This is a genomic window from Alistipes sp. An66 (genome assembly GCF_002161445.1).
Lineage (GTDB): Bacteria > Bacteroidota > Bacteroidia > Bacteroidales > Rikenellaceae > Alistipes > Alistipes cottocaccae.
On sequence record NZ_NFHT01000008.1, the window covers coordinates 57672 to 114076 of the forward strand.

Consider the following 56405-nt stretch of genomic DNA (forward strand, 5'->3'; position numbering starts at 1 on the left):
CGTCGGGGAGCACCGCCTGGGAGCGCTCTCCCAGCTCGGTACAGATCGTCACGGGACGTGTCAGACGCGCCACGGACGACGAGAGCGACCAGCCGCCGGCCAGCAGTACCACGACGATTGCCGCCGCGGAGAACCGGGCCAGACCACGCCGCCACATGGCCCGGCGGGCCCGGTCGTGCAGACGCTCCCTGCACCGACGGAGTGCCTGCTCCACGTCGATACCCGAAGCATCGTTGATCCGGTCGTGTACATACAGAATGTAATAGACTTCACCGAGCCGTTTTCGGTTCTCCTCCGAAGCGTCGTACCACGCCTCCACGGCCGCAGCCCGTGCTGCATCCAGTTCGCCGTCCAGGTAAGCGACCAGCGCTTCGTCGTTGATTTCAAAATCCGCCATTTTCATTTGCTTGTCTGCATAGTAATACAATCCGTCAGCAAAAAATACTAACGGGAAAACATTTTTTTTCAAGAATCCGTCAAAAAAAGTCGTGTCCGAAGAGCAGGAGCATCAAGGGCCAGCAGTCTTTCAGCTCCTCGCGCAGCATGCGGACGGTCTGTCCGATGCGGTAGTTGACCGTCTGGGGAGAGACATGGAGGGCCTCGGCGATCTCCCGGTGGGTCATGCCTTCGAGACGGTGCATGCGGAACGTCTGCTGGAACTCCGGCGGCATCTTCCGCAGTGCCGCGGTCAGGCGCTGCATCAGTTCGTTCTCCACATACAGGTCCGGATCATCGAACCGTTCCTCATAGGACTCGGCCAGTTCGCGCATGACGCGGTTGCGAATCGAGTTGCGCGAGGCGCTGTTGAGCGCCTTGTTTTTCACGATCGTGAAGAGCAGCGATTTGAGCGGCAATTCCGGGAGCAGGGAATTCCGGTTCTCCCAAATCCACATCAGGGTGTCCTGCACCAGTTCCTCGGCGCGGGAGAGGCTGACGAACCGGGTGGCGTATGTGCACAGGGGTTTGTAATAGCGCCGGAAAAGGGATTGGAAACAGGCTTCGTTGCCGGCACGGAGCATTTCGACAACCCGGCGGTTGTCCTGCATGTCCGCCGGACATAACGTATCTTCTTGTTCTACGGCTCTCATCGGCATTGAAGCATGGGCCGGGCAAAAATACAACATTATCCCGTATATTCAAAAAATTACGACGGACGAAGCTTTTCGGGAGACGCCCGAACGGAATTTTTCGCTACCTTTGTCCGCAAGGGCCTCCGCAGGGCCCGGATCCGGAGAGATGGAAGCAATCACGCAATTCTTCATCGAGTGGGGTTATTTGGGCCTGTTCCTCTCGGCGTTCGTCGCCGGAAGCATCCTGCCGTTCAGTTCCGAAGCCGTGATGGTCGTGCTGGTCCGCATGGGGCTCGACCCCGTGGGGTGCGTCGCCGCCGCGGCACTGGGCAACACCCTCGGCGGCATGACCTGCTACTGGATCGGGTCGCTCGGGAAAACCGAGTGGATCACGCGGCTGGGCGTCTCGACGCGCCAGCTGGCCCGAGCCCGGAAATTCCTCTCCGGACGCGGAGCCCTGATGGCCTTCTTCACCTTCCTGCCCACGATCGGCGAGGCCATAGCCATCGTTCTGGGGCTGATGCGCAGCAACGTCTGGCTCACGGGCTGCTCGATGCTCATCGGTAAAACCCTGCGTTACATCGTCATCCTGGTGTCGTTCGAAGGCGTCCTTTCCCTTTTCTGACATGGAGATCCGCCCGACCGATACCCCTTCCCGCGAACTGCTCCTGCTGGCCGACGAATCGGAGGCCTCCATCGCAGACTATGCCGGACGCAGCCATTGCCATGCCGCCTTCGAGGAGGGCCTGATCGTCGGGCAATACCTGCTGCTGCACACACGGCCCTTCACGGCCGAGATCGTGAATATCGCCGTAGCCCCCGACCGCCAGCGACAGGGGATCGGGACCGCCCTGCTGCGACACGCCATCCAAACCGCCCGCAAGGCAGGGTTCCGGATCCTCGAAATCGGAACCGGAGACTCCGGAACGGGTCAGATTGCGCTCTACGAACGGTGCGGATTCGTCCGCTGCGGGGTTGACGTCGACTATTTCCGCAAGCACTATCCCGCCCCGATCATCGAAAACGGAGTCGAATGCCGCCACATGGTGCGCCTGCGCATGGAGCTTCTTCCGAAGTAGTCCGGACACCTCCCGATCCCCGCCGACAGGCCAAAAAAATCCGGTTCCGCACAAGTCGGGACCGGACGCACACTACTATGACAAAAAAACTTGCGCTCTTGCCAGAACGGGGGATCAATCGTTCGCCGAAGCCAGCGGCGCAGCCTGCGTGTAGACACGGGCGGCCAGCTCCTTGTCGAGCATGTAGAGCCCGAACTTGTTTCCCTCGACCGCCTCGCAGGCCGTGATCATTCCGCGGGCCGACTCCTCCTCCTCGACCTGCTCGTCGACGAACCAGACCAGCATGTTCGACGATGCGAAATCCTTGTCCTCGGCGGCGATCGCAGCCAGGTTGTTGATCATCGCCGTAACCTTCTTCTCGTGGGTCAGCGTATCCTGGAACATCTCCAACGGCGAAGCCCACTCGGTGCGGACCTCCTCGATGGGAAGCAGCGTAACCTTCTCGTCGCGCGAAAGGATGTAGTTCATCAGGATGCGGGCATGGTCCTGCTCCTCCTGGAACTGCACGTAGAACCAGTTCGCAACGCCCTTCAACCCCTTGGCCTCGGCGTCCATCGACATCGAAAGATAGAGATAGGCCGACCACAACTCGGCATTGATCTGCGCATTCAGCGCCTCATGCAATTGCTTACTCAACATAACGGTAACTTTTTTAGATTGGTTTATTCTTGTTTGCTGGGACAAATATACAATAGTTTCCCATTATTTTCACAAAAAATCCTATCACATTATTTTATACACCGATAAGCCTTAAATATAAACGGCATCCGGGATGCAATCCGGATGCCGCAATCTCCCGAAGGAGACAAGACCTGTGCCGGGCAATCCGCCGCACGGGGTCAGTCGTCGATGTCGACCAGGCGGAAATCGGCGTCGAATTCGAGTTCGAGGCCGTTGTCGAGTTTTACTTCGCAGTTGCGGCGGTCCCGCTCGATGCAGATGATCCTGCGCCCGGGGAAACGCGCTGCGACGCAATCGCGGATCGGAGCCGAGACCGCGCCGGCCGGCACCTCGCCGTACTTGCAGTCGATCTCCTTCCACGCGCCGCTCCGGACGAACTCGACCTTCGAGCCGTCGACGAAGACCACCTTGTACTCCTTGTCGAACCACTCCTCATCGACCTTCGCATAGGAGACCTCCACCTCCTTGAAACAGGTCGAGATGAATTGCTGCGAGGCGGCCGGGAGCTCCCCCACGGTGATGATGCGGTCGTTGCCGGCAGAGGCCGGGAGGACCGAGAGTGCGACAAAAAGCGGGGCCAGAATAATCGTGAGCCGTTTCATAGTCATCGTTCGTTTTTTAATGGGTTCTACGGATCTGTTGTTTCACAGGGCAAAGATGCCGCCCGAAACTGAAACGAATCTGAAAAAACGGGCCTCACTGCGGAAAATCCACCGTAAAAACATGGCGTCCGTCGCGAAAGGCATAGGCGATCCGCAGGCCGTAGAGGCGGCAGACGGCATCCGCGATGGCCAGTCCCAGGCCCGTGGCCCCCTCCTTTTTCGTCCCCTGGTAGAAGCGTTCGAAGATATGCGCGGCATCGAGCGGACCCTGCGCGGCGTCGTTTTCGATCTCGAAGCGCCGCTCCGCGATCCGGACCCGCACCTCGCCCCCTTCGGCGCCGTGCACGAAGGCGTTCTTCACCAGATTCCCGACCAGACTTCCCGCCAGCGAAGGGTTCATACGCACGCACAGCGGCGTCTCCTCATGCAACGAAAGGCGCATCCTGCGATGGGCGTAGATCTCCTCCATATCCTCGCCCGTGCGGCGGGCCAGCGCCGCCAGATCGACCTCTTCGGTCTCGGGGAACTGACCGTTGTCGATCTTCGACAACAGCAGCAGCGAACGGTTCAGCCGCACAAGATGGTCCAGCGTACGCTGCACCTTGGCGATCTCGCCCAACTGCTCCCCGGTCAGGCCGCGGGCATCGTCCACGAGCATTTCGAGCCGGTTGCGGCAGACGGCCAGCGGCGTCTGCATCTCGTGCGAGGCGTTTCCGATGAACTGCTTCTGCCGTTCGAACGTCGACTCGGCCCGGGCGGCATAGCGGCGTGCGGCATCGTTGAGCCGGCGGAACTCCGTCACGGAGGTGCGGATCTCCAACGGCGGATTCTGTCCGCCCACCGTATAGCCGTCGAGCCACCGCAACAAAGCATACAGCGGCCGCATCGTGCGATAAAGCAGCAGAATCGTCACCAGCAGCACCAGCAGCAGCAGGGAAAGGTACAGCCAGACGATCGCATACAGGATCGCCTCGGCAAGATCCTCCTTCTCGATGCTGGGCGTCATCACCGTCAGTTCGTACCAGCGGCCGGCGGCGTCGCGGAAGGTCTTGCGCAACACCCGTGCCGGCTCCTCCTCATCGCGCTCCGGGATGAAGATCTCCTCGTCGGTATAGGTCTCACCGGGACGGGTCATGGCAGACCCCGCAGGCATCTCGCGCAGGAAGTAACCGCTGTTGCCGTCGGACTCCGACCCCGGGAGCTGACGCCCGGCCAGCACCCGCTTGACGATCACTTCGGCACGCGCTTCGAGGGCGTCGTCCGTCTCGTCGTTGATCTCGTCGATCATCGCAAGGTAGAACAGCGCGGCCCACGCCGCCAGCAGCAGCGAGAGGACCCACGAAAGGTGCAGCAGAATGCGGTAAACGAGTTTCACGGCCGGACCAGTTTATAGCCGAACCCGTAGACGGCGCGGATCTCGATGTCGGCGCCCGCATCGTGGAGTTTGCGCCGCAGGTTCTTCATCTGCGCGTAGACGAAATCGAAATTGTCCACCTGGTCGATATGGTCGCCCCAGACCCCTTCGGCCAGCGCCGCCTTGTCGACCGTGTGGTTCGGACGGGTCATGAAATAGTGCAGGATGTCGTACTCCTTGCGGAGGAGTTCGAGCGGACGCCCCGCCACCTCCACACGCCGGCTGTCGGGCCACAGGCGCACGTTCCCCGCGTCGAGGCTCTCGTAGCCGTCGCGCTGGTGGCGGCGCAGCACGCTCCGGATCCGGGCGCTCAACTCCGCGAGGTGGAACGGCTTCGGGAGGTAGTCGTCGGCACCGAGTTCGAGCCCCTCGATCTTGTCATCCAGCGAATCGCGCGCCGAGATGATGATGACGCCGGCGCGGCTGCGGCGGCGTTTCAGCTCTTCGAGCAGTTGCAGGCCGCTGCCGCCGGGCAGCATGATGTCCAGCAGGATGCAGTCGTAGTCGTAAGCGGCGAGTTTGTCCGACGCCGCGGCATAGTCGGCGGCCTGTTCGACGACGTATTGCTCCCGGACGAGCGTCCGGGCCATGATCTCCCGCAGGGAGGGTTCGTCTTCCACGATGAGTATCTTCATATCGCAAATTCCATTTTCCGGAGCGCCGGTCTCCGCACCGGCCCGGCTCCGGAGACAAAGGTAACACCCGAATCCGAAAGGAAACTGAAACGCCGTCCGTTTTCACCGCCAGTCGCAGCGCATCACGTACTCCCCGGCCGCGGCTTCGACCACGCGGAACCCGAGCCGCCGATAGAGTCCGACGGCGGGATTGGCCTGCTGTACGGAGAGCGACACGCCGTCAAAACCCCGTCCGCGCAGTTCGTCGAGCATCGCCCGCAAGAGCTGCGTTCCGATACCGCGCCCGCGGTACGGCGGAAGAAGAGCGACGGCCAGTTCCGGAATCCCCTCGCCGACCCATCCGAATCCGTGCAGGCAGCGGCTCCATGCGGCGCCGACAACCCGTCCGCCGACCTCGGCCACCAGGCAGCAGTCCGTGGGCCGCGCCCCGAACGCCTCGACATAGGCCCGGAGTGCCGGCATGCGGATCACCTCCCGCGGCAGAGGATTCCGCGGGTCCGGCTGCCAGACCGCCTCGTAGAGAAAATCGTCCAGCAGCGGGATTTCCGAATTCCGGATCGTTCGTATCCTTGCATCCATCTCCCCAAAGATAGCCATTTTCCGGGGTCCTTGTCATCGCGCCGACAAAAAAAACGATGCCCGCGGAGACGGGCATCGCCGACGGGCTCCCGCCCGACAGCTTCCAGTTCGCAGAATCGGCTACGCCATCTGTCCGGTCCGCTCGAAATAGCGTTGCAGGACCAGCAGCGAGATGATCCGCTCGCGTTTCCGGTCGCGGAACTGCGCGATGTACTCGTGGGCATGCGCGATGATCGCCTCCGCCTCCTCCGGATGCTCGATATAGTAGCGCATGCGCTCTTCCAGGTCCGAATAGTCGGGCTTGATCTCCACATAGTGGTAGTTCGGGACGAGCGTGCCCTCCATGAACCACGTCTCGTAGGTCGGGCGCGGCATCACCGCCAGCGAATTCGACGACATGATCCATTTGAGGTTCGTCGCGACGTCGAAGCCCTCGATCGCCAGAATGAACTTGTATTTCAGATGGTCGTACATCGAGATGTGCGGCTTGACCCACTCGTCCGGATACGACGGATCCGGCCCCGAGACCCCGGCGTCGCAGCACGCCGAACCGAAATACATCTGCATGAACCGCACCCGATGGGGGCGCTTCCGGACCGCCAGCCGGAAAATCGCCCGGTTCTCCTTCTCGCGGAACGGAATGTCGTCTTTCAGGAAGATGAAGTGGCGCACCTTGTCCAGATTCAACAGCACCGAATTGGCGTTGTCGTCCCGGATCGGACGGCTCTTGACGATCGACGGGATCTCGGGAACCTGCGTCACATCGCCCGGAACCGTATTCCAGCGCAGCCGGTTGTCGAACCACCGCGTATATTCATACGTATCGAAGAAATAGGCCGAACGGATTCCCTTGCGGAGGCGGTGCTGTGCCAGCGGCCACAGTCCGTCAATCCCCGCCGGATTCTGCGGATCGAGCCGGTTGTAATAATCGGCCCGCCGGCTGATGTAATCCCAGTCGGGACGCCGCTGCGCCCGCGCAAGCACCCGCTCCAACCGGGACTGTAAAAATACCTTCGGCGTCATGTAACGCGCGAAGCTCGTCAGAAACCACAGGAATTTGATTCGTTTGTTATAAAAAATTCGATTCAGACGATTCATGGGTCGAATAAGGAGTGGAAAAAGGTTCTTCGTGGTGCAAAGGTAAAAATTATCCCCAAAATAGCAACAAAAAGGCGGAACCCGTCGTCGGATTCCGCCTCTTTTCATGCCGTTCGGGCCGCGCTTGCGCCTTCGAACCGCTTGCCGTCCGGCCCGTGTCAGACCTTCATGCTGTTGCCGCCCGGCCCGCGTCAGACCTTCATGCTGTTGCCGCCCGGCCCGCGTCAGACCTTCATGCTGTTGCCGTCCGGCCCGTGTCAGACCTTCCTGCTGCTGCCGCCCGGCCCGTTTCAGACCTTCATGCTGCTGCCGCCCGGCCCGCGTCAGACCTTCATGCTGTTGCCGTCCGGCCCGTTTCAGACCTTCCTGCTGCTGCCGCCCGGCCCGCGTCAGACCTTCATGCTGTTGCCGTCCGGCCCGTTTCAGACCTTCCTGCTGCTGCCGCCCGGCCCGCGCTTACGCCTTCGAACCGTCGTAGGCCCACTTCACGTAGATGGCGCCCCACGTGTATCCGCCGCCGAAAGCCGACAGAATCAGGTTGTCGCCCTTGCGGAGCTCCTTTTCGTAGTCGTAGAGACACGTCGGGATCGTCGCAGCCGTCGTATTGCCGTTGCGGTCGATGTTGATCATGCACTTCTCCTGCGTAATGCCCATGCGGCGCGCCGTGGCGTCGATGATGCGCAGGTTGGCCTGGTGAGGGACCAGGAAACGGATGTCGTCACCCGTCAGATGATGCCGCTCCATCATCTCCACCGACACGTCGGACATCTTCGAGACGGCAGCCTTGAAGACGGCATGTCCATCCCACATGATCGTGTGCCAGTTGTTCTGAACCGTCTCGATCGACGCCGGATAGCGCGATCCGCCGGCCTTCATGTAGAGCTGCAACTCACCCGAGCCGTCCGAATGGAGGATCGAATCGATCACGCCATAACCTTCGGTATTCGGCTCCAACAGTACGGCCGCTGCCGCATCGCCGAAGAGCGGGCAGGTCGAACGGTCCGTATAGTCGATGATCGACGACATCTTGTCGGCACCCACGACAATGACCCGCTTGCTCGTTCCCGACTCGATGAACTTCGCACCGGTCGTCAGGGCGAAGAGGAATCCGCTGCACGCAGCCGAGACGTCGTAGGCAAAGGCATTCTTGCAGCCTGCCTGGTCGGCGATCAGGTTGCCCGTCGACGGGAAGAACATGTCGGGAGTAACCGTCGCGCAGATCACCACGTCGATCGACATCGGATCAATGCCCGTCTTGTCGAGCAGGTTCGTGACGGCACGCGCTCCCATGTAGGAGGTACCGATACCCTCGCCTTTGAGGATGTGGCGCGTCTTGATACCGGTATGCGACATGATCCACTCGTCGTTGGTGTCGACCATCCGGCTCAATTCGTCGTTGGTGAGAATATAATCGGGGAGGTACTGTCCTACGCCCGTAATCGCAGCTGTTATCTTACCCATTAACTTAACTTTTGCTTACAAAAACTGATTAATTTTCGAACGCTCGCCGCAGCCGTGCCGTCAGTCCGGCCTTGATGACCTGCTCGGTGGAGAGGATCATGCTCTTGATGGCCAGCGGGGAGGAACATCCGTGGCCGATGATGACCGGGGCGTTGACTCCCAGAACGGGCGTGCCGCCCACGTTCTCATAATTCATGGCGTCCCAGAAGGCATTGCGCCCGCCCAGCGCCATATTGATCCGGTAAAGGCCTTCGGCCATTTTCAGAACCGTGTTGCCGACGAAGCCGTCGCAGACGATCACATCGGCAACCTTGCCCGAGAAGATGTGCGAACCCTCGACATTGCCCACGAAACGGATCCGTTCGTCGGCTTTGAGCAATTCGTAGACGGCTTTCGCCTGCGCATTGCCCTTGGTCTCCTCCTCGCCGATGTTGAGCACGGCGACGCGGGGGTTTTCGATGCCCAGAACCGATTCGGCATAGATCGAACCGATCAGACCGTACTGGGCCAGCACTTCGGGTTTGCAGTCGACATTCAGACCCACGTCGAGCAACAGTGCCGGACGTCCGGCGACCGTCGGGACGATGGACGAGATCGTGGGACGAATGACCCCTTCGATCGGTTTGACGGCATACATCGACCCGACCATCATGGCACCGGTCGATCCGGCGCTTGCGAAGCCGTCGACGGCTCCCCGGGCCAGATAACCGAAACCTACCGTGATGCTCGAATCGCTCTTGGCCTGGAAGGCCTTGGCCGGATGATCGCCCATTTCGATCACTTCGCTCGTGGGGACAATGTCGAAACGCTCGGCCGGACAACCTTCCGAGGCGAGCACGGAACGGATCTGCCGTTCGTCGCCGAAGAGGACGATCCGGCTCTCGGCACCGATCGCATCGAGTGCCATGACAGCACCTTTGACCGCCGCTTCGGGAGCATAATCGCCGCCCATTGCATCTACACCAATCTTTACCATATCCATAAGAGTTGGTTGAAACCTTCGGACCCTTCGTCCGGGATCGGCCGGTGCCGTCCACGGTGCGAGGGCCGCTCAAAAACTGAAAAAGAGCCTTCCGTCTCCGGAATGCGCTCTTCCGACGCCGAATCGGTTATTCGGCGGCCTTCTTCTCGATGGCGAGCTTGCCGCGGTAGAAGCCGCACTCCGGGCATACACGGTGATAAAGCACCGCAGCGCCGCAGTTCGAGCAGGTAACGACCGTCGGAACGACAGCCTTGTAGTGAGTTCTGCGCTTGTCGCGTCGCGTCGACGAGATTTTGTGTTTAGGATGTGCCATTTTACAACTGTTGTTTTATATAAGTTCGACTTTCCTTGTTTCCGTTTATTCCGCAGCACCGGGATGCCCGGACGTTCCCTCTTCGGAGGGCTCCGCCGCCTCGGACTCCATGCGTTCGCGCAGGGCCGCCAACTTGGCCCACTCGCCGTCGGCATGCCCGCGGGTCGCAGCCCGCTCCTCGATGGCGGCGAACTCGCTGTCCGAAACGATGCGGAAGCGTTCCAGCATCTCCGGGTTGCACTCTCCTTCGGGATGCACCCGCTGGTAGGGCAGCGACAGAACGATGCTTTCGTAGATGTATTGTGTCAGATCCACACGCTCCTCGCCCGGCAGCAGCCACAGCACCTCGCCGTCGTACTCGCGCACCTCCTCCGAGAAGCGGACCAGCAGCTGCCCCTCGAAATCGACGGGCACCCGGCAGTCTTCCAGGCAGCGGTCGCACGCCACGACGACGTACCCCGAGATGGCGACATCGAGCGTGAGCTGTGCTTCCGAGCGGTCGAGATCGACCCGCACCTCACAGGCTCCGTCCTTGATCTCCGTGTTCTCGAAGGCCTCGAACAACGACCGATCCACCGCGAACCGGAATTCGTGATGTCCGTTTTTCAGCCCCTTGTAGGCGATCGAATATCGTTGTGTTTCCCCCATTTGAACACATTTAGTGCGCAAAGTTACTAAAAAATAGGACAACTGCAAAGAAAACTACGAGTTTTAGCACCCCCGAGCCGCGGGTGGGAGATGCGGAGGGCGGCAAACGCCGTGAAAATTTGCTTTTGCACGCCGCAAGCGTTATCTTTGTCCCGACATGGAGGAACAAGGATTCAAGATCGAACTGAAAAGCCGCAGCGAGGTGTGGTGGCACTACAATGCGGACCTGATGTGCGGCTGCTTCGATGCCGACGACAACCGGATCGGTTTCGCATCGACGGCTTCGGATGTCGCCGACGTGGGATCGAACCTCACCGAGCGCCCGGCCGACATTCCGGCCTCACGGAGCGTCGTGCTCGAAACGCCGCCCTGCCACCACCTGGTGCTCTACGTCTACATCATCCCCCACACGCTGCCCGCGGGCAACGACATCGACACCACACGTCCGTTCGAGGCGGAGATCCGCATCTCGCGCGGAGGCCGTCTTCTGCGCACCGAGAAGCGCGCCATCAACCAATGGTCGGGGGCCTCGATCGAGCTGAAAGTCGAAGCCGGAAAATAGACCCCGCGCCCGCAATCGCAACATGCCGTTCAGGCGACCCGACGCAACAAAGCCCGACACCATAAAGCCCGACGCCACAAAAAAAGGAACGCCCTTTCGGAGCGTTCCTTTTTTCGAATCGCGGTTCAGACTACTTGTTGTAAGCCTTCATGACCGAGATGAGGTCGAGCACCTTGTTCGAGTAACCCCACTCGTTGTCGTACCAGGCAACGACCTTTACGAAGGTGTCGGTCAGTGCGATACCGGCAGCCTTGTCGAAGATCGACGTGCGTGCGTCGCCCAGGAAGTCCGACGAAACGACAGCCTCCTCGGTGTAGCCCAGAACGCCTTTCAGTTCGCCTTCCGAAGCCTCCTTCATGGCAGCGCAGATCTCATCGTACTTGGCCGGCTTTGCCAGGTTGACCGTCAGGTCGACAACCGATACGTCGAGGGTCGGAACGCGCATCGACATACCCGTCAGTTTGCCGTTCAGCGAGGGGATCACCTTGCCTACGGCCTTGGCAGCACCCGTCGACGAGGGGATGATGTTGCCCGAAGCGGCACGGCCGCCGCGCCAGTCCTTCATCGAGGGACCGTCCACGGTCTTCTGCGTTGCGGTGGTCGAGTGAACCGTCGTCATCAGACCGTCCGTGATGCCGAACTTGTCGTTCAGGACCTTGGCAATCGGGGCGAGGCAGTTCGTGGTGCACGAAGCGTTCGAAACGATCTTCTGGCCGGCGTAGGTGTCGGTGTTGACACCGCAGACGAACATCGGCGTAGCGTCCTTCGAGGGGGCCGACATAACCACATACTTGGCACCGGCAGCCAGGTGAGCCTGTGCCTTCTCCTCGGTCAGGAAGAGACCCGTCGACTCAACAACGTACTCGGCACCAACCTCGTTCCATTTCAGGTTTGCGGGATCCTTCTCGGCGGTTACGCGGATAGCGTGGCCGTTGACGATCAGCTGGCTCTTCTCGACGTTGTAGTCGATTTCGCCCTTGAACTGGCCGTGCATCGTGTCGTATTTCAGCATGTAAGCCAGGTAGTCTACCGGGCAGAGGTCGTTGATACCCACGATCTCGTACTTGTCAGTCTGCGTGCAGGCAGCACGGAAAACCATACGGCCGATACGACCGAAGCCGTTGATACCGATTTTGATAGTTGCCATAATGTTTTGAATTATTTGTTAATAAAACCTTGCGTTATTTTTTTCACAGCGCAAAAGTACACACTTTAAATATTATACGCAAATAAAAATTTAATTTTTTTACGAACCTTGCTCCCAACGCCATCCGCAGCCGCCGGTGTTTCGGCAAAATCCGGGCCACGCCCGGGGCCCAATGCCGAACAAGGCTCAACATCCAACAGCCCCGACACCGAACAGTCCACGCCCGACAGACCCAGCACCCACCGGACCCAACACCTAACAGTCCCCGCCTAACAGTCCATGTCCAACGGTCCCACACCGAACAGCCCATGCCCAACAGCCCCCATGCCCAACAGCCCCCACGCCCAACAGCCTCAACGCCCAACAGCCCCACGCCCGACAGCCCCACGGCTAACGGGCCGCAGTTTTCGCCCGTTTGGCCATTGCCGAGGCGAAGACGAAATCGTTCAGTTCGGGGTTCTCCGCATGGAGGATCTCCTCCTTGGTGCCCTCCCACCACTTGCGGCCCTCGTGGATGTAGACGATCTTCTCGCCGATCTCCATCACCGAGTTCATGTCATGCGTATTGATGATCGTCGTCATGCCGTATTCGTGGGTGATCTCGTGGATCAGGTTGTCGATGACAATCGAGGTCTGCGGATCGAGGCCCGAGTTGGGTTCGTCGCAGAAGAGGTAGCGGGGATTCATCACGATGGCCCGCGCAATGGCCACGCGCTTGATCATGCCGCCCGACAATTCGGCCGGATAGAGGCGGTTGGCGTCCTCCAGGCGCACGCGGTGCAGGCAGAAGTTCACCCGTTCGAGCTTTTCGCGCTCGCTCTGCGTCGTGAAGAGGTCGAGGGGCAGCTTGACATTCTCCTCCACGGTCGACGAGTCGAGCAGCGCCCCGCCCTGGAAGATCATGCCGATGTCCTTGCGGATGCCCTTGCGCTCGCGGAACCCGAGCCGCGAGAAGTTCACGTCGTCGTACCACACGTCGCCCGAATCGGGTTCGTGCAGTCCCACGAGGGTTTTCAGCAGCACGGTCTTTCCCGAGCCGCTGCGTCCGATGATGAGGTTCGTCTTCCCGGTCTCGAACGCCACCGAGATGTCGTCGAGCACCACGCGCCCGTCGAACGACTTGACGATATGTTCGGCTCGTATCATATCAGCAGCACCTGGGTCAGGATCAGGTCGAAGAGCAGGATCACCACGCAGCTCACCACGACGGCGCGCGTCGACGCCGCGCCGACTTCGAGCGAGTTGCCGCGGGCGTTGTAGCCGAAGAAGGCCGAGATCGAGGTGATGATGTAGGCGAAGAAGACGGTCTTGATGAGCGTGTAGGTGATCGAATAGGGGCGGAAGTCCATCAGCAGGCCGTCGACATAGTCGGCGGGGATCATGATGCCCGTGGCGGCGGCGATGAGCCAGCCCCCCAGCACGCCGATCAGGATCGAGAGGATTGTCAGAAACGGGAAGAAGAGCATCGCGGCGACGATCTTCGGAAGGATGAGGTACGACGCCGAATTGACGCCCATGATTTCCAGGGCGTCGATCTGCTCGGTGATGCGCATGGTGCCGATCTCGGAGGCGATGCTCGACCCGACCTTTCCGGCGAGGATCAGCGCCACGACGGCCGACGAGAATTCCAGGATCATCGTCTCGCGCGTGGCATAGCCGATCAGCGACTGGGGGATGAACGGGGAGTCGAGGTTGATCGACATCTGCAAGGTGATCACCGCGCCGATGAAGATGGAGATGATGGCCGTCAGTCCGATGGAGTTGACGCCCAGGGACTCCATCTCGAAGATGATCCGCCGCCGATAGATCACGGCCTTCTCCGGACGGGAAAAAACCTTCCCCATCAGGATGAAATAACGGCCTATCTGTTCGAATACCCGAAGCATGTCAGTTTTTCTCCTCTTCGAAGTCGATGTAGTCGCCCACGTCCTTCGAGACGCGTTTTTCGGGAGCGCCGGGCGTCTTGTGCACCCGCACCTCGCCTTCGCGGCCCCGATGCCGGGGCTCCTCCCCGGTGAAGGGGGTCCCGAAGCCTCCCTGCCGCGGATCGAAACCGCGGCCGAACTGCTCCTCCATCTGCCTGCGCATCTTGTAGATCCGCCAGCGGAAAAGGAGGACCAATGCCACGACCAAAAGAATCAGTCCCATCAGAATATACAGTATAACGATCGCGATGCCTTTGAGCAGCGCGGGGGCGCCGAGCGCCAGGATGAGGATGACGAGCGTCATGAGCGGATTGCGCTGCACGAAGCCCACCAACGAATCGATGATCGCCATCAGAAAATTCATCCTTTTTCCGGTTTCAGTGTTTCATTTCGTTTTTCTCCGCAAAGAGCGTGCAAGCCGCCGGCACCGCCCCGCCGCGAAGATTATCCCTGCAAAGGTAGCGAAAAATATGCGTATTTCAATTAATTGTCGTAAATTTGGTGCTCGAAAACAAATCTTATCCCAAATATGCTGACGCCTCTTACCGCCATCTCGCCCGTCGACGGACGCTACCGCAACAAAACGGAAAAACTCGCCGATTATTTTTCGGAACAGGCCCTGATCCGCTACCGGATCCGTGTCGAAGTGGAGTATTTCATCGCCCTGTGCGAGCTGCCGCTGCCGCAGCTGGCCGACATCGACCGCACGAAATTCGCCGCCCTGCGGGCGCTCTACACCGATTTCACCCCCTCCGACGCCGAGCGTGTGAAGGAGATCGAGGCGGTGACGAACCACGACGTCAAGGCCGTCGAGTACATCATCAAGGAGAAGATGGACGCCCTGGGACTGGAACGCTACAAGGAGTTCGTGCATTTCGGGCTCACCTCGCAGGACATCAACAACACGGCCATCCCGCTCTCGATCAAGGAGGCCCTTGCGGCGGTCTACTACCCGGCCGTCGAGGAGGTGCGCGACAAGCTGGCGTCGTTCGCCGAGGAGTGGCGCACAGTGCCGATGCTGGCCCGCACCCACGGGCAACCCGCCTCGCCGACGTCGCTCGGCAAGGAGTTTTCGGTATTCGTCGAACGGCTCGAAAAGCAGCTCGTCATGCTCCACGACATCGCCGTCCCGGCGAAGTTCGGCGGCGCCACGGGCAACTTCAACGCCCACCATGCGGCCTATCCCGGCTACGACTGGATGGCCTTCGCCAACCGCTTCGTGAACGAAACGCTGGGGCTCTGCCGCTCGCAGTACACCACGCAGATCGAGCACTACGACAACCTGGCGGCGATCTTCGACGCCATGAAGCGCATCGACACCATCCTGATCGACCTCTCGCGCGACATGTGGACCTACATCTCGATGGAGTACTTCAAGCAGCGCATCAAGGCCGGCGAAGTCGGGTCGAGCGCCATGCCGCACAAGGTCAACCCGATCGACTTCGAGAACGCCGAGGGCAACTTCGGCATCGCCAATGCCGTTTTCGGGCACCTGGCGTCGAAGCTCCCCGTCTCGCGCCTGCAACGCGACCTCACGGACTCGACCGTACTGCGCAACGTCGGCGTACCGATGGCCCACGCCGTGATCGCCCTGCAATCGCTCATGAAGGGGCTCGGGAAGGTGATCCTCAACCCCGAGGCGCTGGAACGAGACCTGGAAAACAACTGGGCCGTGGTGGCCGAGGGCATCCAGACGATCCTGCGCCGCGAAGGCTACCCGAAGCCCTACGAGGCGCTGAAAGCCCTCACGCGCACCAACACCCACATCACGCGCGAGGCGATCGCCGCCTTCATCGAGACGCTCAACGTCTCCGAGGAGGTGAAGAAGGAGCTGCGCGCCCTCTCGCCCTCAACCTACACGGGCGTCTTCCGCTGTTAGCACCGCCGGGCCATGAGCAGCGACCTGATCGTTTACGGAGCGCTCTTTCTGCTCTTCGTCGTGATGGGCGGATTCCTGTTCGCGGGACGCGGGGCCTGGCTGATCGCCGGCTACAACACGATGCCGAAGAAGGAGCGCGAACGCTATGACAAACGGGCGCTTTGCCGCTTCATGGGCAAGTTGATGTTCTTCTGCGCGGCCTGTATGCTCGTGATGGGCGCCGACACGCTCTGGCCCGGACGGGGGCTGGGACTTGCCGGAACGATCTGGCTGCTGATCGGGGCCGTCGGAGCCGTGATCTACGCCAACACGGGAGGCCGTTTCTTGAAGAAAAACGTCCGGAAGGAGCCCTGAAAGGGCCCCGGACAAAACATACGGGAACAGGCCCAAAGATGCACCGAAAAGCCGCCGACGGATCGGATTCCGCCGGCGGCTCTGCATTTGGCACACACTTTGCACGTTGAAGAGTCAGCTGCGGGTCAGCAACCGCAGTGAGGTTTCTTCATTTATTTAAGTTTGGGTTAGTAGTTTAGGAGGGCAACCTCCGAAGGCAGCAGGCAATCGCGAGATTCCCTGCTGTTTTTTTGTGCGGCACGGCCCCACTAAAACTCGACCGTGATGCCCAGCGTCGGCAGCAGCGTGCCGCTCACCTGTTCGATCGGCTTCATGACATATTTCTGCTCCCCGACCGGCGCCTCGGGATTCGCAATCACCCCGGTCGACATCCAGACATCCGGCGAACGGTACTTGCTCACCGTGACGTTCTGCAAGTCGACGTAAAAGCCCAGCATGCAGCGCTTGAAGTAGAAAACCTTGTCGAGACGCACGTCGAGCTGCGCATAGGCGTCGAGCCGTCCGGCGTTGTACCGCGTGTAGTCGTAGTAGGGGCGCCCCTGGACGTCCCAGGCCGCCACGAGCGACGACTTGTCGAGGTCGTAGGGCGTAAAGGGCGCCCCGCCCACGGCGCTCAACTTCGCTCCGAAGCTCCAATGGCGCGGGAAGTCGTAGGTGCCGCTGACGTTCACGACGAAGCGGTTGTCCCAGGCCGACGCCACCCACGGCGCCGACGCTCCGCTGCGGAACTCCGAACGGTAGAGCGTCACGGAGCCCACGACGTTGAGCCGTCCGGGAATCTGCCACCGCGCCATCGCCTCCACGCCGTAGGCGCGTCCCTGCGCCCCGGAGCGCAACGCCTCGTTGCCCACCGTGCCGTAGTCGGCCCCCTTGCACGAGAGCGGAATCCCGTCGGCAAGCGACAGCGGCACATTGCCATACCGTTTATAGAAACCCTCGACCGAGACGATCAGCCGGTCGTTGCGGCGCCAGTCGACTCCGGCGCTGAACGTCCCGACGTGCATGTATGCCAACGAGCGGTTCACCAGAGCGTCCTCCTCGCGGAATCCCAGCGCCGTATAGGGCGGCAGCTGGTAGTAGAGCCCGGCGGCACCGCTCACCGACCAGGCATCGCTCAACGCATAGGAGACCGACGCGCGGGGCGAAAGCTGGTTCCAGAAGCGCGCCATGCCTCCCGAATAGTCGCAGCCGTCGGTGCGCAGTCCGGCCGAGGCTTTCAGCCGCTTGTCCGCCGAGACATACTCCGCCGAGACGAAGAGCCCCCAGCCGAGGATCCCCAAACGGGTATTGTAGTCGGAAAGCATCGACTGATCGGCGGCATAGAGCCGCTGGAAGGTCCGGTTCGTATACGAGGACCAGGTCAGCTCGACCCCCTCGCGGACGGACCAGAGCCCGTTGAGATAGGTGCGGTTCTCGCCCCGCAGCGTGCTCTTCTGCTCGACGGAGCGCAGGCGCAGCGTCAGATTCTCCTCCGTCGAGGAGTCGTTGTTGCGGTATTTCAGGTTTCGGTTGTTCAGGTAGTTGTGGCTCAACGTCACGGTTTGCACGTGCCGCCCGGCGTAGTGCCGCCACGAGGCCCCCACCGTGAAGGTCTCCTGCCGGATGCGCGGCAGGTAGCTCAACAGGTATTCGGCATCCTCGCCCTCCTCGTCGACGTTGAGTTTCATGTTGTCGATCCCGGCCAGCCCCAGCACGGTCAGCTCGTCGCGCTCCGAAAGGCGCGTCCGGACCTTCACCTGCCCGTCGATGTAGTTCGGCAGAAAGGGAAGTCCCAGCATCTTGAACAGCAGTTGCAGGTAGGACTGCCGCAGCGAGAAGAGATAGGTGGTCTTCCGTCCGATATGGCCGCTGCCGCTCACCCCCACCTCCGAAGCGCCGAGGGTCGCCTTGAAGGTCTGGCGTTCGGGATTTCCGTCGCGCAGCCGGAAATCCAGCACCGAACTCATCGCCCCGGCGCGGTCGGCCGGGAAAGCCCCCGTATAGAAGCTGATCTCCTGCACCAGGTCGGCGTTCACGATGCTCACCGGACCGCCCGTGGCGCCCTGCGTGGCGAAATGGTTGATGTTCGGGATCTCGATGCCGTCCATGTAGAACCTGTTCTCCGAGGGTCCGCCGCCCCGCACGATCAGATCGTTGCGGTAGCCTACGGGCGAGAAGGCCACACCCGGGTAGGAGCGCACGATGCGCGAGACGTCACGGTTCGAGCCGGGGCTCTTCTCGATCTCCTGCAAGCCGATGACTTTCAGGCTCACGGGGCTCTCGGTCGTTACGCGGAAGGGCGTCGGGCGCACCGTCACGGCCTCGACCGGCGTGGCATCCTCTTCCAGTTCGACCTCGATGAAGGGAGTGGCCGCCGAGACCAGGTATTCGGGCGTCGTCATGCTCTTGTAACCCATCGACGAGACCGTCAGGCGCCAGATGCCGGGCTTCACCCGTTCGATGCGGAAACGGCCGAGCGAATCGGTCGATACGCCCGTTCGCTCCTGTCCGGCGAGCACCACGGCGGCATAGGCCACCGGCTGGCGGCTCAACCGGTCGATCACCCGTCCGCTGACGGGATAGGAGGCCGGCTGGGCTGCGGCTCCCGCAAGGCCCCCAACCACAAGCAAACAGAAAACAAACCAGCATTTCATACCACGAACCCGGAATTCAGCCCCTATCCGGCAACTCCCCGACGGATGACTTCGGAAGCAGTTTCAGATAGACGAGCAGGATCACATTCATCAACAGCGCGTAGACGATTGCCGGGACAGCCATCTCCCCGTCGTTGAAGACGAGCGGAGAGGCGGCAATGGCGATAGCCTGCGCCGCGTTCTGCATCCCGACCTCGATGACGATGGTCCGTCGGGCGGCCCGCCCGAGGCGGAAGCCCCGGGACACCAGCGACCCGGCCCCCACAGCCAGCAGAATCAACACGCCGGCGGCGAGGCCCAGCACCGCGAAATTCTCCACGATAACCCGGGCATACTGCATGAAAAAGAGCGCCGCAAGCAACAGCAGAGCCGGGAAGGAGACCCGTCCCAACAGTGCGTGGACCCGCCGTGCAGCTGCGGGGCGAAGGCGGCCGAAGAGCGCCCCGCCCAGCATCGGAAGGAACAGCAGAACGAAATTTTGAAGCAGCAATTTCCCTGCCGGAAGGTCGACGGGCGTCTCGGCATGCACCGACACGAAGCGGGACACGAGGCCCATCACCAGTGGAATGGTGAAGAGTGTGATGAGGCTGCTCAAAGCCGTCAGCGTGACCGACAGCGCCACATCGCCACGGGCCAGCATCGAGAAGACGTTCGAGGAGCTGCCGCCCGGACAACAGGCGATCAGCATCAGCCCCATGAACCAGACGGGCGGCAAGCGGAAAAGAAGCCCCACTCCGAAGGCAATCAGCGGCAATGCCACGAGTTGTCCGAGAAGGCCTGCCACGATGGCTGCCGGACGGCGGAAAAGAGCCGCAAAGGCATTGCGGTCGAGTTCGATGCCGAGTTGGAACATCAACACAAGCAGAACAGGAAGCACGATCCAGACGGTATTCATCGTCCAACGGTTTTAAGCCCAACAATCCGCTTTGCCGGAGGCCGGCGACATGCGGCACCGATTCTCCGGCCGTCATCTGCCGTGGAGGAGAACGGCGGAGAGGAGAAAAAAAGCCACTCGGATGCGAGTGGCTATCCATCGGTGGGAGCTGAGGGATTCGAACCCCCGACCCTCTGCTTGTAAGGCAGACGCTCTGAACCAGCTGAGCTAAGCTCCCGAATTCGGATTTGCGGGTGCGAATATAGCACAAATTAATGACATCTGCAAATCCCAGTTCCATTTTTCAACGGTTCTTTTACGCGGGTCCTTCGGCCGCACGCACGGGGACACCGGGATCCGGAGCCGGGTACAAAAAACGACCCGCAGCCTTGCGGGTCGTTCAAAAATGGTGGGAACAAGCGGATTTGAACCGCTGACCTCCTGCTTGTCGAGCAGGCGCTCTAAACCAACTGAGCTATGCTCCCGTTTGTCAAAAAAAAAGCCGCTTGCATCGCTGTAAGTGGCTGACATCGTTGTGGGAGCTGAGGGATTCGAACCCCCGACCCTCTGCTTGTAAGGCAGACGCTCTGAACCAGCTGAGCTAAGCTCCCGTAAAAATGGCTTGGGACTGCAAAGGCAATCTTCCGATTTGCTTCGACGACCTTCCTTCCGTGCAACGGATCGCGCCGCAAATCAGCGAGCTCTCCTGTATTCCATTTCAAGAAACCGGCCTTTCCAGACCCGCCCCTCTCTTCGGCCGCCCCTTGCAGGCGTTTTTTGAAAGAACCTTTACGCAACCCTCGCGCATCTGCGCCTGAACAAGGACTTGAACCTAGGACCCCATGATTAACAGTCATGTGCTCTAACCAACTGAGCTATTCAGGCATTCGATCCGGTGTTTTAACCGTTTCGGAGTGCAAATATATAGCAAAATTTCATTCCCGCAAAATTATTGTACGATTTTTTACAAAAAAAAGTATCTTTGCAACATGTTCATGACCCGTATCCGATGATGACCAGACAGTTTATCACGCTCATAATCTTGATGCTATGCGGACTGACGGCCCGCGGGCAGCAGGTGCTGTCCTTCGAGAATCCGACCCGGGATTTCGGGACGATCCGCGAAGCCGACGGTCCCGTGAGCCACACCTTCACGGGCGTGAACCGCAGCGACAAGCCGCTGGTGATCCTCGACGTGGTGACCTCCTGCGGCTGTACGGTTCCCCGCTTCTCGAAGCAGCCGATCCTGCCCGGCGGCAAGACAGAGATCACCGTCACCTACGACCCCGCAAACCGTCCGGGGATCTTCAACAAGGATCTGACGGTCTATTCGAGCGAACGGAAAAAAATCGCCACACTCACCGTGCAGGGGAGCGTCACGCCGCGTCCGAAGAGCCTCGAAGAGCTCTACCCGATCGATGCCGGGGGCGGACTCCGCCTGACCACGACGCTCAACGCCTTCGCCTACCTCTATCCGGGACACCCCGTACAGGGGGCCATCGGCTACGTGAACGACTCCCGGCGCACGATCCGGCTCGAACTGCGCCCGACAGCGGCCAGCGGACTGCTCCGCACGGAGGCCCCGACGACGATCGCTCCGGGTGAACGGGGCTCGATCAACGTCTCGTACCTCATTCCCGCGGAACAACCCCGCTACGGCACGGTGCGCGATGCGCAGGAGATCTTCGTCGACGGGCGCAGCAACGGCACGGCCCTCGTGACGCACGGCATCGGCGTGGACCCGCGCCCGGCCCCCGATGCCGCGGCCCCGCGGAGCGAATATTCGGTCCAGATCCTCAAATTCGGACCGGTGAAACACAGCGCATCGATTCGCAAACTCCCCGTCATGCTGTCGAATACCGGCAATGCGGAGCTGATCGTGCGGGCCGTCGAGGGGAAGGGAGAGGTCGCCACGACGTTCGCTCCCGGACTCCGGATCGCCCCCGGCGAGACGTTCCGCGGCGAAGTGCTGTTCGACCCCCGGACACAGGAGTACGGCGTGATGAGCGAACATCTTGTCGTGATAACGAACGACCCTGTACGTCCCATGCGGCGGATCCGCGTGACGGCTATCATCGAAGAGTAACACACAAACGTATATATAAATGTATCCCATTCTTGAAAAAAGACTCCTCGCAGAGGGAATCTGGCTGATGAAGATTCACGCTCCGCGCGTGGCCCATGCGGCCCAACCCGGACAATTCGTCATCGTGCGGGCCGACGCACACGGCGAACGCATTCCGCTCACGATCTCCGACTTCGACGCCGCCGAAGGCAGCGTCACCATCGTCACGCAGGCCATCGGGGCCTCGACCCGGAAAATCTGCTCGCTGGAACAGGGCGGGGCGTTGGCCGACTTCGCCGGTCCGCTGGGCCGCCCGTCGGAATTCGTGCACATGCCCCTCGACGAGCTGCGCAAGCGCCGCTACCTCTTCGTGGCCGGCGGCGTGGGAACCGCCCCGATCTACCCGCAGGTCAAGTGGCTCCACGAACACGGCGTGCGCGCCGACGTCATCATCGGCGCCAAGAACAGCCGGATGCTCATCTACACCGACGCCATGCGTGCCGTGGCCGAGAAGCTCTACATCGCCACCGACGACGGTTCGGAGGGATTCAAGGGGATGGTCACGGGGCTGATCGAGGAGCTCGTCGAGCGGCGCGGCGAGCGTTACGACGAGTGCGTGGCCATCGGCCCGATGATCATGATGAAGTTCGTGGCCCTGACGACCCGCAAATACGGACTGAAAACCACCGTCTCGCTCAACGCCCTGATGGTCGACGGTACGGGGATGTGCGGCGCATGCCGCGTGACGGTCGGCGGGAAGACGCGCTTCACGTGCGTCGACGGCCCGGAGTTCGACGGCCACGAGGTCGATTTCGACGAGGCGATGCGCCGTCAGGGGATGTACCGCACCCAGGAGCAGCGCGCCGCGGCCATCGCGGACGAACGCGAAGCGGGACACGTATGCAGAATCGGTTTGGACAAATAACAGCGTAGAACATGGCAAACAAGATACCGCGCGTGCCGGTGCGCGAACAGGATCCGGCAATCCGGGCGACCAACTTCGAGGAGGTCTGCTACGGCTACGACCAGCAGGAGGCGATCCTCGAAGCGTCGCGCTGCCTGCGCTGCAAGAAGCCCCGCTGCGTGGAGGCCTGCCCCGTGGGGATCAACATCCCGGAGTTCATTGCGGCGCTGCACGAAGGCCGCGTGCAGGAGGCTGCGGAGATCATCTCCGCGGACAGCTCGCTGCCTTCGATCTGCGGACGCGTCTGCCCGCAGGAGACACAGTGCGAGGGTTCGTGCATCCTCGGCATCAAGGGCGAGCCGGTGGCCATCGGCAAGCTCGAACGCTTCGTCGGCGACTGGAAACTCGAACACGGCGCAGCCCCGAAGGCCGCAGCCCCGCGCAACGGCCGCAAGGTGGCCGTCATCGGCAGCGGCCCGGCCGGTCTGGCCTGCGCCAGCGATCTGGCCCGCATGGGCTACGGCGTGAAGATCTTCGAGGCGCTGCACGAGGCGGGCGGCGTGCTGGTCTACGGCATTCCGGAGTTCCGCCTGCCGAAGCAGCGGATCGTGGCCCGCGAGATCGAGGCCGTGAAGGCCCTGGGCGTGGAGATCGAAACCGACGTGATCGTGGGCCGCACCGTGACGATCGACTCGCTGCTGGACGAGGAGGGGTACGATGCCGTCTTCATCGGTTCGGGCGCCGGGCTGCCGCGCTTCATGGGCATCCCGGGCGAGAACCTCAACGGCGTGGTCTCGGCCAACGAGTTCCTCACGCGCGCCAACCTGATGCACGCCTACGACGCCGCCTACGACACGCCGATCTACGTCGGGCAGCGCGTGGTCGTCGTGGGCGGCGGCAACGTGGCGATGGACGCCGTGCGCACGGCCAAACGGCTGGGCGCCGACGCCACGATCGTCTACCGCCGTTCGGAGAAGGAGCTCCCGGCCCGCGTCGAGGAGGTCCACCACGCCCGCGAGGAGGGCATCTGCTTCCGGATGCTGACCAACCCCACCGAGGTGCTGGGCGACGAGCGCGGATGGGTCACGGGCGTGCGCTGCGTGGAGATGGAGCTGGGCGAACCCGACGAGAGCGGACGCCGCTCGCCGGTCGTAAAACCCGGCTCGGAGTTCGAGATTCCCTGCGACGTGGTGATCATGGCGCTGGGCACCTCGCCCAACCCGCTGCTGGCCGCCACGACCGAAGGGCTCGAAACCTCGCGCCGCGGCTGCATCACGGCCGACGAGCACGGCGCCACGACCCGCAAGGGGGTCTTTGCCGGAGGCGATGCCGTGACAGGAGCCGCCACGGTGATCCTCGCCATGGGGGCCGGACGCACCGCCGCAAAGGCCATCGACGAATATATCCGGTCGCTGTAATACCGGGAAGCGGAAAAACAGTTATTTTTGCCGCGGAAAAAGCGACAATCAAAAAGTCAAGACCATGAAAAACAAAAAACTGCTGTGGGCTGTCCTTGCTGCACTCGGGCTGGCGGCCTGCGGCGAACGGGAGCCCCGGACCTTCACGGGCTTCATCACCGACGCCACGATGAACACCGTCACGGTGCAGGATCAGTCGGCCGAATCGACCTATACGTTCTTGACCGAGGAGGCCGACCGGAGCGAAGCCCACGGGCTGCTCGTGGGGGCGCCGGTGGTCGTGGACTACAAGGGCCGTCTGGAAGAGGGCGCCGAAGCGATAAAGGTGGCCACGAACCCCACCTATGCGGAGGCTGTCGGACGCTGGATGCTCTACGATCCGGAGAATCCGGAGTTCACGATGGGGATCGACATCCGCATCGAGGGCGAAGCCGCCTCGATCCGCTCGGCGACGCTGGTCTATACGGGCTGGGAGCTGCTCGACGAGGCCGGGAAGATCCTGCTCAAAGGGCAGAGCATCGGCAACGGCGGGAGCTTCGACTTCTCCCAGACGGGCATCATCGCGAAGGATGCCGCCGGGAACTACACGCTGACGATCGAGGGGACGAAGATCGTCTACGACAAGGTGCCGGAGACGGACGAGGTGCCGGAGATGGAGGAGCCCGCCGGGGAGGACGCAGCTCCGGAGGCGGAGGCCGCCGCAGAGGAGTAACCCCGCTCCACGGCATGAGAAAATCCCGTTGCAGGCTGCTGCAACGGGATTTTTGTCTTTCCGGAAACGGAAGGCCGTCGCCGGCATCGGACGTCGCCGGGACCTATCGCCGGCCGGCCAGCCGGTCGGCCCGTTCGGCGACGGATTCGGGCGTCACGGCCGCCAGACAGCGCCAGTCGCCGTAACGGCAGGGCTTGTTGCCGAAGACCGAGCAGGGACGGCACGGCAGATCGGCCTGTACGATCCCCTCCTGCGGGACGCCGTAACCGAGGAACCCCAACCCGGGATGGGTGGCGCCCCAGACCGACACCACCGGGGTGCCGACCAGCGCCGCAAGGTGCATGACCAGCGAATCCATCGCCACCACGCAGTCGAGGTTCGAGACGAGGGCCATCTCCCCGGCCAGCCGGACCTTTCCGGCAAGGGCCGTCACGTTGGAATAAGTCCGTTCCATCTCCTCGGCGAAGGTCCGTTCGGCCCCGCCGCCGCTGTGGATAAAGACCCGGTCGAAACGCGCCGCAAGCAGCCCGACCAGTTCGCGGGCCTGCGCTTCGGGATAGGTCTTGCCCCGGTGGGCGGAGAAGGGCGCGAAGCCCACCCAGCGGCCCTGCTTCCCGCCGAAGGGATTTTCCAGCGCGCGGGGTGCGGCCGGCGCCGGGTCATCGAACACGAAGCCCAGCCGTCGGAAGACGTCGCAATAGCGCAGCACGGTATGGCGCAGCGGCTCCATGCCGCGGCCTCCGCAGCGGATGAAGCGGCGTTTTTCGGCGCGTCCCTTGTCGATATGGACCGCGGGGATGCCGTGCAGCCGCATCGAGAGGCGGAACGCCTTCGAGCGCAGCACGTCGTGGACGTCGGCCACGGCATCCACCCCGAGACGCCGCGCCTCGGCGGCCAGGCGCCACATGCCCCGCAGGGAGTGGTGCTCGCCTTTCGTGTCGACATCCAGAAAATCGACCCGCAGCCCCTCGAAGAAGGGGCGGAAGAGTTTCTGCGTCGCCACCGTGACGTGCAGGTCGGGATAAGCCGCCAGCAAAGGCCGCAGGGCATGGGGCAGCATCGCCACGTCGCCCATGGCCGAGGTGCGCAGCACCAGCAGGCGGCAGGGCTGTTTCCGATTCGCCGGACGCCGTTTTTCCTGCGCCGCCCGCTCCTCCACCGTCCGTTTCTCCTGTGCCCGCTCCTCCTGCGCCGCCCGGTCCGGCAACCCGCTCATCGGGCCCCCGCCGTTATTTTTTCTGCCCATAGAGGACGGGGTTCAACGACGGGTCGTTGTACATCTTCATCTGCTTGTAGGTCTTCATGTACTTGCGTCCCGCCTCGATGTCTTCGATCAGCTCCTCGATGGCCCGCGAAAGGTCCACCTGCTGCGTGAGCAGGACGTCCAGCTTGCGGCGGCACGCCTCACGGTGCGTCTCGTCGACATCCGTGCGCTCGGTCTCGCGCGCCATGTGGTAGATCTTCAACGCCAGGATCGAGAGCCGGTCGATGGCCCACGCCGGGGTCTCGGTGTTGAGCCGCGCATCGGCTGCCGGCGTGATGTCCTTGTATTTGTCCAGCAGGTAGGAGTCGACATACTCGACCATATCCGTACGGTCCTGGTTCGACTTGTCGATCCGCCGCTTGATCTTCAACGCCTCCACCGGGTCGATCGCCGGGTCGCGGATGATGTCCTCGAGATGCCACTGCACGGTGTCGATCCAGTTCTTGTGGTAGAGCAGGTGGTCGATCGTGCCGGCGGCATAGGGGTTCTCGATCGGGTGGTCCACATCGTCCCAACGGTGGTAGTCCTCGATGGAACGGTTGAAAATGCGGTTCGCGTTTTCGGTAAACATAGCTTCGGTTTTATGGGATTATTGTTATTTTCAGCGGAAAATTATACCTTTGTCAGCAATGATCAAACAAAGATAATGAATATTTCCAGAAAAGCAATACTTCTGGCGGCAATCCTCCTCGGCTGCGCAGTGCGGCTCACGGCCCAGGTGCGCCAGACCCGCGAAGAGTACATCGACCGCTACATGCACATCGCCATTGCCCACATGGAGCGCTACGGAATCCCCGCCAGCATCACCATGGCGCAGGGCATCCTCGAATCGGACTGCGGCAACAGCCTGCTGTCGATGAAGTCCAACAACCACTTCGGCATCAAGTGCAAGAGCAACTGGAAGGGCGACCGGGTCTACCACGACGACGACGCCAAGGGCGAATGCTTCCGGGCCTACCCCACCGTCGAGGCCTCCTACGAGGACCATGCCGAGTTCCTCGACTCGCAGCCGCGCTACGACTCGCTCTTCTCCTACGCCTCGGACGACTACAAGAGTTGGGCCCGGGGTCTGAAAGCCGCCGGCTACGCCACGGCCCCCGACTACGCCCAGCGGCTGATCCGCGTCATCGAGGAGAGCCAGCTCTACCTGCTCGACCGTCCGAACGGCGAACAGCTCTACGCCCGGCGGTTCGGGTTGGAGCGCAACCCGGAGGAGTGGTTCTCGTCGCAGTCGAGCGTCGAGGAGGTCGCCCGCACCGAGGCGGCCGTCGACCCGGACAACTACCGCGTGACGATCAACGCCCACGAGGGTTACAACGTCTACATGACCAACGGCGTGCACTACGTCACGGCCAAGGAGAACGACACCTACGAGAACATCGGGCGCAAGTTCCGCATCTCGGCGCGGAATCTGCGCAAGTTCAACGACCTGAAAGACAAGGAGGCGCAGCCGATGACGGGCGAGGTGGTCTACATCGAGCGGAAAAAACGCCGCTGGGAAGGCAATGCCCGGCACCACACCTGCCGTCCGGGCGAAACAGCCTATGCCGTAGGCCAGTCCTACGCGATCCGGACCCGCTCGATCGAGAAGCTCAACCGCCTCAAACCCGGCGAGACGCTCGAAGCCGGACGCCAGCTGCGGATCAAATAGACGGACATCCCCGCCCCGCCGCCCCGAAAGCCGACCGGCACAAAACCCAACGACGAAAACAAAAAAACAACGACATACGATGGAAACAACCCCCTTGCGAGCCAGGATCCTCGATACGATCATCCGCAAATCGACCCTCAAACAGAAGGTCTTCGACAACACGTTCGCAGCCTTCAACCTGTTGAAGGAGACGCTGCTGGAAATGGCCTCGGAGATGGACGACGAGCTGGACGGAAAGCTCGACCGGCGCGTGCGGATCGAATACCGCGACCGCGGGAAGTTCGAGGCGCAGTTGCAGGTGGCCAACGACCTGCTGATCTTCCAGATGCACACCGACGTCTTCGAATTCGACGCCAACCACCTGATCTGGCAGAACCCCTACGTGCAGTCTGACCGCGACAACTCCTACTGCGGCGTGATCAACATCTACAACTTCCTCTCCGACTCGTTCAAGTTCAACCGCAACGCCGACGAGGGATACCTCATCGGGCGGATCTTCATCAACCGCGAACGCTGCTACTTCGCCGAGGGGAAACAGCAGAACTCGATGCGTGCAATGAGCTTCGGGAAGGCCGAGATCGACCGCGACGCCCTGGTCGACATTCTGGAAGCGGCCATTGCCTTCTCGCTGGACTTCGACCTGCTGATGCCGCCCTACGAGGAGAACAAGCGCGTCACGGTGGACCAGTTCAACACGAAGATGGACAACTCGAAGTTCGTGACCGGCAAACGCCTGGGCTACGATTTCGACGTCGAGGACATCTGACCGACCGGAGAGCAACGCAAAAACGAGGAACAGACCATACGATGAAGAGACAAGAATTGCGGAGCGCGGGCCGGGCCGTGAAGATGCTGCTCGGAGCCGCGCTTCTGCTTGCCGGCGGCCGTGGCACGGCCGCGGGCGGGTATGCGGAGATCGCCCGGCTGAAAGGGCTGAACGAAACGGTGCGGGGGATCCGCACGATGAACGACGGCGAGCACTACACCGTACTGGAAGGCAACGACATCCGCCGTTACGCCTATGCCGCGGAGACGCCGGGCGAGAGCCTGCTCCCGACACCGGCGCCGAACCTCGCCATCACCGACTATACGCTGTCGCCCGACGAGCGATCGATCCTCATCGCTTCGGGTCGGAATCCCATCTACCGCCACTCCTACACGACGAGCTATTCGCTCATCCGCGACGGACGGATCCTCCCGGTGCTGCGCGATGCCGAAGCGCCGCGCGACGCCACGTTCTCGCCCGACGGGGGGCGCATCGTCTACTCCGACCGCAACGACCTCTACGTCCATGACCTCACGACGCAGCAGACCCGCCGGATCACCGACGACGGCCGCTGGAACGAGGTGATCAACGGCACGACCGACTGGGTCTACGAGGAGGAGTTCGGCATCACGCGGGCCTACGCCTTCTCGCCCGACGGGCGGCGTCTGGCCTACCTGCGCTTCGACGAGAGCCGCGTGCCGCTCATGGAGATGATGCGTTTCGACGGCAAGCTCTACAACCGGGCCTATTCGTTCAAGTATCCGAAGGCCGGCGAGGCCAACTCGGCGGTCGAGCTGTGGGTCGCCGACCTCGAAACGGGAGCGAAGCAACGCATCGACACGGGACCCGAAACCGACCAGTACATCCCCCGCATCGGCTGGACGCCCGACGGACGGCCGTGGTACTTCCGGCTGAACCGCCGCCAGAACACCTTCGAGATGATCGTCTGCGAACCCCACGGGGCGCAGCGCACGGTCTACGAGGAGCGGGCGCAGCAATACGTCGAGCGGGTCGATGACCGGACCGTGACGTTCGTCGACCGGGACCGTTTCCTCGTGCGGCAGGAGAGCCACACGGGCTACATGCACCTCTACCTGTACAGCCTGCGCCGCGGGCTGCTCGAACAGGTCACCAAAGGCGAATGGGAGGTCACCGAGGTCGTCGGCACGGACGGCAAGCGGGTCTGGTACCTCTCCACGGAGACCTCGCCGCTGCGCCGCAACCTGTACAGCGTGCGGCTCGACGGAAAGGACAAGCAGCGGCTCACGCAGGGCGAAGGCTACTACACGGTCGCTCCGAGCCGGGGGATGAAGTATTTCATCACGACCTTCTCGAACGTCGCGACGCCCAACGTCACGGAGGTCTGCGACGCCGCCGGACAGCGCATCCGCACGCTGGCCGACAGCCGCACGCTGCGGGAGGAGCTCGCGGCACACCCCCGTTCCGTCAAGGAGTTCTTCACGTTCACGACCGAGCGCGGCGACACGCTCAACGCCTACATCGTCAAACCCCTCGGTTTCGACCCCTCGCACCGCTACCCGGTGCTGCTGACCCAGTATTCGGGGCCGGGATCGCAGTCGGTGGCCGACCGCTGGTCGATCGACTGGGAGGACGCCCTCGTCGAAAAGGGGTACGTCGTGGTCTGCGCCGACGGCCGCGGCACCGGCTTCCGGGGCGAGCGCTTCAAGAAGCAGACCTACGGACGCCTCGGGGCGCTGGAAGTCGAGGACCAGCTCTCGCTGGCCCGCCACATGGCGGCACAGCCCTGGGTGGACGGCGGCCGCATCGGCATCTACGGATGGTCCTACGGCGGATTCATGGCGTTGAGCTGCGCCCTGAAAGGGCTCGGGACGTTCCGCATGGCCATTGCCGTGGCGCCCGTCACCTCGTGGCGCTACTACGACACGATCTACACGGAGATCTACAACAACCTGCCGCAATTCAACGCCGAGGGTTACGACAAATACTCCCCGATTCACTTCGCGCGGATGCTCGACGACCGCCGCACGCGGCTGCTCCTCATCCACGGCACGGCCGACGACAACGTCCACTTCCAGAACACCGTGGAGATGGCCCGGGCCCTCAACCGCGCCGGCAAGCAGTACGACATGATGGTCTATCCCGACCAGAACCACTCGATGCAGCCCGACGCCACGGGCCACGTCCGGCAGAAGATGATCGACTACACGCTGGAACACCTATGATCCGGTCGCTGCACCTCGCGACACCCGTCGGTCCGGTTGTGCTCACGGCAACGGACGAGGCTGTCATCGGGCTCCGCTTCGGCACGGCGGTTCCGGAGGGGTCCGTTCCCGTCCCGGAGGAGGAGGCCGCGCCGCTGCTGCGGGAAGCCGCCGCACAACTCCGGGAGTACTTCGCCGGAACGCGCCGGGCGTTCACCCTTCCGCTCGCACCGGCCGGCACGGCGTTCCAGCAGCGGGTCTGGGAGGCCCTGCGGACCATTCCCTGCGGGGAGACGCGCACCTACCGGCAAATCGCCGAACAGATCGGCCACGACCGGGCCTGCCGGGCCGTAGGGATGGCCAACAACCGCAATCCGATCGCCATCCTGATCCCCTGCCACCGGGTCATCGGCCACGACGGGCGGCTCACCGGATATGCCGGCGGGCTCGGCATCAAGGAGCGGCTGCTGGACCTGGAAAAAAAGCGATAGCCGCCCCCGCCATTGCGCCGCCGGACGATTTTCGGAAAGAACGTCATTGCGCCGCCGGACGGTTGCGGAAAAAGAGGGAAGACCCCGCGCGGGGTCTTCCCTCTTCTCGTCCGGCAGGCTCGTCAGAGCCCGAAGGAGAGGGCGTTGATGCCCTCGTAGACGGAGCTGACGAGCCCCAGCAGCAGCACGCCGGCCATGCAGAGAGCCAGGCTGATGCGCGTACCGACATCGCTGCGGAATGCGGCGATCGGCGCATCCGACGGCGTGATGAACATCGCCTTGACGATCAGCAGGTAGTAGTAGAGCGAGATCACCGTGTTGAGCAGCGCGATGAAGACCAGCACGCGGAATCCCGCCTCGAAGGCCGACGCAAAGACGAAGAACTTCGAGAAGAATCCCGCGAAGGGCGGAATGCCGGCCAGCGAGAAGAGCGCCAGCATCATCATCACGGCGAGTTTCGGGTTCGTGCGGTAGAAGCCGTTGTAGTCGGCCAGCGCGACCCGTCCGCCGGTGTGCTGCTCGACGGTCGACAGCACGCCGAAGACCGCGAGGTTCGCTGCGAGATAGACCAGCACGTAGAAGACCAGCGAGGTCATGCCGAGCGGCGAGCCGCCGATCACGGCCAGCATGATGTATCCGGCCTGGGAGATCGACGAGAAGGCCATGAAGCGTTTCAGGTCGCGCTGCCGCAGGGCGAAGAGGTTCGCCACGGTGATGCTCAACACCGTGACGACCCACAGCAGGGTCTGCCACTCTTCGACCATCGGGGCGAAGACCTTGACGAGCGTCGTGAAGAGCACAAACGCCGCAGCGGCCTTCGAGACGACCGAGAGGTAGGAGGTGACGGCCGTCGGGGCGCCCTGGTAGGCGTCGGCGGTCCAGAGGTGGAAGGGCACGAGCGAGATCTTGAAGCCGAGTCCCGAGAAGAAGAAGACCAGCGAGAGGATCTCCAACGGCGAACCCGTCAACCGCACGGCCATGTCGTCGAAATAGAGCGTGCCGGTGGTGCCGTAGAGGAACGAGATGCCGAAGAGCATCAGGCCGCTCGAAAACAGCGCGCAGAGGATATACTTGGCACCGGCCTCGGCCGAATAGTAGCGGTACTTGTCGAAGGCCACCAGGCAGGCCATCGGCACCGAGGCCAGTTCCAACCCGATGAAGAACATCAGGAAGTGTCCGGCCGAGATCATGAAGTACATGCCCAGCAGGGTCGAGAGCGTCAGGATGTAGAATTCGCCCTGTTTGTGGCGGGTGTCGTCGCGGCGCAGCCACCGGTCGGCCTGCAAGCAGACGATGAGGGCTCCGACGGCCAGAACGCCCTTCACCACGCCGTCCATCGGCGCGTAGCGGAACATGCCGCCGAAGAGTTCGCCCGGCGTCCCCGGAATAAGGGTCACGAGCACCTGCACGACCAGCAGCCCGCACGCCACGGCCGAGAACCAACGGCGTCCGCGTTCACCGGCGATGAGGTCGTAGAGAAACAGCAGGACGAGAATCGCCGTGAGGGTCAGTTCGGCCCGCATCAGCGGAAATATCGAGGTGTAATCCATAAGTCGATCAGCTCAAAATGTGTGCAATGAGTTCCGAGACGCTGCCGCGGATCAGGTCGCTCACCCACAGCGGGGCGAGGCCCATGCCGGCGATGGCGACGACGAGGCAGACGACCGAGAGCCGTTCGTCCCACGTGGCGTCGGAGAGTTTCAGATGTTCGGGGTTTCCGCACGTGCCGTAGAGGATCTTCCCGACGACGCGCAGGATGTAGACCGCCGTGATGACGATCGACGTGCAGGCGATGACGGTCACCACGCGGTGGAACGTGTCGGCGTTCATGAAGGCGCCGTTGAAGATCGTCATCTCGGCCACGAAGCCGCTCAGGCCCGGCAGTCCGAGGTTCGCCAGACCGGCGATCACGTACCCCACGGCGAGGAAGGGCATCACCTTCATCAGACCGCTCAACTGGCGCACGTCGCGCGTGTGGGTGCGGCCGTAGATCATACCGATCAGCGCGAAGAAGAGCGCCGTCATCAGACCGTGACTCAACATTTGCAGGATGGCGCCCGTCGAGGCCGTGGTGTTCATCATCAGGATGGCGAAGAGCACCAGTCCGCAGTGCGACACCGAGGAGTAGGCGTTGATGTATTTCAGGTCGGTCTGCACGCAGGCCGAGAAGGCGCCGTAGACCACCGAAATCGTCGTCAGGATAATGAAGATCCAGCTCAACTCGTGGGCGGCGTCGGGCAGCAGGTACATCGCCACGCGGAAGCAGCCGTAGCCGCCGAGTTTCATCAACACCCCGGCGTGGAGCATCGAGACGGCTGTCGGCGCCGAGGCGTGGCCGTCGGGGCTCCACGTGTGGAACGGGAACAGCGCCCCCAGGACGCCGAATCCGACGAAGACCAGCGGGAACCAGATGCGTTGCAGCGAGACGGGGATGTTGTGCAGCGCGGCGATCTCCTGCACGTTCATCGTCGTGGCCCCGGCGCCGAAGTAGATGCCGAGGATGCCGATCAGCAGCAGCGCCGAACCGCCCATGAGCATCAGCGTCAGCTTCATGGCCGAATACTCCTTGCGGCCGCTGCCCCAGACGCCGATCAAGAGGTACATCGGAATGAGCGCCACCTCGTAGAACATGAACATCGTGAAGAGGTCCACCGAGATGAAGAATCCGAAGACCCCGACGCTCAACAGACAGTACCAGAGAAAATAGGCCTTTACGTCCTGCTGCATCTGCCAGGAGGCGAAGGTGCCCGTAAAGACGATGATGGCCGACAGCAGGAGCATGGCCACCGAGATGCCGTCGACGCCCACGGCGTAGTGGATATTGAGCGGGGCGTACCACATGATGCTGTCGGTCAGGAGCATCTGTGCCGTTTCACCCGCCTCGCGCAGTCCGAGGTAGCGGAAGACGAGCGCCACGGCCAACGCCAGCAGCACCGACGCGCCCGCCACCATCACGGCATGAATCTGCCGCCGCGACTTCGCGAGCCACAACCCCAGCATCATCACCAGGGGGACGGCAGGAAACAGGGATAAGATATTCATAATGCGTTCCGATTAGCAGATGAGAAGAATCAGGATCGTCAGCCCCAGCGCGCCGCCGAGGAACCAGATGCAGTAACGCTGCACGCTGCCGCTCTGCATTTCGCGGATCAGGCAGGCGGCGCCGTTCGTGGCGCTGGCCAGCAGGTTCAGGAAGCCGTCGACGACGTGGCGGTCGAACCACGCGATCGGGGTCGAGATGCAGGCGAAGATCACCCGGTGGGTGATGAACTGATAGATTTCGTCGATATAGAAGCGGTGGCAGGCCGCGCGGTGCAGGCCGCTGAACCGCCGGGCCAGCCGATCGGCGACGGGCTGCTCCCGACGGGCGTACATCCACGTGGCCAGCGCAATGGCCGCCACGGCCACGCAGAGGCTCACGGCAGCCACCCCGCCGTCGATGTGGATCGTGTAGGCCATCCCGTCGGCCGAGACGAAGCGTCCGAAGGGGATGAAACCCGCCGCGCAGGTCACTGCGGCGAGGATCAGCAGCGGAAGCGTCATCGTCAGGGGCGCCTCTTGGGGCGTATGTGCGGCGTGGAGCTCGCGGTTCTCACGTCCCCAGAAGATGCCGTAGTAGAGGCGGAACATGTAGAAGGCCGTCAGGCCCGCGATGGCCGTCATCACCCACCCCACGACGGGGCTGAACGCGAAGCAGGCCGTGAGGATCTCGTCCTTCGAGAAGAAGCCGCTGAACGGCCAGATGCCCGCGATGGCCAGGCACGCCACGAGGAACGTCGCATGCGTCACGGGCATGTACTTGCGCAGGCCGCCCATGGCCGACATCTCGTTCGAGTGCACGGCGTGGATGATCGCCCCGGCGCCGAGGAAGAGCAGCGCCTTGAACATCGCGTGGGTGAAGAGGTGGAACATCGAGGCCATGTATCCCAGCCCGCCCGCGTGAGGGTCGGACGAGGTGCAGACGCCGAGCGCCACGATCATGAAGCCGATCTGCGAGATGGTGCTGAATGCCAGCACGCGCTTGATGTCGCTCTGCACGCAGGCCACCACGGCGGCGTACAGCGCCGTGAAGGCCCCGATATAAGCCGTCCAGTGCAGCACCTCGGGGGCGTAGCCGATGAAGAGGGGGAACATCCGCGCCACGAGGTAGACCCCGGCGACGACCATCGTCGCGGCATGGATCAGCGCCGAGACGGGCGTCGGGCCCTCCATGGCGTCGGGCAGCCAGATGTGCAGCGGGAACATGGCGCTCTTGCCCGCACCGCCGACGAACATCAGCCCCAGCGCCAGCGGGATCATCCCTCCGGCGGCAGCCAGCGTCGCAGCGGCGGGCGTGAAGGTGAAGGTCCCGGCGTAGTAACCGTAGACGAGGATGCCGATGAGGAAGCCCAGATCGGCGAAGCGCGTCACGATGAAGGCCTTCTTCGAGGCGGCGATCGCCGCGGGCTTCGTGTAGTAGAAGCCGATCAAGAGGTAGGAGCTCACGCCCACCAGCTCCCAGAAGAGATACATCTGGAAGATGTTCGTCGCCACGACCAGCCCCATCATGCTCATCGTGAACAACGACAGGAAGGCGTAGTAGCGCTGGAAGCCCCGCTCGCCCTTCATGTAGCCCAGCGAGTAGATGTGGACCATGAGCGAGACGGTGGAGATCACCACGAGCATCATCACCGAGATCGGGTCGAGCAGCACGCCCAGATCGATGTGCAGGTCGCCCGCGATGGGCAGCCAGACCGTGTTCCACGGAATGACGGTCGGGAAGACCCCGGCAGCATCGCGCCCGGCGGCGAAGTATTCGTAAGCGGTCGTATAGCTCAACACGGCCACCACGGCCACCACGGCCGTTCCGATGGCCCCCGCCACCGCGGGGCGGAGCTTCATGCCCGCGAGCCCCAGCAGAAGGAAGCTCACGAAGGGCAGCAACAGAATCAGAATCGTATATTCCATAAGCATTCGCGGCGGGTTACCACTTCATCTCGCGCAGGTTCTTGACCTCGATGTTGCGGATGTTGCGGTAGATGTTGATGATGATGGCGATGGCCACGGCGGTCTCCGCGGCGCTCACGCCGATGGCAAAGAGCGTGAAGAAGAATCCTTCGAGCTGCTCCGGAAAGAGGAAACGGTTGAAGACCACGAAGTTGATATCCACCGAATTGAGGATCAGCTCCACGGAGATCAGCATCGCCAGCAGGTTGCGGCGCGTGACGAAGCCGTAGATGCCCACGAACATCAGGATCGTGGAGACGACGAGGTAATATTCCATTTTGATCATAGCCGTACTGGTTTTAGCGTTTACGGGCGATCAGGATGCCGCCGACGATGCAGGCCAGCAGCAGCACGCTGATGACCTCGAAGGGCAGCACGTAACCGTATTTGTCGGCGCTCATCAACGCATGGCCGATCTCCTGTACGTTGAGTTCGCCGTGTTCGAAGTGCTGGGGCAGGAAGTCGTGGCGCAGCATCACCCAGAGGCAGATGCCCAGACTCACGACCGTGGCGATCAGTCCCGCCACGAGTTTGTAGCCCTTCAGGTCGGAGGCCTTGTCGCCTTCGCTCGACGTCAGCAGGATCGAAAAGACGTAGAGCACCGTGATACCGCCGGCATAGATCAGCAGCTGCACGGCCCCGAGGAACGAATAGTTGAGTTGGAAATAGATACCGGCCGTGCCGAACAACACAAACAGCAGATAGGTCGCGGCACGCAGAATACGTTTGGTCGTCACGGCCAGCACGGCATTCACGCTGATAAAAAGCGCAAGAATGATGAAAACGATCAGTTCGAGTGTGATCTCCATGGCTTAGCGGTTGAGTTGTTTGACGAGTTTTTCGCGGGTGAAGACCGCGTGTTCAAACTTCTGGGAGAAGCGGATGGCGCCCGTTGGGCAACTGTTCACGCACAGGTGGCAGAACATGCACGACCCCAGGTCGTACTCGTAGCGCACGAGGCGTTTCTTCGACTTGCCCGTTTCGGGATCGGTGACCATCTCGGTCACAAGGCGGATCGTGCCGTTCGGGCAGTTGGTCTGGCACAGCCCGCAGGCGATGCACTTGTTGTGCCCTTCGGCGTCGTGGGGCATGGTCAGCTCGCCGCAGAAGCGGTCGTACATTTTCAGCGTCGCCCGGTTCTCGGGGTACTGCTCAGTGACCTTCGGCGTGAAGAACTCCCTGAAAGTGACTTTCAGGCCCGTAGCCAGGCTGCCGATCCCCTGGAAGAGTCCTTTGATATAGCTCATAATCAGAAATGCAGTTTGAATACGACGACAATGACCATCAGCAGCAGGTTCACCAGCCCGATCGGCACGAGGTATTTCCATTCGAGGGTCAGGATCTGGTCGACGCGCAGCCGCGGAAAGGTCCACTTGATCCACATCAGCAGCCACACCACGAAGAAGGCCTTGGCGAAGAACCACACGAAGCCCGGGATGTAGTCCATGACGGTGTTGAAGCCCTCCCAGCCGGGGATGTGCAGCGGCATCCAGCCCCCGAGGAAGATCGTGGCCGCGACGCCCGAGATGATGAACAGGTTGACGAACTCGGCGACGTAGAAGAGGCCGAAGTGCATGCCCGAATACTCGGTGTGGTAACCGGCCGTGAGCTCCGACTCGGCCTCCGGGAGGTCGAACGGGCCGCGGTTGACCTCGGCGTTGCCCGCGATGAGGTAGATCACGAAGGCGATCAGCGCCGGGATGTGGCCCTTGAAGAGGAACCAGCCGTCGGCCTGCCGCTCGACGATCTCCGAGAACTGCATCGTATCGGTCAGCACGACGATCGTGAGGATCGACAGGCCGATCGAGAGTTCGTAGGAGATCATCTGGGCGCCGCTGCGCATGGCTCCGATGAGCGAATACTTGTTGTTCGAGCTCCATCCGGCGAGCAGGATGCCGACCACGCCGATCGACGAGGCGGCCATCAGGAAGAAGACGCCGACGTTGAAGTCGAGGATCTCCAACCCGCGCGAGACGGGCAGGCAGGCGAAGGCCAGCACCGAGGCCAGGATGACGATGTAGGGCGCGAGGTTGTAGAGGAATCGGTCCGAATGGCGGACGGTGATGATCTCCTTGGTCAACATCTTGACGACGTCGCAGAAGACCTGCACCGTACCCCACGGGCCCACGCGCATCGGGCCCAGCCGGCACTGGAACGCCGCACAGACCTTGCGTTCCATGAAGATCATCACGATGGCGATCACGGCGTACAGCAGCAGCAGACAGACGCCGACGATCACGCATTCGAGGAAAATCGCCAGCCCCAGCGGCATCCACGAGGTCAGCAGACCGTGGACCCAGTTCGTAATCAGACTGAAATCAAACATAGTCTCTTCGGGTTTTGCATTCAACGGTCAATATCGGGAACCACATAGTCGAGCGTTCCGCCGATGGCGATCAGGTCGGCGATCTTCGTCCCGCGGGCGATGGTGTCCAGACAGGCCACCAGCGGCAGGCCCGTCGAGCGGAACTTCATCCGGTAGGGGTACTTGTCGCCCCGGCTCTCGATGAAGACCCCGAACTCGCCGCGGCTCCCCTCGACGGCGGCGTAGTAGCTGCCTTCGGGGATGCGGATCACGGGCTTCATCTTCACCTGCCAGTCGCCCTCGGGGATGTTGTCGATCAGCTGTTCGATGATGTCCATGCTCTGCTCGATCTCGCGCATGCGGACCATGTAGCGGGCGAAGCAGTCGCCCTCCGAGAAGAGCACCTCGTTGAACTGCACCTTGCCGTAGGCGGCGTAGGGATGGCGTTTGCGCACGTCGCAGGCCCAGCCCGAGGCGCGTCCCGTGCCGCCCGTGGCGCCGAACGAAATGGCATCCTCGCGCGACAGCACGCCGGTGCCTTTCAGACGCTCCTGCGCGATGACGTTGCCGGTGAAGACCTCGTGGTACTCGCGCAGCGTCGGACGCATGTAGGCGATGAACGCCTTGACCTTGCGCACGAAGTCGGGATGGATGTCGGCCTGCACGCCGCCGATCGTGTTATAGGTCTGGATCAGACGCCCTCCGGTGGTCTGTTCCAGGATGTCGAGGACCTTTTCGCGGTCGCGGAATCCGTAGAAGAAGGCCGTCAGGGCACCCATGTCCATGCAGAGGCACGAGAAGAAGAGCAGGTGCGAATCGATGCGCTGCAACTCGTCCATGATCGTGCGGATGTACTGCACGCGCTCCGGGACCTCCACGCCCAGCCCCTTCTCGATGCACATGCAGAGTGCATGGCGGTTCTGCGCCGCGCCGAGGTAGTCGAGCCGGTCGGTCAGGGCCAGCGTCTGGGGGTAGGTCAGCTCCTCGCACATCTTCTCGATGCCGCGGTGGATGTAGCCGCAGTGGGCGTCGAGCTTGCGGATGATCTCGCCTTCGAGCGAGACGCGGAAGCGCAGCACGCCGTGCGTTGCCGGGTGCTGGGGGCCGATGTTGATGACGTACTCCTCCTCCTCGAAGAGGACGTTGCGCTTGCGGATGATGCTGCCGTCGGGCATCAGCTCGAACGACGCCGTACTGTCGCGGGCCACCTCGTTGCTCATGCGCAGGGGGTTCTGCGCCGGGTCATAGTCCTTGCGCAGGGGGTATCCCACCCAGTCGTCGCGCAGGAACAGACGCCGCATGTCGGGGTGGTTCAGGAAGCGGATCCCGAAGTAGTCGAACGCCTCGCGTTCGTTCAGTTCGGCGCCCTTCCACAGGTCGCAGACCGACGCCAGCACCGGATTCTCCCGGTCCGGGGTCACGGTCCGCAGGACGACGTTCTCGCCCGTGGCGGTCGATTCGAGGTGGTAGACCACGCCGAAGCCCTCCTCGCCCCAGTCCATGCCGGTGAGGCTGCGCAGGAAATCGAAGCCCTCGGCCCGGAGCCGCACGGCCAGATCGCGGAAGCGCTCCGCCGGCACGGTGAAGCGGCCGTCACCGCCCTCCGACCACACGGCGGCGGGTTCCCACGCCGTGATCCTCTCTTTCAGATTATTGTTCATGGTTCGCATCTTTTTCGACATTGAGTTCGTTCTTTTCGGCCGTCAGGTCGCGGCGCAGCAGCTCCTCGTACTCCTTGCGGTCGATCTGGCGGTTCACGTCGCCGAAGAAGCGCTGCACCTTGACCTTGCGCTGCAACTGCATCAGTCCGTAGAGCATCGCCTCGGGGCGCGGCGGGCAGCCCGGGATGTAGACGTCGACGGGCAGGATCTTGTCCACGCCGTTGACCACGTGGTACGACTTCTTGAAGGGGCCGCCGCTGATGGCGCAGCCGCCCGTGGCGATGACGTACTTCGGATCGGCCATCTGGTCGTAGAGGCGTTTCAGCACGGGGGCCATCTTGTGGGTGATGGTTCCGGCGACCATGATGAAGTCGGCCTGACGCGGGGAGGCGCGGGCGACTTCAAACCCGAAGCGGGCAAAATCGTAGCGTGCGGCGCCCACGGCCATGAACTCGATGCCGCAGCAGCTCGTCGCGAAGGTCAGCGGCCAGAGGCTGTTGCTGCGGCCCCATTCGATCACCTCGTCGAGGCAACCCACGACGACGTTCGTACCGTTCTCGCGCAGCTCGCGGACCATCGACTCGATGTACTCGTTGTCGTTGAAGTCCTCGTACTTCATCGACTTGATGCGGGGATTCTTCACTTCCATTCCAAAGCTCCTTTCCGCCAGGCGTAGGCCAGGCCCAAAATCAAAACAATCAGGAAGAACAGGATGCTGACCAGCCCGTAGGTGCCGAGGTCCTGCACGACGACGGCCCACGAGAAGAGGAAGACCGTCTCGACGTCGAACATCAGGAAGAGGATGGCGAAGAGGTAGTACCCCACCTTGAACTGCATCCACGAACGTCCGCGCGTCGGGATTCCGCACTCGTAGGCTTCGCCCTTCTGGGGGTTGTACGAGCGGGGCGAGATGGCGCGGGCAATCCCCAGCGCGACGGCGACCAGCGCAATGGCCGTCAGGATGACGACCACCAAAAGCGTAAAATACATGGTATGATAGCTGTTTTATGGATTCAACGGCGACTTGATTCCGGGCCGCACAGCTCCGGGATCCGGGATTCGGAAGGTGCGCCGCATCCGCAGAAGGGCCTGTGCCCGAGGATTGCGGCGCGGGACGGCTAAATCAGAATGCGCCCGAGGGAAAAGACATAGTAGTCCACCGGGCTGCCATAGGGACGCGGCGGCGCGGTGCAGGCGGCAATGCGGACTCCGAATGCGGATTCGACGGCCGAGCGTACGGCAGCACGCTGCCGTACGACGAATTTGTGATCGAGGGATACGACCGGAGTTTCTGCTTGAAAATCACAGGTATGAGTCCAGGCCGACAGGTAGTTGCGAACCGCGGCTGCGACCTCCTGATCCGCCGGCTGGGTCAACACGGGATGGACCTCGCGGAGCTCGTCGCGGACAGAGATCTCCTCCAGGCTCCCCGTCAGCACGAAGAGCGACAGAATCAGCAAGTATTGAATTCTCTCCACCATCGGATCAGCGGCATTTCACGCTGCGAAGATACGCTCTTTCGGGCAGAAAAACGAACCGGCAGACCAAAAAATTTCAAAAAAAGTCTCATTCCCGGCGGGAAGGCGGCTCCGCAGGCCGGTTCCCGGGCTCCGGACGACACGCGGGGAGCGCCCGCATCTGCGGACGCTCCCCGCGCACACGCCGCCCGGGGCGGACGTGCTTCGCGTCGGTCAGCGGCGGGCGTAGCGGTCGCTGACGCAGCGCCAGTCGACGACGTTCCAGAGTGCCGCGACGGCATCGGCGCGCCGGTTGCGGTAGTCGATGTAGTAGGCGTGCTCCCAGACGTCGATTCCCAGCAGCGGGATGAGCCCCTTGCGGAGGGGATTCCCGGCATTCGGCTCGGCGAGGATCGACAGATGCCCCTGCCGGTCGGCGGCCAGCCACACCCATCCCGAACCGAACAACCCCGCGGCAGCCTGATTCATGCGGGTTACGAGGGCATCGAGCGATCCGAAGTCGCGGTCGATGGCCGCACGCAGTTCGGGCGACGGCTCCCGCTGCGGCTGCGGCGAGAGCTGTTCGAAAAAGAACGCATGGTTCCAGGCCTGTGCGGCATTGTTGTAGAGCGGGCCGTCGGCCGCGAGGAGGATGTCTTCGAGCGGCTGTCCGGCCAGCGGCGAATCGAGCAGTAGTTCGTTGAGTTTGGCCACATAGCTCGCATAGTGTTTGTCGTGGTGAAAGCGCATCGTCTCCTCGGAGAGGTACGGCGCCAGCGCCCCGTAGTCATAGGGCAGTTCGCGGGGCTCGAAACGGGAATCGGTCACAGTGTCGGTCATGGCGGTCATCAGCATGAGAATCGGAAATAAAAAAGGTACGGTCATTTTTCAGTTTTTCTGCAATTCGCTTCCGATGCCGACAAATTGAATGCCCGAACTGCAAAATCTCGAAAAAATTTCGTATTTTTGGTTGAAAAACCAATCAATCGTCACAACCATGAAACTACCCTATGCCGAACCCTACAAGATCAAGATGACCGAGGCCATCCGCACCTCCACGCGCGAAGAGCGCGAAACCTGGATCCGCGAAGCCCGCTACAACCTCTTCAAACTCCGCGCCGACCAGGTGACGATCGACCTGCTGACCGACTCCGGCACGGGGTCGATGTCCGACCGCCAGTGGGCGGCGATGATGACCGGCGACGAGAGCTACGCCGGGGCTTCGTCCTATTTCCGGCTGAAAGCCGTCATCGAACGACTCTTCGACATGCCGTGGTTCCTGCCGACCCACCAGGGGCGCGCCGCCGAGAACGTGATCTTCTCGGCCCTGCTCCGCGAAGGCGACATCGTCCCCGGCAACTCGCACTTCGACACCACGAAGGGCCACATCGAGTTCCGCCGCTGCCACGCCGTGGACTGCACGATCGACGCCGCGGCCGACACACAGCTCGAAATCCCCTTCAAGGGCGAGATGGACACGGCCAAACTGGAAAAGGTGCTGCGCGAAAACCCGCGCGAGAAGATCCCGTGCGTGGTGCTGACCATCACCAACAACACGGCCGGGGGTCAGCCCGTTTCGATGCGCAACATCCGCGAGACGGCCGAGGTGTGCCGCCGTTACGGCGTGCCCCTGCTCATCGACTCGGCGCGCTTCGCCGAGAACGCCTACTTCATCAAGACCCGCGAAGAGGGGTATGCCGACAAGTCGATCAAGGAGATCGTGCGCGAGATCTACCAGTATGCCGACATCATGACCATCTCGGCCAAGAAGGACGGCGTGGTGAACATGGGCGGTTTCGTGGCCATGCGTTCCGAGGAGCTCTTCACCCGGGCCAAATCCTTCTGCATCATGTACGAGGGTTATGTCACCTACGGCGGCATGTCGGGGCGCGACATGGACGCCCTGGCCGTGGGACTGGACGAGAATACGGAGTTCGAACAGCTCGACGCGCGGATCCGTCAGGTGAAGCTGCTGGGCGACCTGCTCGACGAGTACGGCGTTCCGTACCAGCGTCCGGCCGGAGGGCACGCGATCTTCATCGACGCCAAGCGGGTGCTCCCGAACCTCCCGAAGGAGCAGTTCATCGCCCAGACGCTGGCCGTGGAGCTCTATCTCGAAGCGGGCATCCGGGGCGTGGAGATCGGCTCGATCCTCGCGGACCGCGATCCCGAGACGCACGAGAACCGCTATCCGGCGCTCGAACTCCTCCGCCTGGCCATTCCGCGCCGCGTCTACACGGACAACCACATCCGCGTGATCGCCGCAGCCTGCCGCAACATCTACGAACGCCGTACGGAGATCACGACCGGCTACCGCATCACCTTCGAGGCGCCGATCCTGCGCCACTTCACCGTCGAGTTGGAGAAGATCTGACCCGACGCTCCATGCCGATAAAACGACCGACGCCCGGGGTTCCCCACGGAACTCCGGGCGTCGTTTCGACAAAGGCGGCCGCTCTCCCGCCTGCGGCGTCCAGCAAGGCCGGGCGGGAATCGGAGATCCGGCCGATCAGAGCAGCGTTTCGAGGATCTGCACGGCGTTGAGCGCAGCCCCCTTCTTGATCTGGTCGCTCACGCACCAGAACGCCAGACCGTTCTCCGAGGTCAGGTCCTTGCGGATGCGGCCCACGTAGACGGGGTCCTTGCCGGCGATGAACAGCGGCATCGGGTAGACCTTGCCGGCGGGATCATCCATCAGCACGACCCCTTCGGCCTTCGAGAAGGCCTCGCGGGCCTCCTCCACCGATACCGGGCGTTCGGTTTCGAGCCAGATGCTCTCCGAGTGGGCGCGCATCACCGGGACACGCACACAAGTCGCCGAGACGCGGATGTCCGAGTGCATGATCTTGCGCGTCTCGTGGAACATCTTCATCTCCTCCTTCGTATAGTCGTTCTCCGTGAAGACGTCGATATGCGGGATGACGTTGTAGGCCAGCTGGAAGGCGAACTTCTCGACCGTGGGCTCCTTGCCGGCGCCCAGTTCGGCGTACTGCTCCACCAGTTCGGCCATGGCCGAGGCCCCGGCGCCGCTGGCCGACTGGTAGGTCGACACGTGCACGCGGCGGATGTGCGAAAGGTTCTCGATGGCCTGCAAGGCCACGACCATCTGAATCGTCGTACAGTTCGGATTGGCGATGATCCGCCGCGGGGCGTTCTTCGCATCTCCGGGGTTGACCTCCGGGACCACCAGGGGCACGTCGGCATCCATGCGGAAGGCGCTCGAATTGTCGATCATCACGGCGCCGTGTTTGGTAATCGTTTCGGCAAACTCACGCGACGTGCCGGCTCCGGCCGACGTGAGGGCGAAATCCACCCCCTTGAAGTCGTCGTTGTGTTGCAGCAGTTTGACGGTGATCTCCCTGCCGCGGAAACGGTAGCTGCGTCCGGCACTCCGTTCGGAGCCGAACAGGAGCAGTTCGTCGATCGGAAGATCGCGCTCTTCGAGAATTTTCAGGAACTCCTGACCCACGGCGCCGCTGGCGCCCACGATGGCAATTTTCATGGTTCGTTTCGTTTAATCGGTTTGGCGGGCAAACCTTCCGGACAAAGATAGTAAAAATTTTTAGAAAACAACCCCTGCTCGCGTAATTTCGTCCGGGACAGGGAGTTTCCGGAGCCGGGCGGAGCAGCGCCCGGGGTCCGGACAGGATGCGGGCGTCAATCGAAGAAGTCGTCGTCCTCCGTAGTCTCCGTGTCGGCAGCCTCCATTTCGTCCTCACAGTCGTAACGGGGCATCATCGGCGGCCGCACGAACTGATCCGTACGGCTGACGCCCAGCCGACCGTCGTCATAGACGCGCTTCATGAACTCCCCGACGATCGGAAGGGCCGCCACACTGCCCTCGCCGCCCGAGATGAAGTGCACGGACTGATCCTCGCCGCCGACCCATGCTCCGGCCACCAGCCGCGGCGCCACGCACATGAACCACGCATCGCGGTTCTTGTTCGACGTACCGGTCTTGCCGCCGATCTCCATGTCGGTCAAACCGAACTGCCATTTCAGCCGTCCGGCCGTTCCGGCGTTGACCACGCCCTGCAACATCGTCAGCATCGTATAGGCCGTGCGTTCGCTGATGGCGTCCTGCGACTGCGGGATGAACGTCGCGATGAGGTTGCCCTGACGGTCCTCGATGCGCGTCACGAAGATCGGATCCGTGTGCACGCCCTCGTTGGCGAAGGTCGAGAAGGCGCTGACCATCTCGTAGACGTTCGATTCCGAGGTTCCGAGGCACAGCGCCGGAACCGGATCGATGTAGCTGCGGATACCCATGTTGTGGATGAAGTCGGCCACGGCTTCGGGCTGTTTGGCCTGCTTCATGATCCAGGCCGAATAGTTGTTGCGGCTGCGGGCGAGGCCCCAGCGCAGCGGGTGCAGCACGCCGTCGTATTCGACCCGCCCGGCCTCCTTCGGCGACCAGGCCGTACCGTTGGCCGTCTCGATCGTCGTCGGCAGGTTCGGGACCATCGTGCAGGGGGTGAATCCCAGATGGTCGATGGCGAACGTATAGACGAAGGGCTTGATCGTCGAACCGATCTGCCGTTTGCCCTGCTTGGCCATGTCATACTTGAAGTAGCGGAAGTTCGGACCGCCGACGTATGCCTTGACCGCACCCGTACGGGGATCCATGGCCACCATTGCGGCGCGCATGATGCGCTTGTGGTGGAGGATCGAGTCGCGCGGCGTCATCAGCGTATCGCGCTCGCCCTTGTAGGTGAAGACCTTCATCGCGCAGGGCCTGTCGAACGACGCCAGAATCTCCTTCTCGCTGCTCCCGGCCTCCTTCATCTCCCGGTAACGGTCCGAGTAGCGGATTGCCTGGCGCATGATCCGGTCGCGCTCCGCGCGGTCCGTATCGAGGAACAGCACCTTCGTATTGCGGTACTGCGCATCCATCTTGGGTTGGATGACCGTCTCCATCTGCTTCTGGACCGCCTGTTCGGCATAGGCCTGCATCCGGGAGTTGATCGTCGTATAGATTTTCAGTCCGTCGCGGTAGATGTTGTAGGGCGTGCCGTCGGCCTTGGTGTTCTTGTGGCACCAGCCGTAGAGGGGGTTCTCCTCGTACTCCTTCACCGCCTGGTCATAGTCCCATTCGTTGTAGAACTGGCTGCGCTTCGGGCGTTCGGCGTTCATCACCAGGCGGAGCATCTCGCGGAAGTAGGTCGCCGAGCCCTCGTTGTGCGACACGGGCTTGTAGTTCAGCACGATGGGGAGGGCCGCAATCGAGTCACGCTGGGCGCGGGTCAGGGCGCCGGCCTCCGCCATGCGCGAGAGGACCAGATTGCGGCGCGCCAGGGCGTTGTCCGGATTCCGCACGGGCGAGTAGCGCGTCGGGGCGTTCACCACGCCGACCAGCACCGCGGCCTCCTGCACGTTGAGTTCGTGGGGTTCCTTGTTGAAAAAGGTGTGGGCCGCCGACTTGATGCCGTAGGCGTTCGAGCCGTACTCCACCGTATTGAGGTACATGGCGGCGATCTCCTCCTTCGTATAGTTGTATTCGAGTTTGAGGGCGGTGATCCACTCTTTGAGTTTCGCGGTGACGAGTTTGGCCATCCGTCCCAGCCGTCCCCGGTTGCCCGTATCGCGCGGGAAGAGGTTCTTGGCCAGCTGCTGCGTGATGGTCGAGCCGCCGCCCTGCGAGGTGTTCTGCAACAGCACGGTCTTCACGGCCACGCGCGCCAGCGAGGGGATGTCGATACCCGAATGGCTGCGGAAGCGCGCGTCCTCGGTGGCGATGAGCGCCGCGACGATCGGCGGCACCTCGTGTCCGTCGAGGCGGATGTGGAGCGTCGAATCCGCCGGGAAGAGGTCGGCATACTGCACGTAGGAGCGGTTCTGCACGAAGAACGTGCCGAGGACCTTCCCGTCCTCGGAGTAGATCTCCGTGGCGAGGTTGCTCCGGGGGTTTTCCAACTCCTCGAACGAAGGCATGCGTCCGAAGGTTCCGAGCGCCGTGAGCAGCAGCAACAGGCCCACCAGGGCGAAGGGCGCGAAGGCCACGATCCAGATCCATTTTATCGCCTTCGGGCTGATTCCCGACTTTTTACGCTGTACCATACATCCGATTTTGCGGCAAAGATACAAAATATTCCCCAACAAATCATTCAAAACGGCAGACCGAGCGAGGCACCGATCCAGACACCGCCGCTCGACGGTCGGTAACAGGAGACGGTGAAGGAGGAGGTGGCCGATGCCGGCTGCCGGAAGAGGTTGAAATCGAACGAGAGGTCGCCGCCTGCCGACCAGATCCCGCGCCAGGTCAGGCCGCGGGTTCCGGGGGTGCGGAACCGGGCGTAGTCGCCCCCGATGTTCAGGCGGATACGCTTGAAATAGATCACCGAACCGATACCGCCCTCGGGATAGCAGAGCGGCAGCCGGTAGTTGAGTTCGCCGGCCGTGTAGTTGTTCGAGACGATGTCGGCCGAGGTGAAGCCCCGCGGAATGAGGCGCGTGGACTTGTAGCTCAACGGAGCGTAGCCGCCCGGGAACTTGTAGCCGCCGATCGACGTCTGGTAGGTCGCGGCCACCGAGAGCGAATGGTGCGGGGCGACGCCCGGCAGGTAGGTCTGGCCGTAGAACGAGATCAGATCGCTGAAATAGCGGTCCGCGGGGTTGAACGTGTAGTTCGTCATGAGGGTATAGCCCCAGCGGGGCGCGAAGTCGCGGTGCGCGAGCCGCACCTGGTCCGAAAATCCCACGCCGAAGGCCACCTTGTGCAGGCCCTTGCGGAAACCGATGTGCTGGATGTTGGTGATCCCGCCGTTATCGCCCCAGCGGATCTCGTCCAGATCGGCGACCATGCCGTTCGAGTAGTTCCAGCCGGCCGACACCGTAAGCTGCCGCGTGCGGTATCCGCGCTGGAAACAGAGCGGCAGCGAGGCCGTCAGCCCCACGGAGTAGTATTTGTCGGGGGCGGGACGCGACTGGTACTCGTATTTCCCGGTCTGGGCGTTGTACTGCCCGAGCGAATAGAAGAGCTGGTTGCCGCCGTAGGAGGCGTCGAGATCGAAGCGCACGCCCAGTCCGAAGTAGCGCACGCCGAGGTTCACGAGCGAGCCTTCGTGGCGGTTCCAGCCGTAGGAGGCGTAGGACTCGGTGTTCGAGAGGAGGTTCTGCGAGATGAGCGTGACGCCGGCATTCAGGTCGATCGCCTGCTCGTCGACCAGCGAGAAGGGATTGAACGCCACGGGCATCCAGCTGTGTACATTGATCAGATTGGGCACTTTCCGATAGCGTTTCGCCCGGAAATCGCGGCTCTGGGCCGTTGAGTCCGCCGCCGTGAACCGCACCGTATCGAGATTCACCACCTCCCAGCGCCGGCGCTCCGGGTTGACGAGGTTCACCGGCAGCCGCGACGGCGCCACGGGAATCAGCGCGCTGTCGGTCGGCTGTTCCGCCACACGATAGCCCCGCCGGTCGTAGGTCGTCACGAGCAGCTCCCCGCCGGCCGGCGCCGGATCGAAGGAGCCGTAGGCGGAGGTCGTGATGCGGTATTCGCGCCCGGTCGTCAGATCGTAACAGTGGGCTTCGTCCTTGCCCGAGGCGATCGAGCCGTAATAGAGCCGTCCGTCCCCGGCCCGCAGATCCGAGAGCGTGATGTAGGCCCCTTCGGTCACGGCGTGCAGTCCCTCGGCATCGATGCGTCCGATCCACATGCCGCTGTCGTCGGTCACCAGCACATACCAGGCGCGCGTCAGGTCGTCCCACGCCAGGCCGTGCAGCTCCTTGCCGTCGGGTGCCGCGAAGCGCTGCTCCCCGGCACCGTTACGCCGCACGGCCACCGTATAGCGGCCGTCGGGGCTGTATTCGACCCATCCCAGTTCGTCGGGCGTTGCCGTGGGATAGAGCACCCGCCGGGCATGCCCGGCCGTCCGGGGGCGTCCGTCCGCAAGATTCATCCAGCAGAGCTGCGAGTTGACCCGCTGTTCGAAGAGCAGCGAACGCCGGTATTCGGTCCACCAGATGCGGCCGTTGCCCAGCGTCGGGCGCGTGGAGATCAACCCCGTCGAGGCGATCGTATGCTCCTCGCCCGTGCGGCGGTCGATGCGCACGAAGCGGGACACGCGCCCCAGGTCGGTCTTGACGGCCAGCACCGCCGTATCGCCCAGCGGCAGCGGCCACTGGTAGGTCGTATGGTTTCGTTCGGGAAGCCCGACGAGCGGCCGCGCGCTGTCGCTCACCTTCGGCAGGGAGTCCCAGAAGCGTTCCAGCGTGTCGAACGTTTCACGGAACAGCTTGCTGACATTCGTATCGTAATACTTTTCCAGCGCGATCCGGGTCGTGGCCAGCAGGTAGGGGTTGCGCGCGCCGTACCATGCCACGCGGTCCCAAATGTTCTCATCGTAACGCGCCCAGGCATAGGAGCAGATCTGATAGCCCAGTTCGTAGTGGTCGGGGATGTAGTCGCGGTAGGAGCCGCAGAACCAGCGGTCGATGTTGCGGCAGTCGCGGCCGACGCTGCCCATCGCGCGGTAGGCCATCGAGAAGGAGGGTTGCAGCCCCCGCCCGAACGACGACATCATCGTCTCGGACATCACGGCATCGCCCTCCATGGCCCAGATCGGCAGGCACAGCAGTCCGATGGTCGAGCCCTGCTGTCCGAGCAGCCAGCTCAACACGCGGATCACGCCCCGGTCGAGGTTGTTGTACTGCACGGCGTGGCGGTACTCGTGGGCCACGAGCTGTTTGCACCACGGCATCGAATAGCCGTCGACGGCCGGCGAGGTGAGGAACTCCACGCGCTTCGGGAGATACATCACCAGACCGTTCGACTGGAAGTTTTCGGGATGCATGACGAACGGGATGCGCATCGGCCCGCGGCTGAATCCGTAGGAGATGTCGGGCTGCACGGTGCGGATGTAGAAGAGCGTCCGCCGGGCGAGCGCCGAAACCGTATCGGGATAGATCATCCGCACGTCGGGCGTGCGGATCGTCGACCACTTCTGCGGGGGGTCCGAGCCCCAGGTGTAGTACTGCGCGGCGGCACGGTGCATGCCGAAGAGCGTACACAGGGCCACGAGCAGCAGAAACAGCGACCGGCGCACGTCAGGAACCGGCCTTTTTGCAGCGGTAGCCGCTGCGGGTGAGTATTTCGACGATCCGGTCGCGGTGGTCGCCCTGGATGAGGATTTCGCCCTGCTTGGCGGCCCCGCCGACGCCGCATTTCGTTTTGAGCAGGCGCGCCAGGGCTTGCAGGTCCTCGTCGCGCCCCACGAACCCCTTCACGAGCGTCACGACCTTCCCGGCGCGCTGCTTGCGGTCGAGCCACACGCGCAGCTCCTGCCGTTGCGGGGGAAGCGTCTCCGCTTCGGGCTCCTCGTCGGTTTCGTATTCGAAGTCGGGGTTGGTCGAGTAGACCATTCCGAGCCGTGATTTCCAGTCGTTGTCAGCCATAAAAAAATGTTGTTCGGATGGTAGGAATAAAACGTCGCTTCGGGCGCTTTATTTTGCACAAAAATACGAAAATATTTATCTTTGTAAGCGTATGGCCAAGAAGTTCCGCGACAAACTGCGACGCATGAACCCGTTCGCGCATCCGGCATCGCCCGCCGACCTGCCGCAACCGTTGCCCGCCGACCCCAATCAGCGGCTGGTGAGGGTCTATGTCGAGGGGTATGAGGACGTGGCCTTCTGGCGCGGGATCTTCGACCATTTTCACAACCCCTACCTGCGTTTCGAGATCTCGGTGCCCGACCGGGGCGACCTCCCGAAGGGCAAGAAGGTCCTCATGGGGATGATCCCCCAGTCGTCCGAAGAGATGATCCTCTGCGTCGACTCGGACTTCGACTACCTCTTCGCCGGGCGTACCGAACAGTCGCGCGAGGTCGCTGCGGCCAAGTTCATGTTCCACACCTACGCCTACGCCACCGAAAACTACCTCTGCTACGCCCCTTCGCTCCACAACGTCTGCGTCAAGGCCACGAAGAACGACACGCGGATCTTCGATTTCGTGAAGTTCCTGCACGCCTATTCGTGCATCATCTACCCGCTTTTCCTCTGGTATGCCTTCTCGGCGCAGCTCTCCTCGGAGAACGTCTTCCCGCTCATCGACTTCAAGTCGTCGGTGCGCCTGGGCTACCTCGAAATCGAGAACAACGGCGAGCGGACCCTCGAATGGCTGCGGCGCAACGTCGCCAAACGCGAGGAGCTGCTGCGGCGCCGCAACCCGAAGATGATCGAACCGATGAAGGAGTTCGAGGAGCAGCTCCGACAGCGGGGCGTGAAGCCCGAGAACACGTATCTCTTCATGCACGGCCACACGCTCATGGACAACGTGGTGATGATCCTGCTGAACACCGTATGCGAGAAACTGCGGGCGATGTCGATTGCCCGGATCACGGCCTCGCAGAAACAGGGCGTGGCGCTGAAAAACGAGATGTCGAACTACACCAATTCGCTGCGGTCGATCCGCGACGTGCTGCTCGACAACGAGAACTACACGAAATGCCCGCTCTACAAGAGTCTCCAACGCGACATCGAACGCTACATCGCGCGCACGATCCTCGACATGAAGCGCCGCGGGCAGATCAAGGAGAATTCCGTCCTCGGCATCCTGCACCGGCTCCGTCAGGAGCGTTTTTGAACGGAAGGGGCAAGGGGCCGGCCGCAGGCGAAAAGGGGACGCAGGCAAGGAGTGGGCCGCAGACAAGGAGTGGGCCGCAGGCAAGGAGGGGCCGCAGGCGAAACAAGGGGGGGGGCAGGCCAGCCCCAAAAAGCCGGGAAGAGCCCGTAAAGAAAAAAGGAGAGTCCGCATTGATGGACTCTCCTTTCTGTTTTCGGATCGGCGGGGATCAATAGCGCCCCTCCTTCTTGCGGACGATGCGCACCGTGGATTGCGTAGCCTGCCGGATGAAGACCTGCGGACCGCGGGCATAGCGCCGCCACAGTTCGTCGGTATAGCCGCGCACGGTGAGCAGTTCCATGTTCTCGGACTTCATCACGTCGAATCCCGACTCGCGCAGCGCCTCGACCACCTCGTCGATGTGCCACGAATTGTCGACGCAAAGGCTCAGATTCACCGCCGAGTTGTGGATCAGGTTGGTCTTGATGCGGAAGCGTTCCAGCAGCGAGAAGATCGTTGCGAACTTCTCTTCCAGCACGAACGAGAAGTCCCGCGAACGGATCGTCAGCAGCACCTGGTCCTTTTTCAGGATCAGAATCGGCACGTCGACCGGCGCCGACAGCCCGCGGATCACCGTTCCGGGCTTGCGCTTGTCGCCGAAAGGCCGCACATAGAGCGGTATGTTCTTGTTTTGCAGCGGCTTGATGGTCTTCGGGTGGATGATCTGCGCGCCGCTGTACGCCAGTTCGATCGTATCGAGGTAGTTCAGCTCGGCGATCTGCACGGCGTCGGGGAAGATCTTCGGATCGGCATTCAGCACGCCGTCGACATCCTTCCATACCGACATCGACTCGGCATCGAGGATGTTCGCCGCCACGGCCGCCGAATAGTCCGAACCTTCGCGTCCGAGCGTCGTGGTCGTTCCGTCGGGCGCCCCGCCGATGAATCCCTGACCGATGAAGACCGTTTCGGGACCGCCCGCCACGGCCTCCCGCAGGCGGGGCGCCGAGGCTCCGATGTCGACTCCCGCATCCTTGTGACGCTGCTCCGTGACGAAGCAGCGGCGCATGTCGATCCAGCGGTTCGGAACGCCGGCACAGTTCAGGTACTCGGAGATGATCGTCGTCGAGACCAGCTCGCCGTAGGCCACGATCGTATCGTACCACAGCTCGGCATCCTCCGCGCGGTAAGCCGTCTGCGTGGCGACCCGTTGCAGTTCGTCGAACAGCGCGTCGACCTTTTCCAGGCGTTTGGGTTCGTGCCACAGGTCGTCGATGATCTCCGCATGGTATTCGCGCAGCTGGCCGATGTGGTCCAGCGACTGCTGTTTATCGCCCTTTTGGAGCCCCTCGAACACCTTTTCCAGGGCGTTCGTCGTCTTTCCCATCGCCGAAACGATGATGAAGAGATGCTGTTCCTCGTCGATGATCTGGCGCAGGTTTCTCACCCCGTCGGCATTCCGCACCGACGCGCCTCCGAATTTGTAGACCTTCATATTTTTCCTGTTAACCTAACCTTCAATATTCGACAACGCTCCCGCCGCCCGTGCGACGTTCCGTCGTGCGCTGTTTCCGGGATTGCTACTCCCCGACCGGCCGATAGGGCACCCCGATATTCTGGAAGAGGAATGCATACATGTCGGCCGCCTCGTCGATGCGCTTCGAGGTGGGTTTCCCGGCCCCGTGTCCGGCCTTCGACTCGATGCGGATCAGCACCGGAGCCTCCCCGGCCTGGCAGTGCTGCATCTGGGCGGCGAACTTGAACGAGTGGGCCGGGACGACGCGGTCGTCGTGGTCGGCCGTCATCACCAGCGTGGCGGGATACTTCACGCCCTCCTTGATATTGTGCAGCGGCGAGTATTTATAGATGTAGGGGAACTGCTCCTCGTTGTCCGACGAACCGTACTCGACGGCCCAGCCCCAACCGATCGTAAACTTGTGGTAGCGCAGCATGTCCATCACGCCGACCTGCGGCAGGCACACCGCATAGAGGTCCGGACGCTGCACCTCGCAGGCACCGACCAGCAGACCGCCGTTCGAACCGCCGTTGATGGCCAGCCGCTCCGACGAGGTGTACTTCTGCGCGATGAGGTATTCGGCCGCGGCGATGAAGTCGTCGAAGACATTCTGTTTGTTTTCCAGCATGCCGGCCTTGTGCCACGCCTCGCCGTACTCCGAGCCGCCGCGCAGGTTGGCCACGCAGTAGACGCCGCCCTGCTCGACGAACATCAGCGCCGAGGGGTTGAATCCCGGCGTGAGGTTGATCTGGAACCCGCCGTAGCCGTAAAGCAAACAAGGATTCTTGCCGTCGAGCTTCATGTCCTTGCGACGGGTGATGAACATCGGCACCTGCGTTCCGTCCTTCGAGGGGTAGAAGACCTGCTCGGTGACGAAGAGCGCGGGGTCGAAGGCCACCTCGGGCGACTTGTAGAGGGTCGACTCGCCCGAGGCGATGTCGTAGCGGTAGATCGTCGCCGGAGCCGTGTAGTTCGCGAGCGAATAGTAGAGTTCGGTATCCTCCTCCTCGCCGGAGAAGCCGCCCACCGTACCGATGGCCGGCAGCACGATCTCACGCACGAGCCGGCCGTCGTAATCGTACTGCACCACCTGGTTCTGGGCATCCTGCAAATAGGAGGCGAAGAGGTAGCCGCCGGCCGTGCCGACCCCTTCGAGCAGGTTCTTCTCATGCTCGGGGATCACCGTCTCGACCTTCGCGGGCGCGGTCAGCGCGATGCGTTTGAGGGTGTAGTTCGAGGCCCCCTCGTTGGTCACGAAATAGAGGTTGTCCTCCTTGCAGTCGACCGGTGCATAGTCGTGGTCAAAGCCGGCGAGCAGCGTGCGGAACTTCGTCTCGGAGGTTTTCCGACAGAGGATCTCGGTTCCCGAGGTACCCTCCGACGCAATAACGAAGAGCCACTTGCCGTCCTCCGAGGGCCAGGCCGAGAAGTAGCGCAGCGGGTGGGCCTTGTCCTCATAAATGAGGCGGTCGGCCGTCTGCGGGGTCCCCAGCTTGTGGTAGTAGACCTTCTGGAACTGGTTCTGCGCCGAATAGACGCCCTCCTTCGGGGCGTCATAGGCGCTGTAATAGAACCCCTTCGAGTCGGGGGCCCACACGGCGCCGGAGAACTTCACCCATTCGATCCGGTCTTCGGTCCGGGTCTTGGTTTCGGTATCCATGACGCGGATCTCGACCCAGTCCGAGCCCGATGCCGCGGCGGCATAGGCGAAATAGCGTCCGTTCTTCGAGAAGGAGACTGCCGAAAGCGCCACCGTACCGTCCTCCGACAACGTATTGGGATCGAGGAAGACCTCGCCGGCCTCTCCGGGCTGCTGCGTGCGGCAGAGCACCGACTGGTTCTGCAATCCGTCGTTATAATAGTAGTAATACCAGTCGCCGTGTTTCGACGGAGCCCCCTCCTTGGGGTAGTTCCACAGTTGGGTCAGCCGCTCGCGGATGGCATTGCGGAAGGGGATCTGCGAGAGATAATCCTCGGTTACGGCATTTTCGGCAGCGACCCAGGCGGCCGTCGCCTCCGAGTTGTCGTCCTCGAGCCAGCGGTAGGGATCCGGCACCTCGGTGCCGAAGTAGTTGTCCACCACCTCGCCGCGGGCCGTTTCGGGGTAGGGAAGATGCTTTATCTGCTTCATGTTGTCACAACCGGTCATCGCCAGGACCGACGCCCCGGCCAACAGGGCGGCCATACGGGAAAACTGTTTCATAATGCAACGTTTGGGGTGATATTGCGGCAAAGTTAGGAAAAATTCGATATTTTCCATACATTTGTCTGCCAGAAAACATTGCAGATCATGGAATGCAACCATAACGAACTCCGCGCGCTCGTCGAACGGGCGTGGGAAAACCGCGACCTGCTGCGCGACAACGCCATACAGCAGGCCGTGCGCCAGGTGATCGACCTCGTGGACAAGGGCGAACTCCGCACGGCGGAACCTCTCGATGCCGAAGCCGGGACCTGGCAGGTCAACGAATGGGTCAAGAAGGCCGTGCTGCTCTACTTCCCGATCCAGCCCATGCGCAAGATGGAGGC

The 56405-nt window shown here is 62.3% G+C and carries 54 protein-coding genes and 4 tRNA genes (2 of these 58 cut by a window edge); 16 read left to right on the forward strand and 42 right to left on the reverse strand.

Annotation, left to right across the window (positions count from 1 at the left end; genetic code table 11):
* Both B5G16_RS07060 and B5G16_RS07065 read right to left on the reverse strand, forming a co-directional pair.
* Positions 1-397 carry the 5' end (the start) of a FecR family protein gene (locus tag B5G16_RS07060; RefSeq protein WP_087262788.1) on the reverse strand. It extends 605 nt beyond the left edge of the window, so only the first 397 of its 1002 coding nucleotides appear in the window; it begins with the start codon at positions 395-397; its stop codon lies off the left edge, out of view.
* Positions 398-476: 79 nt separating this feature from the next.
* Positions 477-1088 carry an RNA polymerase sigma-70 factor gene (locus B5G16_RS07065; protein ID WP_239406014.1) on the reverse strand — a complete coding sequence of 204 codons (612 nt, stop codon included), beginning with the start codon at positions 1086-1088 and terminating at the stop codon, positions 477-479.
* A gap of 148 nt (positions 1089-1236) precedes the next feature.
* Between B5G16_RS07065 and B5G16_RS07070 the strand changes: the two genes are divergently transcribed.
* Positions 1237-1695 (forward strand): YqaA family protein, encoded by a 459-nt coding sequence (locus B5G16_RS07070; protein ID WP_087262663.1) that lies wholly within the window; start codon positions 1237-1239, stop codon positions 1693-1695.
* 1 nt (position 1696) lies between these two features.
* On the forward strand, positions 1697-2149 hold the full coding sequence (locus tag B5G16_RS07075) for a GNAT family N-acetyltransferase (RefSeq protein WP_087262665.1): 453 nt from the start codon (positions 1697-1699) through the stop codon (positions 2147-2149).
* Between the two features lie 114 nt (positions 2150-2263).
* Here the strand turns inward: B5G16_RS07075 and B5G16_RS07080 are convergent, their stop codons facing one another.
* From B5G16_RS07080 to B5G16_RS07125, 10 genes are all read right to left on the reverse strand, one after another.
* Positions 2264-2788 (reverse strand): ferritin, encoded by a 525-nt coding sequence (locus B5G16_RS07080; RefSeq protein WP_204228056.1) that lies wholly within the window; start codon positions 2786-2788, stop codon positions 2264-2266.
* Between the two features lie 200 nt (positions 2789-2988).
* Complete coding sequence (locus B5G16_RS07085; protein WP_087262667.1) at positions 2989-3432, reverse strand: PepSY-like domain-containing protein; 444 nt, start codon at positions 3430-3432, stop codon at positions 2989-2991.
* Positions 3433-3526: 94 nt separating this feature from the next.
* Positions 3527-4807, reverse strand: coding sequence for a sensor histidine kinase (locus B5G16_RS07090; protein ID WP_087262669.1), 1281 nt, complete (start codon positions 4805-4807; stop codon positions 3527-3529).
* Positions 4804-5481: a response regulator transcription factor gene (locus B5G16_RS07095; RefSeq protein WP_087262671.1), complete on the reverse strand. Its 678-nt coding sequence runs from the start codon at positions 5479-5481 to the stop codon at positions 4804-4806. Before B5G16_RS07095 ends, B5G16_RS07090 begins: the two co-directional genes overlap by 4 nt.
* A 102-nt stretch (positions 5482-5583) precedes the next feature.
* Entirely contained in the window at positions 5584-6078 is a 495-nt protein-coding gene (locus B5G16_RS07100; RefSeq protein ID WP_204228058.1) for a GNAT family N-acetyltransferase, read from the reverse strand.
* 102 nt (positions 6079-6180) lie between these two features.
* On the reverse strand, positions 6181-7158 hold the full coding sequence (locus tag B5G16_RS07105; RefSeq protein WP_087262675.1) for a glycosyl transferase family 90: 978 nt from the start codon (positions 7156-7158) through the stop codon (positions 6181-6183).
* 456 nt (positions 7159-7614) lie between these two features.
* Positions 7615-8619, reverse strand: coding sequence for a beta-ketoacyl-ACP synthase III (locus B5G16_RS07110; RefSeq protein WP_087262677.1), 1005 nt, complete (start codon positions 8617-8619; stop codon positions 7615-7617).
* 28 nt (positions 8620-8647) lie between these two features.
* Complete coding sequence (gene plsX, locus B5G16_RS07115) at positions 8648-9595, reverse strand: phosphate acyltransferase PlsX (protein ID WP_087262794.1); 948 nt, start codon at positions 9593-9595, stop codon at positions 8648-8650.
* 133 nt (positions 9596-9728) lie between these two features.
* On the reverse strand, positions 9729-9914 hold the full coding sequence (gene rpmF / locus B5G16_RS07120; RefSeq protein ID WP_019131261.1) for a 50S ribosomal protein L32: 186 nt from the start codon (positions 9912-9914) through the stop codon (positions 9729-9731).
* 45 nt (positions 9915-9959) lie between these two features.
* Entirely contained in the window at positions 9960-10562 is a 603-nt protein-coding gene (locus tag B5G16_RS07125; protein WP_087262679.1) for a YceD family protein, read from the reverse strand.
* Positions 10563-10719: 157 nt separating this feature from the next.
* Between B5G16_RS07125 and B5G16_RS07130 the strand changes: the two genes are divergently transcribed.
* Positions 10720-11124 carry a hypothetical protein gene (locus B5G16_RS07130; RefSeq protein WP_087262681.1) on the forward strand — a complete coding sequence of 135 codons (405 nt, stop codon included), beginning with the start codon at positions 10720-10722 and terminating at the stop codon, positions 11122-11124.
* A 130-nt stretch (positions 11125-11254) separates the two neighbouring features.
* Here B5G16_RS07130 and gap read toward each other — a convergent pair whose 3' ends face one another.
* The 4 genes from gap to B5G16_RS07150 form a co-directional block, all read right to left on the reverse strand.
* Positions 11255-12271 (reverse strand): type I glyceraldehyde-3-phosphate dehydrogenase, encoded by a 1017-nt coding sequence (gene gap / locus B5G16_RS07135; protein WP_087262683.1) that lies wholly within the window; start codon positions 12269-12271, stop codon positions 11255-11257.
* Between the two features lie 390 nt (positions 12272-12661).
* Entirely contained in the window at positions 12662-13417 is a 756-nt protein-coding gene (locus B5G16_RS07140; RefSeq protein ID WP_087262685.1) for an ABC transporter ATP-binding protein, read from the reverse strand.
* Entirely contained in the window at positions 13414-14157 is a 744-nt protein-coding gene (locus B5G16_RS07145) for an MlaE family ABC transporter permease (RefSeq protein WP_087262687.1), read from the reverse strand. Before B5G16_RS07145 ends, B5G16_RS07140 begins: the two co-directional genes overlap by 4 nt.
* Before the next feature lies 1 nt (position 14158).
* Positions 14159-14560 carry a DUF4834 family protein gene (locus tag B5G16_RS07150; RefSeq protein WP_087262689.1) on the reverse strand — a complete coding sequence of 134 codons (402 nt, stop codon included), beginning with the start codon at positions 14558-14560 and terminating at the stop codon, positions 14159-14161.
* A gap of 165 nt (positions 14561-14725) precedes the next feature.
* Here B5G16_RS07150 and purB point away from each other — a divergent pair, with 165 nt between their 5' ends.
* Positions 14726-16075, forward strand: coding sequence for an adenylosuccinate lyase (purB, locus tag B5G16_RS07155; RefSeq protein ID WP_087262691.1), 1350 nt, complete (start codon positions 14726-14728; stop codon positions 16073-16075).
* Positions 16076-16087: 12 nt separating this feature from the next.
* On the forward strand, positions 16088-16429 hold the full coding sequence (locus B5G16_RS07160) for a DUF3784 domain-containing protein (protein WP_087262693.1): 342 nt from the start codon (positions 16088-16090) through the stop codon (positions 16427-16429).
* A 248-nt stretch (positions 16430-16677) separates the two neighbouring features.
* Here the strand turns inward: B5G16_RS07160 and B5G16_RS07165 are convergent, their stop codons facing one another.
* From B5G16_RS07165 to B5G16_RS07190, 6 genes are all read right to left on the reverse strand, one after another.
* Complete coding sequence (locus B5G16_RS07165; RefSeq protein ID WP_087262695.1) at positions 16678-19062, reverse strand: TonB-dependent receptor; 2385 nt, start codon at positions 19060-19062, stop codon at positions 16678-16680.
* Between the two features lie 16 nt (positions 19063-19078).
* Positions 19079-19957: a bile acid:sodium symporter family protein gene (locus B5G16_RS07170; RefSeq protein WP_087262697.1), complete on the reverse strand. Its 879-nt coding sequence runs from the start codon at positions 19955-19957 to the stop codon at positions 19079-19081.
* A 142-nt stretch (positions 19958-20099) separates the two neighbouring features.
* Positions 20100-20174: transfer RNA gene (locus B5G16_RS07175), tRNA-Val, on the reverse strand.
* 169 nt (positions 20175-20343) lie between these two features.
* A tRNA-Val gene (locus tag B5G16_RS07180) sits at positions 20344-20421 on the reverse strand.
* A gap of 51 nt (positions 20422-20472) precedes the next feature.
* Positions 20473-20547 (reverse strand) — tRNA-Val (locus B5G16_RS07185).
* Between the two features lie 200 nt (positions 20548-20747).
* A tRNA-Asn gene (locus B5G16_RS07190) sits at positions 20748-20821 on the reverse strand.
* 124 nt (positions 20822-20945) lie between these two features.
* Here B5G16_RS07190 and B5G16_RS07195 point away from each other — a divergent pair.
* The 4 genes from B5G16_RS07195 (at position 20946) to B5G16_RS07210 (ending at position 25035) form a co-directional block, all read left to right on the forward strand.
* Entirely contained in the window at positions 20946-22022 is a 1077-nt protein-coding gene (locus B5G16_RS07195; protein WP_087262699.1) for a DUF1573 domain-containing protein, read from the forward strand.
* Between the two features lie 19 nt (positions 22023-22041).
* Positions 22042-22926 carry a sulfide/dihydroorotate dehydrogenase-like FAD/NAD-binding protein gene (locus B5G16_RS07200; protein WP_087262701.1) on the forward strand — a complete coding sequence of 295 codons (885 nt, stop codon included), beginning with the start codon at positions 22042-22044 and terminating at the stop codon, positions 22924-22926.
* A gap of 11 nt (positions 22927-22937) precedes the next feature.
* The gene (gltA, locus tag B5G16_RS07205; protein ID WP_087262703.1) at positions 22938-24323 is read left to right on the forward strand and encodes an NADPH-dependent glutamate synthase; all 1386 of its coding nucleotides are present in this window, start codon (positions 22938-22940) and stop codon (positions 24321-24323) included.
* Positions 24324-24387: 64 nt separating this feature from the next.
* Entirely contained in the window at positions 24388-25035 is a 648-nt protein-coding gene (locus B5G16_RS07210; protein WP_087262705.1) for a lipocalin family protein, read from the forward strand.
* A gap of 103 nt (positions 25036-25138) precedes the next feature.
* Here B5G16_RS07210 and B5G16_RS07215 read toward each other — a convergent pair whose 3' ends face one another.
* Positions 25139-26281, reverse strand: a complete 1143-nt coding sequence (locus tag B5G16_RS07215) for a glycosyltransferase family 9 protein (RefSeq protein ID WP_239406016.1) — start codon at positions 26279-26281, stop codon at positions 25139-25141.
* Positions 26265-26870 carry a DUF4254 domain-containing protein gene (locus tag B5G16_RS07220; protein ID WP_087262707.1) on the reverse strand — a complete coding sequence of 202 codons (606 nt, stop codon included), beginning with the start codon at positions 26868-26870 and terminating at the stop codon, positions 26265-26267. The genes B5G16_RS07215 and B5G16_RS07220 overlap by 17 nt, the downstream gene beginning before the upstream one ends.
* Before the next feature lie 75 nt (positions 26871-26945).
* Between B5G16_RS07220 and B5G16_RS07225 the strand changes: the two genes are divergently transcribed.
* The 4 genes from B5G16_RS07225 to B5G16_RS07240 all read left to right on the forward strand — a co-directional run bounded on the left by B5G16_RS07225 (position 26946) and on the right by B5G16_RS07240 (position 31390).
* Positions 26946-27950, forward strand: a complete 1005-nt coding sequence (locus B5G16_RS07225) for a glucosaminidase domain-containing protein (protein ID WP_087262709.1) — start codon at positions 26946-26948, stop codon at positions 27948-27950.
* Positions 27951-28029: 79 nt separating this feature from the next.
* Complete coding sequence (locus B5G16_RS07230; protein ID WP_087262711.1) at positions 28030-28716, forward strand: hypothetical protein; 687 nt, start codon at positions 28030-28032, stop codon at positions 28714-28716.
* An 83-nt stretch (positions 28717-28799) separates the two neighbouring features.
* A complete protein-coding gene (locus B5G16_RS07235) occupies positions 28800-30920 on the forward strand; it encodes a S9 family peptidase (RefSeq protein WP_087262799.1) in 2121 nt (706 codons plus the stop codon).
* Positions 30917-31390, forward strand: a complete 474-nt coding sequence (locus B5G16_RS07240; protein WP_087262715.1) for a methylated-DNA--[protein]-cysteine S-methyltransferase — start codon at positions 30917-30919, stop codon at positions 31388-31390. The genes B5G16_RS07235 and B5G16_RS07240 overlap by 4 nt, the downstream gene beginning before the upstream one ends.
* Positions 31391-31512: 122 nt before the next feature.
* On the opposite strand, the gene B5G16_RS07245 is transcribed toward B5G16_RS07240, so the two are convergent.
* The 12 genes from B5G16_RS07245 to B5G16_RS07300 form a co-directional block, all read right to left on the reverse strand.
* Entirely contained in the window at positions 31513-32940 is a 1428-nt protein-coding gene (locus B5G16_RS07245; RefSeq protein WP_087262717.1) for an NADH-quinone oxidoreductase subunit N, read from the reverse strand.
* A 7-nt stretch (positions 32941-32947) separates the two neighbouring features.
* The gene (locus B5G16_RS07250; protein WP_087262719.1) at positions 32948-34432 is read right to left on the reverse strand and encodes a complex I subunit 4 family protein; all 1485 of its coding nucleotides are present in this window, start codon (positions 34430-34432) and stop codon (positions 32948-32950) included.
* Between the two features lie 12 nt (positions 34433-34444).
* Positions 34445-36337, reverse strand: a complete 1893-nt coding sequence (gene nuoL, locus B5G16_RS07255; protein WP_087262721.1) for an NADH-quinone oxidoreductase subunit L — start codon at positions 36335-36337, stop codon at positions 34445-34447.
* A 16-nt stretch (positions 36338-36353) separates the two neighbouring features.
* Positions 36354-36662 (reverse strand): NADH-quinone oxidoreductase subunit NuoK, encoded by a 309-nt coding sequence (gene nuoK / locus B5G16_RS07260; RefSeq protein WP_087262723.1) that lies wholly within the window; start codon positions 36660-36662, stop codon positions 36354-36356.
* Positions 36663-36675: 13 nt separating this feature from the next.
* Positions 36676-37185, reverse strand: coding sequence for an NADH-quinone oxidoreductase subunit J family protein (locus B5G16_RS07265; RefSeq protein WP_087262725.1), 510 nt, complete (start codon positions 37183-37185; stop codon positions 36676-36678).
* 3 nt (positions 37186-37188) lie between these two features.
* Positions 37189-37623 carry a 4Fe-4S binding protein gene (locus tag B5G16_RS07270; RefSeq protein WP_204228060.1) on the reverse strand — a complete coding sequence of 145 codons (435 nt, stop codon included), beginning with the start codon at positions 37621-37623 and terminating at the stop codon, positions 37189-37191.
* A gap of 2 nt (positions 37624-37625) precedes the next feature.
* Positions 37626-38702 (reverse strand): NADH-quinone oxidoreductase subunit NuoH, encoded by a 1077-nt coding sequence (nuoH, locus tag B5G16_RS07275; protein ID WP_087262727.1) that lies wholly within the window; start codon positions 38700-38702, stop codon positions 37626-37628.
* Positions 38703-38722: 20 nt separating this feature from the next.
* Positions 38723-40342: an NADH-quinone oxidoreductase subunit C gene (locus B5G16_RS07280; RefSeq protein ID WP_087262730.1), complete on the reverse strand. Its 1620-nt coding sequence runs from the start codon at positions 40340-40342 to the stop codon at positions 38723-38725.
* Positions 40332-40991, reverse strand: a complete 660-nt coding sequence (locus B5G16_RS07285) for an NADH-quinone oxidoreductase subunit B (protein WP_087262732.1) — start codon at positions 40989-40991, stop codon at positions 40332-40334. Before B5G16_RS07285 ends, B5G16_RS07280 begins: the two co-directional genes overlap by 11 nt.
* The gene (locus B5G16_RS07290; RefSeq protein WP_087262734.1) at positions 40982-41332 is read right to left on the reverse strand and encodes an NADH-quinone oxidoreductase subunit A; all 351 of its coding nucleotides are present in this window, start codon (positions 41330-41332) and stop codon (positions 40982-40984) included. Before B5G16_RS07290 ends, B5G16_RS07285 begins: the two co-directional genes overlap by 10 nt.
* Before the next feature lie 128 nt (positions 41333-41460).
* Complete coding sequence (locus B5G16_RS07295; protein ID WP_239406020.1) at positions 41461-41820, reverse strand: hypothetical protein; 360 nt, start codon at positions 41818-41820, stop codon at positions 41461-41463.
* Between the two features lie 213 nt (positions 41821-42033).
* Entirely contained in the window at positions 42034-42684 is a 651-nt protein-coding gene (locus B5G16_RS07300) for a superoxide dismutase (protein ID WP_442856541.1), read from the reverse strand.
* Positions 42685-42796: 112 nt separating this feature from the next.
* On the opposite strand from B5G16_RS07300, the gene B5G16_RS07305 reads away from it, so the two are divergent.
* Positions 42797-44173, forward strand: coding sequence for a tryptophanase (locus tag B5G16_RS07305; protein WP_087262736.1), 1377 nt, complete (start codon positions 42797-42799; stop codon positions 44171-44173).
* A 135-nt stretch (positions 44174-44308) separates the two neighbouring features.
* On the opposite strand, the gene B5G16_RS07310 is transcribed toward B5G16_RS07305, so the two are convergent.
* The 4 genes from B5G16_RS07310 to B5G16_RS07325 form a co-directional block, all read right to left on the reverse strand.
* Positions 44309-45301: an aspartate-semialdehyde dehydrogenase gene (locus B5G16_RS07310; protein ID WP_087262738.1), complete on the reverse strand. Its 993-nt coding sequence runs from the start codon at positions 45299-45301 to the stop codon at positions 44309-44311.
* Positions 45302-45456: 155 nt separating this feature from the next.
* Positions 45457-47856 carry a transglycosylase domain-containing protein gene (locus B5G16_RS07315; protein ID WP_087262740.1) on the reverse strand — a complete coding sequence of 800 codons (2400 nt, stop codon included), beginning with the start codon at positions 47854-47856 and terminating at the stop codon, positions 45457-45459.
* 47 nt (positions 47857-47903) lie between these two features.
* A complete protein-coding gene (locus B5G16_RS07320; RefSeq protein WP_087262742.1) occupies positions 47904-50843 on the reverse strand; it encodes a hypothetical protein in 2940 nt (979 codons plus the stop codon).
* A 1-nt stretch (position 50844) separates the two neighbouring features.
* Positions 50845-51192 (reverse strand): translation initiation factor, encoded by a 348-nt coding sequence (locus B5G16_RS07325; RefSeq protein WP_087262744.1) that lies wholly within the window; start codon positions 51190-51192, stop codon positions 50845-50847.
* 91 nt (positions 51193-51283) lie between these two features.
* Between B5G16_RS07325 and B5G16_RS07330 the strand changes: the two genes are divergently transcribed.
* The gene (locus B5G16_RS07330) at positions 51284-52381 is read left to right on the forward strand and encodes a DUF4435 domain-containing protein (protein WP_087262746.1); all 1098 of its coding nucleotides are present in this window, start codon (positions 51284-51286) and stop codon (positions 52379-52381) included.
* A 208-nt stretch (positions 52382-52589) separates the two neighbouring features.
* On the opposite strand, the gene B5G16_RS07335 is transcribed toward B5G16_RS07330, so the two are convergent.
* The gene (locus B5G16_RS07335) at positions 52590-53855 is read right to left on the reverse strand and encodes an aspartate kinase (protein ID WP_087262748.1); all 1266 of its coding nucleotides are present in this window, start codon (positions 53853-53855) and stop codon (positions 52590-52592) included.
* Positions 53856-53940: 85 nt separating this feature from the next.
* Positions 53941-56079 carry a prolyl oligopeptidase family serine peptidase gene (locus B5G16_RS07340; RefSeq protein WP_087262751.1) on the reverse strand — a complete coding sequence of 713 codons (2139 nt, stop codon included), beginning with the start codon at positions 56077-56079 and terminating at the stop codon, positions 53941-53943.
* Between the two features lie 87 nt (positions 56080-56166).
* Here B5G16_RS07340 and B5G16_RS07345 point away from each other — a divergent pair, with 87 nt between their 5' ends.
* On the forward strand, positions 56167-56405 hold the 5' portion of the coding sequence (locus B5G16_RS07345; RefSeq protein WP_087262809.1) for a 2,3,4,5-tetrahydropyridine-2,6-dicarboxylate N-succinyltransferase. 598 nt of this gene lie beyond the right edge of the window; 239 of the gene's 837 nt are visible here — the first part of the coding sequence; its start codon is at positions 56167-56169; the stop codon falls past the right edge of the window.

Coding starts and splice junctions, on each gene's coding strand:
- B5G16_RS07065 (WP_239406014.1), bottom strand. CDS start 1,088: ATGAGAGCCGTAGAACAAGAAGATACGTTATGTCCGGCGGACATGCAG.
- B5G16_RS07070 (WP_087262663.1), top strand. CDS start 1,237: ATGGAAGCAATCACGCAATTCTTCATCGAGTGGGGTTATTTGGGCCTG.
- B5G16_RS07075 (WP_087262665.1), top strand. CDS start 1,697: ATGGAGATCCGCCCGACCGATACCCCTTCCCGCGAACTGCTCCTGCTG.
- B5G16_RS07080 (WP_204228056.1), bottom strand. CDS start 2,788: ATGTTGAGTAAGCAATTGCATGAGGCGCTGAATGCGCAGATCAATGCC.
- B5G16_RS07085 (WP_087262667.1), bottom strand. CDS start 3,432: ATGAAACGGCTCACGATTATTCTGGCCCCGCTTTTTGTCGCACTCTCG.
- B5G16_RS07095 (WP_087262671.1), bottom strand. CDS start 5,481: ATGAAGATACTCATCGTGGAAGACGAACCCTCCCTGCGGGAGATCATG.
- B5G16_RS07100 (WP_204228058.1), bottom strand. CDS start 6,078: ATGGCTATCTTTGGGGAGATGGATGCAAGGATACGAACGATCCGGAAT.
- B5G16_RS07105 (WP_087262675.1), bottom strand. CDS start 7,158: ATGAATCGTCTGAATCGAATTTTTTATAACAAACGAATCAAATTCCTG.
- B5G16_RS07110 (WP_087262677.1), bottom strand. CDS start 8,619: ATGGGTAAGATAACAGCTGCGATTACGGGCGTAGGACAGTACCTCCCC.
- plsX (WP_087262794.1), bottom strand. CDS start 9,595: ATGGTAAAGATTGGTGTAGATGCAATGGGCGGCGATTATGCTCCCGAA.
- rpmF (WP_019131261.1), bottom strand. CDS start 9,914: ATGGCACATCCTAAACACAAAATCTCGTCGACGCGACGCGACAAGCGC.
- B5G16_RS07125 (WP_087262679.1), bottom strand. CDS start 10,562: ATGGGGGAAACACAACGATATTCGATCGCCTACAAGGGGCTGAAAAAC.
- B5G16_RS07130 (WP_087262681.1), top strand. CDS start 10,720: ATGGAGGAACAAGGATTCAAGATCGAACTGAAAAGCCGCAGCGAGGTG.
- gap (WP_087262683.1), bottom strand. CDS start 12,271: ATGGCAACTATCAAAATCGGTATCAACGGCTTCGGTCGTATCGGCCGT.
- B5G16_RS07140 (WP_087262685.1), bottom strand. CDS start 13,417: ATGATACGAGCCGAACATATCGTCAAGTCGTTCGACGGGCGCGTGGTG.
- B5G16_RS07145 (WP_087262687.1), bottom strand. CDS start 14,157: ATGCTTCGGGTATTCGAACAGATAGGCCGTTATTTCATCCTGATGGGG.
- B5G16_RS07150 (WP_087262689.1), bottom strand. CDS start 14,560: ATGAATTTTCTGATGGCGATCATCGATTCGTTGGTGGGCTTCGTGCAG.
- purB (WP_087262691.1), top strand. CDS start 14,726: ATGCTGACGCCTCTTACCGCCATCTCGCCCGTCGACGGACGCTACCGC.
- B5G16_RS07160 (WP_087262693.1), top strand. CDS start 16,088: ATGAGCAGCGACCTGATCGTTTACGGAGCGCTCTTTCTGCTCTTCGTC.
- B5G16_RS07165 (WP_087262695.1), bottom strand. CDS start 19,062: ATGAAATGCTGGTTTGTTTTCTGTTTGCTTGTGGTTGGGGGCCTTGCG.
- B5G16_RS07170 (WP_087262697.1), bottom strand. CDS start 19,957: ATGAATACCGTCTGGATCGTGCTTCCTGTTCTGCTTGTGTTGATGTTC.
- B5G16_RS07195 (WP_087262699.1), top strand. CDS start 20,946: ATGATGACCAGACAGTTTATCACGCTCATAATCTTGATGCTATGCGGA.
- B5G16_RS07200 (WP_087262701.1), top strand. CDS start 22,042: ATGTATCCCATTCTTGAAAAAAGACTCCTCGCAGAGGGAATCTGGCTG.
- gltA (WP_087262703.1), top strand. CDS start 22,938: ATGGCAAACAAGATACCGCGCGTGCCGGTGCGCGAACAGGATCCGGCA.
- B5G16_RS07210 (WP_087262705.1), top strand. CDS start 24,388: ATGAAAAACAAAAAACTGCTGTGGGCTGTCCTTGCTGCACTCGGGCTG.
- B5G16_RS07215 (WP_239406016.1), bottom strand. CDS start 26,281: ATGGGCAGAAAAAATAACGGCGGGGGCCCGATGAGCGGGTTGCCGGAC.
- B5G16_RS07220 (WP_087262707.1), bottom strand. CDS start 26,870: ATGTTTACCGAAAACGCGAACCGCATTTTCAACCGTTCCATCGAGGAC.
- B5G16_RS07225 (WP_087262709.1), top strand. CDS start 26,946: ATGAATATTTCCAGAAAAGCAATACTTCTGGCGGCAATCCTCCTCGGC.
- B5G16_RS07230 (WP_087262711.1), top strand. CDS start 28,030: ATGGAAACAACCCCCTTGCGAGCCAGGATCCTCGATACGATCATCCGC.
- B5G16_RS07235 (WP_087262799.1), top strand. CDS start 28,800: ATGCTGCTCGGAGCCGCGCTTCTGCTTGCCGGCGGCCGTGGCACGGCC.
- B5G16_RS07240 (WP_087262715.1), top strand. CDS start 30,917: ATGATCCGGTCGCTGCACCTCGCGACACCCGTCGGTCCGGTTGTGCTC.
- B5G16_RS07245 (WP_087262717.1), bottom strand. CDS start 32,940: ATGGATTACACCTCGATATTTCCGCTGATGCGGGCCGAACTGACCCTC.
- B5G16_RS07250 (WP_087262719.1), bottom strand. CDS start 34,432: ATGAATATCTTATCCCTGTTTCCTGCCGTCCCCCTGGTGATGATGCTG.
- nuoL (WP_087262721.1), bottom strand. CDS start 36,337: ATGGAATATACGATTCTGATTCTGTTGCTGCCCTTCGTGAGCTTCCTT.
- nuoK (WP_087262723.1), bottom strand. CDS start 36,662: ATGATCAAAATGGAATATTACCTCGTCGTCTCCACGATCCTGATGTTC.
- B5G16_RS07265 (WP_087262725.1), bottom strand. CDS start 37,185: ATGGAGATCACACTCGAACTGATCGTTTTCATCATTCTTGCGCTTTTT.
- B5G16_RS07270 (WP_204228060.1), bottom strand. CDS start 37,623: ATGAGCTATATCAAAGGACTCTTCCAGGGGATCGGCAGCCTGGCTACG.
- nuoH (WP_087262727.1), bottom strand. CDS start 38,702: ATGTTTGATTTCAGTCTGATTACGAACTGGGTCCACGGTCTGCTGACC.
- B5G16_RS07280 (WP_087262730.1), bottom strand. CDS start 40,342: ATGAACAATAATCTGAAAGAGAGGATCACGGCGTGGGAACCCGCCGCC.
- B5G16_RS07285 (WP_087262732.1), bottom strand. CDS start 40,991: ATGGAAGTGAAGAATCCCCGCATCAAGTCGATGAAGTACGAGGACTTC.
- B5G16_RS07290 (WP_087262734.1), bottom strand. CDS start 41,332: ATGTATTTTACGCTTTTGGTGGTCGTCATCCTGACGGCCATTGCGCTG.
- B5G16_RS07300 (WP_442856541.1), bottom strand. CDS start 42,684: ATGACCGTACCTTTTTTATTTCCGATTCTCATGCTGATGACCGCCATG.
- B5G16_RS07305 (WP_087262736.1), top strand. CDS start 42,797: ATGAAACTACCCTATGCCGAACCCTACAAGATCAAGATGACCGAGGCC.
- B5G16_RS07310 (WP_087262738.1), bottom strand. CDS start 45,301: ATGAAAATTGCCATCGTGGGCGCCAGCGGCGCCGTGGGTCAGGAGTTC.
- B5G16_RS07315 (WP_087262740.1), bottom strand. CDS start 47,856: ATGGTACAGCGTAAAAAGTCGGGAATCAGCCCGAAGGCGATAAAATGG.
- B5G16_RS07325 (WP_087262744.1), bottom strand. CDS start 51,192: ATGGCTGACAACGACTGGAAATCACGGCTCGGAATGGTCTACTCGACC.
- B5G16_RS07330 (WP_087262746.1), top strand. CDS start 51,284: ATGGCCAAGAAGTTCCGCGACAAACTGCGACGCATGAACCCGTTCGCG.
- B5G16_RS07335 (WP_087262748.1), bottom strand. CDS start 53,855: ATGAAGGTCTACAAATTCGGAGGCGCGTCGGTGCGGAATGCCGACGGG.
- B5G16_RS07340 (WP_087262751.1), bottom strand. CDS start 56,079: ATGAAACAGTTTTCCCGTATGGCCGCCCTGTTGGCCGGGGCGTCGGTC.